The organism is bacterium, from assembly GCA_008933615.1.
Taxonomy (GTDB): Bacteria; CLD3; CLD3; order SB21; family SB21; genus SB21.
This window is the reverse complement of the sequence record WBUR01000020.1, coordinates 1-57,671: the sequence shown is the minus strand read 5'-3', so window position 1 is coordinate 57,671 and position 57,671 is coordinate 1. Positions and strand designations below refer to the sequence as shown.

The following is a 57,671-nucleotide window of genomic DNA, read 5'->3' as shown; positions in this document are numbered from 1 at the left end:
CAGATTGATCGAATGGGCGCCAAGGCTTCCGCCGACAACCAACAACGTCTTATTGTTGGGATGTATTTCAAAAAAACGGGCCGCTTCCTGGCGGTCTATCTTCTGAAGCCCTTTCCGAATCGGATTGCCGCTGACCTTCAGTTTATCTGTCTTTCCAAAAAAATGAGCAGCGTCCTCGTAGTTCAAGTGCACTTCGTCGGCATATTTTGAAAGAAACAAAGTCGTGCGTCCGGGACGGCTATTTTGTTCCTGAAGCAAAATTTTTATTCCCATTTTTGCCGCCAACCATACGACCGGCGCTGTCACGTATCCTCCACAGCCGATCACAATAGCCGGCTTGAAACGCCGAAGAATCAGGAGCGATTGCATCATGCCAAAGAACAATTTGAAAGGCATCAGGATATTTCGAATAACATCTATCGGAGAAAAACTTCGAACTAACCCGCTCATAGTGATCGTCTTCAGTCGAAACCCGGCTTGCGGAATCACCCGGTCCTCTAAGCCGCGATTGGTGCCGATAAATAATATGTCTGCGTCGGGCAACTGATTCCGTATTTCTTCACCTAAAGCAAGCGCCGGGAATACGTGGCCGCCGGTTCCGCCTGCCGCAATAATGACGCGTACATTTTCCATCTTACTCCGACAAGTCTATCCCAACTATACTCGAACGCGATCCGGTCCGTTTTGTTTGGACTGGTTCAAAATTCATTTTCTTTTCTGCAGGTATTATGGTCTGCTGCGTCGTATCGTCTACATTAAAATTCATCGTAAAACTATTCGACATTTTTTCTTTTGTTGTACGTTTTAAAGCTTCTTCTTTGGAAACGGTCTGCGTTGAAATATTCAGTAATACGCCCACCGTAAAACAGGTGAACAGCAGGGATGAACCGCCGTAACTGATAAAGGGCATCGGTAACCCGGTAGTCGGAAATATTCCGGTAGCCACACCGGCATTAATAAGCGCATAAACAACGATGCTGACGGTAATGCCCGCGCCAACGTAAAACCCGTATAGATCGGGCGCCGTCCTCGCAATTTTCATTGCACGAAATAGAAATATTACGAATAAGATCAAAACGAATACTGCCCCGATAAATCCCAGTTCTTCACCGATGATTGAATAAATAAAGTCGGTAAAAGGTTCAGGCAGAAACAGAAATTTTTGTTTTCCCTGGCCGACGCCGGTTCCGGTAAGCCCTCCGTTAGCAAAACTGATCAATGATTGTTTGATCTGATACCCGCTGCCCTGCGCGTCGATCGTCGGATCCAGAAATGTCGTAATACGCGCCCGTCGATAAGGACTTAAGATGACCACGGCTATTGCGGTTGGAATGGTTACCAGCGCCATCACGCCTAAATGCCGGATACGCATGCCGCCAATAAAAAGTATGGCCAGCACAATCAGCATCAAAACTGCCGCGGTACTGAAATTAGGTTGAATCAAGATCATAAAGCAAAAAGCTCCCGCCATGATCAGAGGCGGAAGAAGTCCGTTTTGAAAATCGCGTATACGCTCGCCCTTCTTGTCGAGATAGGCGGCGAGATAAAAAATAATGGCCAATTTTGCAATCTCCGACGGCTGAATGCCGAATCCACCCAACTGCAGCCAGCGGGCGGCACCCTTGATCTGTCCGAGGCCAAGCACAATAACCAGCATTATAAAGGATATCAAAACCAGTAACATCGTTTTGCTTCGATATTTGTGGTAATCGTATTTGGTGGCAAACACCAAAATAATAAACCCAAGGATCACACGAATAAACTGCTGTTTGAGAAAATGCGAACTGCTGCCGAACTTGTCCAGCGCGATGACGTTACTTGCGCTATAGACCATGACGACCCCCATCGTAAGCAGAGTCAGAACCACAAGCAGAAGCGGTTTATCGATCGTGTGTTTTTTAACCGATGTGTCGATCATAATCTTTTTAATTCAGTTGAAATATTTCTTGTTTAAATTGATTGCCTCGATCTTCGTAATTTTTGAACATATCGTAACTCGAACAAGCGGGGGACAACAGGATCACATCGCCGTTGGTCGCCCTTTCAAATGATTTCCGAACCGCTTCATGCATTGATTTTGCACGAACCGCCGGAACAATGCCGTCCATATCTTTTTCGATCAAGGGCGCCGCTTCGCCTATTAAGACCAGACACTTCACTTTTTGTTTGGTCAATTCCCGTAACGGCGTATAAGGAGATCCTTTATGTTTTCCGCCGGCAATCAGGATAATCTTTTCTGCTGTGAAACTTTCTAACGCAACATAAGTGGAATCCACGTTGGTTGCTTTTGAATCATTATAGAATCGGACGCCGCGAATTTCTTTTACAAATTCCAGGCGATGATCAACTCCTCTAAATTCATGTAATGTTCGCTGAATTGTCGGAACGGGTATATGTATCAGCCGCGCGGCAAGAATCGCCGCCATTGCATTGTAGATATTGTGTTTTCCGATTATACCAATCCGATCCGTTGTAATCACTTCTTCTTCCTTTTCCAGTTGACACATAATGCGGCCGCCATCCAAATAACAGCCGTTAGAAAGTTTTCGGCTCAGGCTAAACGGGACTTTTGTGCCGCCCAGCCCTGCAATTATATTTTTCACATTGCCGTCATCGTCATTGTATATAAGGTAATCGGCGGCGTCTTGCATCTCGAAGGTCTTTCGCTTAGCTCTGTAATATTCATCCACCGAAGAATAACGATCCATATGATCCGGCGATAAATTCAGCAGTATGCCGACTTTCGGTTTGAAAGTGGTAAGCCGTTCAGCCTGAAAACTGCTGATTTCCAAAACGGCAATTCCGTTTTCAGAATTGGATTCTGCAACGTCCGACAGCGGCGTTCCAATGTTTCCTGCAACGATCGTGTTCAGGCCTGACTTTTTGCAAATTTCACCGATCAGCGTCGTTGTTGTTGTTTTGCCGTTGCTTCCTGTAACAGCGATGACCGGTGATCTCAGGAACCGTGACGCGATCTCGATCTCGCTGTAAACAGGTATCTTAAGTACAGCTAATTTTCTTAAGATCGGTATGTCGCTCGGAACGCCGGGACTGACTACCACCCAATCCGCTTGTAACGCCCTATCCGAATGTCCGCCGAATTCGCATTCCAGTTTTTCATTTTGTAAAAGAACATATTCTTTGGATTTCTGTTCTTGCGGCGCAAACTCACTCAGAAAAACACGCGCCCCGTTTCGCTTCAGAAGCCTGGCGGCTGCAATGCCGCTCAATGCGGCGCCGATTACAGAAATATTTTTATTAAGAACATCCAAGGCCGAATCCGTTATCTTACCTTAAAGGTTGTCAATGTCAAAAGTGCGCACAGAATCGCCATGATCCAGAATCGGGTTACGACTTTTGTCTCATGCCAGCCTTTAAGCTCATAATGATGATGAAGCGGCGCCATCAGAAAAATGCGTTTGCCTTCGCCGGTTTTCTTCTTTGTGTATTTAAAATATGCGACCTGCAAAATGACGGAGAGGTTTTCAGCGACAAACACGGCGCCGATGATCGGCAGCAGCAATTCTTTTTTGATTAGTATGGCAAGCGTTCCCAAAGAGGCGCCCAGAGCCAATGCGCCCGTGTCGCCCATGAATACCTGTGCGGGATATGAGTTATACCACAAAAACCCCAGGCCGGCGCCGACCATGGCTGTGCAAAAGATGGTCAGTTCGCTGCTTTGCTGAATATAAATAATATTAAGATAATCGCTGAATAGCACATTGCCGGTTACGTAACACATCACGGCAAAAGCAGTGACCGCGATCGAAACTACTCCGATGGCTAAACCGTCCAGGCCATCGGTTAGGTTAACGGCGTTTGACATTGCTGTAATAACGAAGACCACAAAGGGTATATAAAGATATCCGAAATCGAGATTCAGATTTTTGACAAAAGGAATCGTAGTTACGGTCGCTATCTTTTCAAATTCCGGAGAGAAATACATAACCGAACCGATCATCACCCCCAGCATGATCTGCCCCATGGTTTTATAACGGGCTATCAATCCTTTTTTCATTTTTTTAATGACTTTGAGGTAGTCGTCAATGAAACCGACCATACCCATCCACAAAGTAGACGCGAGTATAAGCAAAACGTACGTATTAGAAAGGTCCGCCCACAAGAGAGTCGGAATGATCACCGATGCCAGAATGATAAGTCCGCCCATGGTTGGAGTTCCTGATTTTGACAGATGCGATTGCGGCCCATCGTCGCGAATTTCTTCGCCGATCTGCGCTTCTTTAAGTTTACGGATGATGTACGGGCCGACAAATAAACTGATCGCCAGAGCCGTAACAGCCGCCATCGCGGATCGAAAAGTGATATACCTGAACAGGTTAGCGCCGCTGATGTGGTAATCCCCAAATATTTGATACAGGTAATAAAACACGTGAACCTCTTAATTTATGAAATCAGTTCGTTGACAACCTCTTCCATCTCCATACCGCGCGAGCCTTTGATGAGAACAACATCGCCGGGTTTAATAAATTTCTTAAGTTCGGCCGCCATTTCTTTTTTTTTTTCATAATAAAAATTACCGGATATCGTTTCCGCGCGCTCATGAATAATTTTTGATGCTGTGCCGGTTGTGAACAAAGCGTCCGGTTTTTTTTTTAAGATATAATCGCCGATTTTAGCGTGTTCCTCCGTACTGATTGAGCCGAGCTCCAGCATGTCCGATAATGCCGCAACCGCTCTACCTCTGCGCTTAATCGTCATCAGCGTATCCAGCGCAGCGCGCATGGATTCCGGGTTTGCATTATACGTATCGTCCAAAACGGTGATGTCGTTGTAGCGGCGAATGCCCATCCGATTTGATGGGGAACGGTAATTCTCCAGCGCTGAAACGATGTCCGCCTCATCAATACCGAGTGAGAAACCTATGGATGCGGCAATGAGCGCATTATTGGCATGATGAAGGCCCGAGATCTCCAGTTGAAAATCGAAAGAGTGTCCCTCAGGCGCATGAATTCTAATCCTGGCGCATGCGAGTTCGTTCAATGAAATAATTTCTGCGCGATAATCCGCTTCATTATTGATTGCAAAAGTTACCAATCCTTTGGTTTGTTTTGAATGGGCACGCAGGCGCGCATCGCCGATATTTACAAACCGGACGCCGTCCGCCGTGAGATAGTCGAATAATTCGCCTTTGGTTTCCGAGATGGCCTCGATGCTGCCGAATGACTTGATGTGGGCTGTTCCGATATTAGTAATAACGCCGCTGTCCGGTTGCGCCATATCGCATAAAAAAGCAATGTCGCCCTTTTTGTCGGCGCCCATTTCAATAACCGCCGCTTGGGTGTCTTGCTCGATCTTGAGCAGGGTTAACGGAACGCCGATCTCATTATTCAGGTTTCCCTGAGTTGCAACGGTTCTGAAATTTTTTGATAACACCGCGTGAGTCATTTCTTTGCACGTTGTTTTTCCGTTGGTTCCTGTAATTGCGATCACGGATGCTTCGCTTCGCTGTCGATGAAGCCTGGCCAGGTTTTGCAGTGCAAGTAGAGGATCGCCCGCTACAACAAATTTCTCTCCTGAGAAGTTTGACCCATTTTGCATAAACCAGTTTTCAGAAACGACGCATGCAGCGGCGCCTTTTTGGAAAACGTCTCTCACATAACCGTGGCCGTCAAACCGCTCGCCCGATAATGCAAAAAATAAATTGCCCGCTTCCAAACTGCGGCTATCCGTGGAAACGCCATTCGCCGTCCATGCCTGCGTCATATTTTGTGTGCGGCCGATCTTCCCGCAATCTTTATAAGAAAAACGCGACATCCTGACTCCACATCGTGACCGAAAGATTATTACGGTTTGTTTTCATTTGTTTCTTTTTCAGAAGCACCAATTCCTGCGTTAGGTCTGAAACCCCTGTCACCGTCATATGATCGTTCTTCGCGGACATTGACAGGCTGTTTTCAGGATCAAAATGCACGAATCCCATCGGCATCAGTCCATTTCGTTTAACCATGATTTTCCCTTTCGGGTTAGTAAATTATAAACTGGGGCGGCATTGTATTACGCAACGCTCGCCGCTCTTAATGCCTTTACCTGCGCGGGGATATTGTGCGATGACAAATCCGCTGCCCTTGATTTTTACGTCTATGCCCGCTTCGTACAGTCTATTCATCGCCATGCGCACGCTCATGCCTCGGACATCCGGAACTCTTTTGACCGGGCTGCTGGACTCGTCGGATAACTGCGCTTCGCTGACGGTTAGCTGCGATCCGGTTTTTAAAAGTAAAACTTTTTTCCCGCCGTCAAAGTCCCAGGCTTGATCGGCTACCATGTCGCCCGAGCCGATGAACCGATACGGAAGTTCAAGTTTATCCAATATGTTTTTTGCGGTTTCTGTAGTCAGATATTTTACGTCCGGCGTAAGTCCGTTTTGTTCAAGCGTTGAATCCTGCTCAAGTTCAGCCATGACGCGATTGATTGACTTGGCGAATGCGTCGGATGAATTAATGATCTTCTCGACGATTGCACGCGCGGTAGTTGCCGCCGAAGCCTCTCCCCATATGCTTTTACGAGGATTATTGACGATGACAAGGAAAACCAACTGAGGATTTTTAACCGGAAAAAAACCGGCGAACGATGCGGTAAACTTGTCTTTGGAATATGTCCTTGATCCCTGCTCGATTTTTTGCGCTGTTCCTGTTTTTCCGGCAACTTCAACGCCCTTAATTTGAGCGCGTTGGCCGGTTCCTCCTACCACCGCTTCACGCAGCATGCCTGCGACTGAAGTCATGGTTTCTTTTGAGGCGATGCTGCGGATAAACTGCGGTTCGAACATTACGGTTTTATCGTCGTTCGAAAGATCAATGATAGATTGAATGACAAACGGTTTATACAGACTTCCGCCATTGGCGATGGCAGAATACGCATTCGCCATCTGAAGCGCCGTGACGCCGACTTCCTGACCAATGGATATCATCGGTAGAGTCAGGCCGGACCACTTTGTAGGATGTTTCAGTTCTCCTCGAATTTCGCCTTCAAGATCAATGCCGGTTTCATTTCCAAACCCGAACGCTCGAACATATTGATACAATTTTTCTTCGCCCAAAAGCTGGGTTGTTTTAATAATACCGATATTGCTCGATTTTTGAACCACTTCCGTAAAGGTTAACGTACCGTGTTTTTTTGAATCGTGAATGACCTGGTTATATAATTTGATCTGGCCGTTCTCGCAGTTAATACGATCTTCAGGTTTACGAACTCTTTCTTCCAACGCAGCAACAGCAGAGAAGGCCTTGAAGGTGGAGCCCGGTTCGTATAAATCGGTGACGGCGCGGTTGCGAAATAAGTTCGATGAATTATATTTTTCTGGCGTATTTGGATCAAATCCGGGGTAATTGACCATGGCAAGAATCTCGCCGGTACCGGGAGCCATGATGATGACCATCCCGTCATCGGCGTCATAATCATTAACGGTTTTCTCCAGTTCCTGATATGCAATAGTCTGGTAATTCATGTCGATCGTCAACCGAATGTTTCTGCCATTTTTGGTTTCCTGATGCGGGTAATCTGGATTAGGCCGCAGACGTCCCAAGGCATCGGCCTGTAAGATGGCCCATCCGTCTAGTCCGCCTAACTCGCTCTCTTGATCCAACTCGATTCCGGATGAACCCTGATTGTCGATATTCGTGAATCCTAAAATGGATGCGGCCGCTTTGCCGTACGGATAATGCCTGCGGAGAGACTGCAATTTTATTAGGCCTCGGATAGAATCGTTTATTTGCCTCGCGGTCATTTCAGAAACACGGCGTTCAAGCCAGACAAAAGCTGTTGATTTGGATAATAACTTGCGATACTCGGATTTCGGCTTTTTGAAAACGAGTGCAAAGTTCTCGGCCACTTTGTCTTTGTCGGTTTCTTTCATAAAACTCGGATCGGCGGCAAAAGAATAATTGATGAGGTTCACGGCGATCTTATTCATATTGCGGTCATAAATAACACCGCGTTCTGCATCAAGGGTAACGCGGCGTTCGTACTGCCTTTTGGCAAGAAGTTGATACGTACTGGTATTAACCATTTGAATCATGAATAGACGGATCACGACTCCGATGGCCAGCAGAACAAAAAAGACGGCGATCGTGCGCAAACGCGTTACGCGTTTCTTGACAAAAAGATCTTCGGGGGTTTTCTTTATTTCTTCCGTCATGACTTTTAAGGTTCTATAGTCGCTTTTTGCGTTTCATTCAATGACTTTGCTTTTTCTGCATCGAGAAAAATGACGCCCGGTTTTTCTTTGGAGGGGATCATCTTGAGCTTGTCGGCTGCAATTTTTTCGATTCGCTGATAATCGGATAAACTGGTGATGTCGACCTGAATGGATTCATTGGCCTTTTCAAGTTCCATTTTTACATCTTTTAATTTTTCAATTTCTACAAGACCTTCACGAACATAATTGGTTTCCCAAATCCAGACGATCATCAGGCAGGCGAGCACGAAAAAAACAGTAAACAGTTTAATCGGCGTAACCGGAAATTCTTTTTTCGCAGCGCTCAATTCCTTTGTTTTTTCTTTGGCTTTCTGAGATTCGCCGGGTTTTGCTGTTGTTGCCGGTTGTTCCAAATATTTTTCATATTTTGTACGCGGTTGGAACTTATCGGTTGAAATGGCATTTTCCGAAACCATGATCTTTTTCTTTTTACCGGAATAATCCAGGCCGGTAATCGTGCCGTATGGATGACTCATATTCTCACCGCTACTCTAAGTTTGGCGCTGCGTGCCCTTGGATTTTTAAAAACTTCGTTTTCCGCCGATACAATCGGTTTTCTTGTCACGATCTGCAGGCGGGGCTGTTTGCTTTGTGACAGTTCGGGATAATTCGGATCAAATATCTTATCCGACGCCTCATTTCTGTAAAAGTCTTTTACGATCCGGTCCTCAAGCGAATGGTACGATATGACGGCCAATCTTCCGCCATGATCGATTACATCCAGCGCATCCTTAAGCGCTTGTCTGAGATTATTTAATTCATCATTCACCTGGATTCGTATCGCCTGAAAAATCCGCGACAATGTTTTTTTTGCAAACCTTTCAGGAATGATATTCATAATAACCTGTGCAAGCTGTGTGGTTGTTTCAATCGGCTGCTGTGTTCGCGCTTTCGTTATGGCGCGTGCGATTCGCCGGGAATGTTTTTCTTCGCCTAGCTGAAAAAAAATATCAGCCAGTTGTTTTTCGTCGTACTCGTTGACCACTTCACGGGCGCTGAAGGATTCCCGGTCATTCATCTGCATTTTCAGCGGTGCGTCGAAACGGTAGCTGAACCCTTTCTGAGAATGGTCCAGTTGAAACGACGAAACGCCTAAGTCCAGAAGCAAGCCGTTGATTGCCGAAATCTTATGTACATCCAAAATTTGGCGCAGTTGGCGGAAATTGGCTTGTTCGATAATGATCCGTGAAGCAAACGGCCGAAGCCTTTCCTGGGCCGATTTGATCGCGTCCTCATCAACGTCGAAAGCAAGGACTTTGCAGGAATTATTCTGCTGTAAGATAGCTTCCGTATGTCCGCCGCCGCCGAGCGTTCCGTCAACATAAATTCCGTTTGGCCGGATATTCAAATGCGAGATACACTCATGTAAAAGAACAGGATTATGATAGGTCAAAGTCATATAGCGCCGAATTAAAAGCTGACCATTTTTTCGGCCGTTTTCTCGAGATCAAAATTTCGATGCACTTCTTCGTATATTTTTGGATTCCACACTTCGATCCAGTTGAGCATACCTATGATTAAAATCTCTTTTTCGATTTGTGCAAATCCCAGAAGAGTGTGCGGAATCACGACACGTCCCTGTTTGTCAAGGTCATATTCGTGCGCATTCCCGGATATTAAGCGAATGAGTTTACGCGTATTGCCGTCCATGATTGAAAGCGTTCTAAATTTTTCTTCCAGTTTTTTCCATTCGGTCATGGAGTACACGTAAATACACTGGTCGAAACCGCGCGTCAAAACAACGCCGTCATGATCCTCCGGTATAAAAGCATTACGCATTTTTGCAGGGATATTGAACCTGTTTTTCGGATCTAAAGTGTATACATATGTTCCTTTAAAAGAAGCCATAAAAACAAATCCGATTAAGTTAAATTAACCCACTTTTACCCACTTTCTTGTTAAGTTCAGCCATTTAAGGCTCAATGTCAAGCGAAAAATTCAATAATTTGTTGTATTTAATGGCTTAATGGGCTTGAAATGGAGAAAGAGAATAACCCACATCCTACCACCAAAATTGAATTTCAGGTACAAAAAGACGATGAAATTATCGGAAAAAAATGGACAAATGAAAAAACAGGGCGGAATAAATCGCTTGATTCTCAAATCATTATTAGTTACTTTTTTATATTCTTGGCTCAATATTTTCAAATAACCGGATTTTCGCTTTGAAAAAAACGGATCATGAAGTAAAATCTCTCATCCGGGAGATGGATAAAATTATCCAGCGTTATATCGCCAAAAGAAAACCGATTACACTGTATGGGCCTGTTCAATACCTTTTTGACAGCGGCGGTAAAAGGCTGCGCGCTGTTCTGCTCTTGCTTTCGAGCCAACTCATTTCACGGAACTACAAGAAATCGATTCATGCCGCGGCGGCCGTGGAAATTCTGCACAATTTTTCACTGGTTCATGACGACATTATGGATCAAGACGATTTGCGCCGGGGACGCGCAACGATTCATAAAAAATGGAACACCAATATCGCGATTTTGTCGGGCGATGTCCTTGCTGCGATCGCGTTTAAGGCTCTGAACCAATCTCCGGAAAAACATATTCAAAAATTGATGGAGATTTTTTCCGAAGGATTTATCGGGTTATGCGAAGGGCAAGCGCTGGATAAAGAATTCGAATCGCGTTCGGATGTTCGTGAGGCGGATTATTTAAAAATGATATCTCAGAAAACGGCATTATTATTCAGTCTGTCAGCACAAATGGGCGCCATTCTTGGAGGCGCAAAAACCAGACAGGAAAAAGCGTTAAAAGAATTTGGTTATTATCTCGGCATGGCTTTTCAGATTCAAGATGATCTTCTGGACATTATCTCGGATGAAAAAATTCTGGGAAAAAATATCGGCAGCGATCTTGCCGCCGGGAAAAAAACATACATTTCTATTTTGGCTTCGGAGAAGGATCAGGGACGAGGTATGGTCAATATATTTCAGTCGCTGACGGATGAAGATATCCGGAGAAAAACACTGGACGAATTCAGGCGTTATCTGATAACCAGCGGCGTGCAGGCGAGGACTCAAAAAATAATCGATAAGTACTTTCAATCCGCACTTAACCGCCTGCAAGGTTTTAAGAATACCAAAACCAAACAGACCTTGATTCAGCTTGCCCATCAGATGTGGAAACGAGAGAATTGAATGACGGAATGCCGATCCTATGCTTGAACAAGATATCGTAGTATCCAATAAAGCGGGCGTGCACGCGCGTCCGTCTGCCCTGATCGTAAAAACAGCGAGCCAGTTCGACTCGGAAGTTTTTTTAACCTGCGAAGGCACGGAAGTCAATGCAAAAAGTATCATGAGCGTCATGATGCTGGCGGCGGCGATGGGAAGTGTAGTGCGAATACGCACCGAAGGTTCGGACGAGGACAAAGCTATGCTGGCAATCATCGCGCTCTTTGAAACTAAATTCAGCGAAGAATAACATGCCTGCCAAATCCGATAAATCCAAGTTGAAAGCGGACGAAGTTGTCGTCAAAGGATTGGGTGTTTCATCAGGAATCATTGTAGGGAAACCCTATGTGCTGCATTCATCAAATTTGAAGGTGATTGAATACAAGCTGGAGGACGACCATGCGGTTGAGGATGAAATCGAGCGTTTTCATCAGGCTCTGCAAATCACGCGCGAACAATTATACCATCTCATACAGGAAGCCAAAGCCAAATACGGCAAGGAATACAGCTCCATTCTTGAGTCCCATTTCTTGATACTTGAAGATGAAGAAATGATTCGAGGAACGCTCAAGCTGGTCAAGAACAACCATGTAAATGCCGAAAGCGCATTGACGACGGTCATGGATAAATTCAGGAATAATTTTCTGAAGTCGAACAACGAATATCTTCGTGAACGTGCAACTGATATCGACGACGTCAAACGCCGTATTTTGGCCAATTTACTTGGACAGCATAAAACTTTTACCGTTGATGAACCCTCCGTCATTATTGCCGATACGATAAAACCCTCCGACATTGCGGGTATCGAACGATCCAAGATTCTTGGTTTTGTTTGCGAATCGGGCAGTACGTTGTCGCATTTTGCGATAGTCGCACGCTCGTTGAATATTCCTGCCGTAGTCGGCATAGCTAATTTTACCGGATTTGTGTCCGATCATGATACCTTGCTTGTGGACGGGCATAAAGGCGAGGTCATTATTAATCCTACTCCGGAAACGATTGAACGCTATTCAAAAAAAAGCAAGGAGATCCTGCGGCAGGCGGCAGAACTGGAGCCTGTTGCACAACTGCCATGTACTACCAAAGACGGCCGGGAAATACAACTGTCGGCTAATGTGGAATTAGCGGAAGAAGTTGCCAATGCCTTGAAGCTGGGCGCCAAAGGTATAGGGCTTTACCGTACGGAATATATGCTTTTTTCCGAACGCGAACTGCCTGACGAAGAAACACAATATCAGGAGTATTTAAAAATTGCCCGTAAAATCCATCCGCATAAATTAACTATGCGCACGTTTGATGTTGGCGGCGACAAAATTCCGCTTGAGATTCTTACCACACAGGGGTATGTACACGAGGATAACCCGATGTTAGGATGGAGGGCGATTCGTATCGCTTTGGAGTGCCCGGAATTTTTTGTGCCTCAGATCCGCGCCATGCTCAGGCTGTCTGCAGAATATCAGGTTGAGATCATGATCCCGATGGTTATTTCTGTAAAGGAAGTCCTTGAGGCAAAAGCTTTGATTGATAAGTGTAAAAATGAACTCAAAAAAGAAAAAATTCCTTATAACGAAAAAATAAAAGTCGGCATTATGATCGAAACGCCCGGAGCGGCGCTGATGGCGGATGTGCTTGCGAAGGAAGTGGATTTTTTTAGTATTGGTACTAACGATCTCGTGCAGTATACGCTCGCCGCGGATCGTGGAAATCCTAAAGTAGCCGCGTTATACAATTGCTTTCACCCGGCAGTCTTACAACTGATTAACAAAACAATTTCGGCCGCGCGACATCACCGTATTCACGCCTCCATGTGCGGGGAAATGGCGGGTAATCCGTATGCAACGATCTTTTTATTAGGATTGGGATTACACGAATTTAGCGTACTGCCCCCGGTTCTTCCAAAAATTAAAAAAATGATAAGAGAAACAGACAGTAAAGAAGCCGAAGCCTTAGCGAAGAAAATTCTCAATATGTCCGACATAAAAGAAATCGAAAAGTTAGTAACCGAAGTTACCAGAAAAAAACTCGCCGTATAACGCCGTATGGACTTCATTCCTTCTGATTCTTTCTGCCGCCATTTTTCTTCGAATCATTCTTATTGATTATAGAAAACCCCTTTGATATATTTTTACTATGTGATTTGACGATATTAAGTAAAGGAGTTTACGCTTGAATTACCGTGTTCCGACTGGCACTAAGGATATATTGCCGACGGAGATCTTTAAATGGCAATTTGTGGAGAAGAAAATCATCGACGTTATGCGCCGGTTTAATTACACGGAAATTCGCACGCCAATTTTCGAACATACCGATCTGTTTAAACGCGGGATCGGTGAAGCTACCGATGTAGTTGGAAAAGAGATGTACACTTTTTTGGACAAAGGCGAGGAAAGCCTGACGCTCCGGCCTGAAATGACGGCTTCGGTGATTCGCGCACTCATTGAGAGTAATCTAACGGAACAACAGCCACTGAATAAATTATTTTATCTTGGACCGATGTTTCGTCAGGAGCGCCCGCAAAAAGGACGGTTGCGGCAATTTCATCAATTTGGCGTGGAGGCCATCGGCAGCAGATCCTCGGAGATCGATGTGGAGACCATGCTCGTGGCACTGACCATTTATGAAGAACTCGGTTTAAAAAATTTAAGTTTTAAGATAAATAGCGTAGGATGCCCGGTGTGCCGTCCGGATTACAGGAAAAAATTAGTTGCTTTTCTATCGGCCGTCAAAGATCAATTGTCGGCTGAAAGCCAGAAAAGGCTTGAAACCAATCCCATGCGAATACTCGATTCGAAAAGCGAAAAAGATAATGAGTTGACAAAGAACGCACCGCTAATGAAAGATCATTTATGCGAGGAATGTTCGACACATTTTGACAAAGTGAAAATTCTGTTGAATGGCCTGAATGTGAAATATGAAGTGGACGGGAAGCTGGTGCGCGGGCTGGATTATTACACCAAGACGGCGTATGAAATTCAAAGCGAGAATTTGGGTTCTCAAAATGCGCTGGGCGGCGGCGGACGGTATGATCTGCTGACGGAGAGCCTTGGCGGTAAACCCACGCCGTCCGTGGGCTTTGCGGCAGGTATCGAGCGGCTGATTATTGTTATGGAAGCTGAAAATCTAAGTTTCGGCGCCTCGCCGGACATTGACGTATATGTAGTCGTATTGGGCGAAGCCGCATCGGCCGCAGCGATGCCGTATGTGCAGACGATGCGTCAACACAATATCGTCTGTGAAATGGATTATCTGAAACGGAGTATGAAGGCGCAGATGCGCGACGCCAATCGGCAGAAAGCAAAATTCACCGTTATATTAGGTGATCATGAGATCGCAAAAAACGAGTGCGTGGTCAAGAATATGGATAACGGAGAGCAAACGACGATAGCGCTGTCGCAACTGGATACTTATTTTCAGGAAAAATTTTCATAACGAAGTAAGGCGGAATCACTTTCCTCTAACCGTCACATCCAAAAAGCGTTTTCAATGTGGTTGATTTCTTCGTGATCTGAATAGATTCGGACGGCAATGAGATCAAATCTGCAATCCATCTCGCCAATCTTATTTTTCCATAAATAATGTTCAGCTGATTTACGTAGGAATTTTTGTTTCGTTACAGTCAGCCACGTTTCCGGCTCTCCGAATGGAGATTCAGACACGTACGTGAGGTCTGCCGTTTTCACTTCAACAAATACCAGTATCGTGCCCGTCTTAGCCACGATATCAATTTCCCCGTTACGAAAACGGTACTGCTTTGCTAAAATCTCGTAATTCTTTTTTCGGAGAAATTCCTCAGCGAGAGATTCCCCGCGATTCCCGACGGTTTTACTTTTGGACGGCATTAGTAGTTGGATAAAATAGTGCAGATCTTGTCTTCGAGATACTTTACAGATTCATAATATCCCTTCGGAAATCCGTTGGTAAGAAGGCAAAATGCAATGCGGTCGCCTTGTTTGTTCTCGATATACCCCGCAAGTCCGCTGTAGCCATGCAGATATCCGATCTTTAAACGGCTTCGCTTGGAAGGCCCGCCGTTTTTATTGAATCGTTTCCTTTCCGTTCCGTCCACCCCTGCGATACTGAAAGAGGATAGGTATTCGGGTGAACTAAAATCACGGTGCATGTATTCCAATAGACGCACCAGTGCGGCCGGCGTTATTTTATTTCCAACGTCCAAACCGGACCCATCAACTATTGCAATTTCTTGCCGGCGAATGCCGACTTTTTCTAAGAACGGCTTCATCGCCCGAATGCCCTTTTCGTCGGTTCCGGGCGGGCCAAACTCCTGCGCGCCCATGATCATCAGCAGTTGTGTCGCGGCATAATTATTACTCCATTTGTTGATTCCCGCGATAATATACGACAGGTCGTACGAAGGGGGGTCGGCAATCGTTTTGACATTTTCCGGTGTGATCCCTGCGATCACCCGGCCGCGAACATGAATGCCGTATAATTCAAACGCTTCTTTGATGATCGTTCCAACATACATTGCTGGGTTATTGATACGTTTGTATATCACGGTTTCCGGTTGTCCCATTCCGATGGATCCGTAGACGGAAAGAGTTATTTTCTCATGGTCGTACTTAGCCGAGACGGAGTAATTGCTTATACCAACACTTTCGGACGAATCCGTTGTTTTGGCGTAATTGATGATGCGAAAAAGCGATGAAATCGGTTCTGTGAAAACGAGCGCAGAATCTCCTATTTTTTGACCGGGCTGAACATAAATGGCAACGGAATTAAAATTAAATCCCAGCGCGCTGCCGAATGCTGAATAGGCGCGGTCATTTGTTTCTGCGTTAGGCGTGTCCTGAAGATACGACTCATCTGCAATAATATTGCCTTTAATCTCGCTGAGGCCCATGGCTTTCAGGTGATAAACCGTTCGCAAAAGTATTTCAGAAGTGAAATAAGGATCGCCGTAACCTTTGACGTATAAATTGCTGTCGACGATGCCCTTTGAGAAATTACCGTCCGTGTAAAATCCGGTTCGAAATTGATAGTTGCTTCCCCAGCGATCGAGTGCGGCTGCGGTCGTAACTAATTTCATACAGGAGGCGGAACTCAGGAGAGTTTCGGAATTTTTTTCATACAGAATTTGGCCGCTGCGCAGCGATTTTGCAATGAACCCGACTTTTGAATCCTTAAAAAGGCGTTCGGCGAAAACAGCGTCAATAGCGGAAGTAATGGAATCCAATTTTTGTTTTGAATAAAAATCTTGCGAAGAAACAGAAAGGGGGATCGCCAGAAGAATGGCAAATATATATTTCATCAATAATTTTTCTCTGATAAGACGACGGATACTAGTCCAGTTTAAAAGGCGTATTCGGATCTTCTTCGTGGCGAATTTCGTCAACGCGTTCTTTTTTATTTTTTCCGGCATAGAGCCGGTTGGCGCAATTGAAGACCATACCTTCCTTGCCGCCGACATTCTTATACCCATGCGCAACGCCGGGAGGAATAATAACCGACGCAGGTTTGCTTTCACCCAGAACCAAAGTTGTTTTAGACATATAAGTTGGCGAGCTCTTACGATTATCCCACAGGTATAATTTAAAATCCGAAGGGCCGAGAAAACAAAAAAGGTCGGATTGATCTTCGTGCTCGTGCGGACCGCGGGCGACGCCGGGCTCGGTCATTGAAATATAAGCCATCGCGGGATAGTCGTTCTCATCCAACTCGTCATGACGAAACAACTCCATCAGCCAGCCGCGTCGATCAGAAATTTTTTTCAGTTCTTTAATGATGACTCCTTCAATAGCTCCTTCTTTCAACATTTAAACTCCGTAAATTTAACCGATTTCTTGTTGGTAACGACTTAGTCCGATTTACAATCAAAATCCGAATCCCGGTCACGTCATTCTGAAAGAATCTTTTTTGATTTTAGTCAGACATTCAATTCAAAAAGATTCTTACAGAATGACAGCGGGGTATATCTCGCGTTACATTATTGCGAATGCCGCAATGTCAATGCCGATGAGTAATTACATTTATTTTTTTGTTTCTTTGTTCTTTGGAATCACCTGATACACATGCTCGCCCGGCTTGACCATGCTGTATTTTTCGCGCGCAACTTTTTCTATATAGGTCAAATCATTCTTGATGCGTTCGCGGTTTTTTAGCAGATGAGCCTGATCTTTTTTAAGCTGCGCGATTTCGTTTTCCAGATTCATTTTTTGCCGTTTGATAACGACCATTTGATACGCGCCGTAATTACCGAATATAATCGTCATCGCGATCACGCTTATCACCGACCAAAAGAGAACTTTTTTCCTCTTTTTCTTTTTTTCGATACTGGCGGTATCGTCTAAAAGGTTTTTCGTCACGTTTTCTCGCGGCAATATACTCATACGTTTCTCCTTATATTTGAAAGGCTTTGCGTCCGGGATAAACTGCACGGGCGCCCAACGCTTCTTCAATTCGGATCAGTTGATTATATTTCGCAATTCGATCCGTTCGTGATGCGGAGCCTGTTTTGATCTGGCCGCAATTCAGCGCAACGGCGATATCGGCAATGGTCGTGTCTTCCGTTTCACCGGAACGATGGCTCATGACTGCCGTATAACCGGCATTGTGCGCCATTTGAACCGTGTCGATGGTTTCGGTCAGCGTACCGATCTGATTTACTTTAACGAGAATTGAATTGGCAACGCCCAAACTGATACCTTTGGATAGAAATTTAGGATTCGTAACAAAAATGTCATCGCCGACGAGTTGCACTTTGTCACCGACCGCTTCAGTCAGCATCTTCCAGCCCTTCCAGTCATTTTCAGCCATGCCGTCTTCGATGGAAATGATAGGGTATTGGCGAACCCAATTTTCATAGAACTTAACCATTTGTTCAGAAGTTTTTTTAGAACCGTCGGATTTTTTGAATACGTATTTTCCGTCGGCAAAAAATTCACTCGAAGCCGGGTCCAGTGCGATCATAATGTCCTTGCCGGCCTTATATCCCGCCTTGCCGATTGCTTCCATAATGACGTCTAATGCTTCATCGTTGGTTTTCAGATTAGGCGCAAACCCGCCCTCGTCGCCAACGGCGGTATTTAGTTTTTTTGATTTCAATACAGCTTTTAAATGGTGGAAAATTTCCGCGCCCATCCGTAAACCTTCAGTAAAACTTTTTGCGCCGACAGGCATGATCATGAATTCCTGAAAATCGACGTTGTTATCCGCATGCGCACCGCCGTTAATAATATTCATCATGGGAACAGGCAACGTATTAGCCTGAATGCCGCCGATGTATTGATACAGCGGGAGGCCGGTCTCAATGGACATCGCGCGAGCCGCTGCTAAACTCACGCCTAAAATCGCATTGGCGCCGAGTTTACTTTTGTTGGGTGTGCCATCCAGATCGATCATGATATGGTCGAGTTCGTGCTGATCGTCTGCATCCACGTGCATGAGCGCTTTGGAAATAAGAGTATTAACATTTTTGACCGCCTTCTGAACGCCTTTGCCGAGATAACGCGTTTTGTCGCCGTCGCGCAATTCCACCGCTTCATGTTCGCCTGTGGAGGCTCCGCTGGGAACGATCGCGCGTCCTATGGCGCCGCTTTCGAGAAAGATTTCAACTTCAACCGTCGGATTGCCTCTGGAATCCAGCACTTCGCGTCCCTGAATGTAATGTATGTGACTCATGATCTTCTCCAGTTAATTTCCAAATTCCAAAAAACAAATCACAAATAATTTTCAAATACCAAACTCGTTTGAATTTTGTTATTTGTCATTTGGTGCTTTGATTTTACTTGTTTCTCTCCATATTAAACTGCACAAAATTTTTCAGTCCTTCTTTAGCCTTTGAATCTTTAAAGTGAGATAAATTAGCAATGGCTCTGTCAGAATAATCCTTAAGCCGCTTTTTCGCATATTCAAGTCCGCCGTGAGTCTCGGTGAAGGCGATGATGTGTTTCACATCGGAACGGCTCACATCGTTTTTGATCATTTTTAGAACGCGTTTCGATTCCGCCCGTGGCGCCTTGCTGAAAGCGTGGATCAAAGGCAGCGTGATCTTTTGTTCTTTCAGATCGCGGCCCTTGGTTTTTCCGATAATGGTTTGTACGCCTTCGAAATCAAAGAGATCATCTTTGATCTGAAATGCAATGCCGATATTCTCTCCGAATTCCTTTAACGCTTTTCGGTCTTCCATGTTTTCGGTGGTCGTGATCGCGCCGAGTTCACACGCCGCCGCGATCAGCGCGCCCGTTTTGTCCGAAACGATCTGAATATACGTTTCTTCGTCAATATCCAGTTTGCGGCTTTTGTCGATCTGCAGGAGTTCGCCCTGGCTTGCTCGTTTTGTGGCATTGGACAAAAGCATCATCGCGTCAAAACTTTTGATGTCGACGATACTGATCAACGCATTGGCCAGAAGATAGTCGCCCATCAGAACGGCCATCTTATTTTTCCAGATCGCATTGATCGACGGCATGCCGCGCCGCATATCGGCTCCGTCCACTACGTCGTCATGAACCAGCGTTGCGCTGTGCACCAACTCGATCGTGATCGCCGCGCGGTAACTGCGTTCGGTTACTGTGCCGTCGCACAGCTTGCTGCACAAAAGCACCAGCATCGGCCGGAGGTTCTTGCCGCGGGACTTGACCACATACTGCGCGATCGTATCTACGATCTTGATCTTCGACGTCAGCTGTTCTTTGAATTTTTTCTTGAATACCTCGAGTTCTCCGTCAATCGGGTCAAATATGTCTTTCAGCGTCATTCAGGTTTTCCGGAAATTATGATGGTCGTTTGTCCGATGCTGTTTGCAATCTAAGGGTTTATGATTTTCAAATCAAGGTGAAATGTAGTGTTTAATCTAAAAACTGAGCTGTTCAATAAATAAAGTAAAATTTATTTTCGATGCTTGACAGTTATATTCTTTTATAATATCTTTTTCACAAGTTATAGTGCTTGTTTAATAGTAGTTTCATTTCTATCGTTATTAGCGGTTAAATAATAAAGCCAATCTGTCATTAGGATTCCATTAAAAGGAGTAATATGTATGCAATATTCAAAAAGCATTTTGTTTTTCCTATGTTTGTTGGTATGCATCACTTCAATTGTATGTGATGAGAAGTCAGATAAAAAAGAGGCGCCAACAGTAACTACAGCATCCATTACAAGCATAACGGTAACAACCGCAAGCGGCGGCGGCGACGTAACAGCAGACGGCGGTGCTGACATTACGGCCCGCGGTTTGTGCTGGAGTACATCGCAGAACCCTACCATCGAAGATAGTCACACTACGGAAGGCTCTGAGATCGGTCCATTCGCGAGTTCCATTACCGGCTTATCGCCCAACACGATGTATTACGTCAAAGCGTATGCAACCAATGACGTTGGAACATCTTATGGAAATCAAGTCACCTTCACTACAAATCCAATACTAGTTCCGACCGTTACAACCACTACTATAACAAATATCACTTCTACGTCAGCAAGCACGGGAGGCAATGTCACGGCAGACGGCGGCGCACCGGTGACCGCGAGAGGGGTTTGCTGGAATACATCGGCTAATCCTACGATCACCGACAGTATCACAAGCAACGGTACCGGCACAGGCGCATATGTAAGCTCAATGGGAAATCTTCTTCCTAATACTACATACTACGTCAGAGCGTATGTAACCAATAGCGCAGGAACTAATTATGGAAATGAAGTTAGTTTTGCTACAGGCGTCGTTGTACTACCTACAGTTACTACAGCCTCCATGACGAATATCACCACAGCAACAGCCTCCAGCGGTGGCAATGTAACCGCAGATGGCGGTGCAGCGGTAACAGCAAGAGGTGTTTGCTGGAGCACATCACAGAATCCAACAATAGCTGATGCACACACATCCAATGGAACGGGAACTGGTTTGTTCATAAGCTCCATTACAAGTTTGACACCGAATACGACCTATTATGTAAAAGCATACGTTACGAATAGCGTGGGAACGAGTTACGGCAGTGAAGAAAGTTTCACTACTCTCACAATTGGCGATAGTTATCAAGGTGGCAAAATATTTTATATTTTGCAGCCCGGTGATTCCGGGTACGTAGCGGGCCAATCACACGGATTAATAGCCGCGCCAACCGACCAAGGAACGAGTATACAATGGTATAATGGCAGTAATATAGTAACAGGAGCAGCAGGAATTGCAATTGGCACAGGAAATACAAATACAAATGCCATTGTTGCAGCCCAAGGAGCAGGAAGCTATGCAGCCAAATTGTGCTATGATTTAGTATTGGATAGTTATAACGACTGGTATTTACCAAGCAAAGATGAATTAAACAAACTTTACGTGAACAAAGCAGTGGTTGGCGGCTTCGGTGATTCTAACTATTGGAGTTCTTCTGAGGATAATGTTTACATCGCGGAGTACCAGTACTTCGGCGATGGTGGCCAGTACTCCAGCTTTAAATACGAATCGTATTACGTGCGTGCGATTCGGGCTTTTTAACCATTTAGTATTGGCGTGCAAAAACGAATCTACTGCCTTCGTTATATTCTATAGAATAGACATACCAAATCTATAAAATTGGGGATGTCTTGTTTAAAAAGCTCTAAATAAAAAAAGAGTTAAAGACAGACCGTCCTTAACTCTTTTTTTATTGAAAAATTATAAAAAAAATCTACTGCTCCAGCTCCATTTCGTCTTCGCCTTTGAAGTCTTCGATGAATCGCTCCTGCGCTTCCGATGTATCGGAACCGAATCCGCGAATGATCTCGTCCGGCGAAAGATTGAGTTCCTGCAGGCAATATCGTAAATAATATTCGTATTCCAGATCAGGATCGTCTTCGAGCATATTTTCGGCTTCGGGTTCCTGACAATTATTCTCGCGCGCCACCCACTCCGCTGCGGTTAACCTTGCCATAATCTCTCCTTTTTAGATCTAGTCCATCGCATTATTTTATAACTGTTTACCGCCCTTGCATTCTCAGGCGCATCGATATTTAAAAAGATTTTCTCGTTTTAAATTTCGTGCAATGATAATAAATTAAGGGTGATTTGTCAAGACAAATTCGTCAGGAATCGGTTTATTTCTTAACGAGGCGGCAAAGCTTATGGAATAAAGCTTCCGTAACTTCGGCAGGACTCTTGTTTTGCGTTTTGATGATCAGATCGGCGGCTTCATAACCCGGTCTGCGTTGCTTGAACAACGCCTTTACGGGAGCTCGCTGCAACATCGGTCGCGCAGAATCTGACTGTAGCCTTTTGGCTATGATGTTTAGATCGGCGTGTAAATAAACAAGATATCCGTCAGCTTCTATCAGATTCAGGTTTTCTTCACGCAGGAGGCTTCCGCCGCCCAATGCAATAACCGTATTCTGATTTGATTTGATAACCTGTTCTATGACTCTGATTTCTATTTCACGGAATTGCGCCTCGCCCGAATACGTAAAAATTTCACTAATAGATTTTTTCTCATTTTGCTCGATCAGATGATCGGTATCAATAAATGAATAACCTAGTTTCTCGGCGAGCAGGGTTCCCACGGTGGTTTTACCGCTGCCCATGAATCCGCACAGATAGATATGGTGTGGCAGATTCTGTTCCCCCTTGGAAAGGGGGTTAGGGGGATTATCTTTTTTTATGAAAGCTTCGATGGTCTGTAGAACACTGTCAATATTATTCCGAACTTCGCCTTCAGAAAAACGCAGAACAGTCAATCCCATCGATTCCAAATCCGCTTGCTTTAAAATGTCTTTTTGATATACTTCTTCAAATCCATGACTATGACCATCGATTTCGATCACGAGGCATTTTACTTTGCAGTAGAAATCGACAATGTATTTTCCTAATGGCTTTTGACGATTAAATTGCAAACCACAACATTTTCGTCCGCTCAAGTGTTTCCATAACATGACTTCGCCACGCGTCGAGTTTTTTCTCAGTTGACGCGCAAATTTATTTAGGTTCTTTTTGTAGGGTATATGAGGCATTGCAGGGTCAAGTTGATTATTCTTAAAATCCCCCTAACCCCCTTTGTACAGACCGGAGAGATAGGTAACAAGTGTTCGGGGACATAGGTAACGGTTGTTTGTTTAAACATGGGTTAATTGGATTTATCATTCAAGTTAAATTCTGAGATTTTGAAGTGACTAAAGAAGACGTTGAATACGCCATCGGTATTTGATGGTTTGAGTGCTACCGGTAAGCCTCGAAAAGCTTTTCCGACTCGGATCATTCGACTTCGAAAATAGATTTCGCCCTTATCGTGTACTTTTCGAATCAAAATATCAGGCTCATATTCGATAACCGGAAGTGATTCCGGAAATGTTCTTTGACTTATTTGATACCGACTAGCTGGAACGTTGCCACCGAGCGCATCATGGGGCCGTTCAAGATTGTAGATCATACGCCATGTGTCAAAATGCTGTTGGCAATCTATGAGCGTGTTAAAATAGTACCCGGTGATGGCTTCGGCTTTTAAGGTGCGGTGAAATCTTTCGTCTTTGCCCATGGTTTGTGGGTGTTTAGGGCGAGAATGACTGACAATCACACCAAGACGCATCAGCCAGACATTCAATCCGGTATAGCTTTCACAGTCTGGAGCGCCCCAAGGCATACCGTTGTCCGTGATGATACAGGCGGGCAAGCCATAGCAATGAAAAACAGCAGTTAGGTATTGCTGCACGGTGTCGCGGGTTTGATTCACACAGGCATACAAACCGAGATTAAAACGGGAATGATCATCCAAGATGGTTAAAGGATGACACGGCTCACTGCCAATGGGAAAATGACCTTTAAAATCCATCTGCCATAAGTCATTGGAAGAGGCAGCTTCAAAACGTTGCCAGGCTTTGTGTTTGGCAGATTCAGAAGGGTGGATAAACCCGTGGCGATGTAAAATTGTGGTAATGGTGCTTACACTGGGCCAATAACCGCCATGCATTGTTTCCAAGCGTCTGCGAAGTTTACGAGCACCCCAGGCCGGATGGGCTTTTCGTAATCGAACTATGGCTTCTTCGATCTTAGGTGGGGTTTGGTTCGGACTACGATGGGGACGACGAGAAAGATCTTTTAAGGCTTCTATTCCTTCGCTTTGATAACGATGAAGCCATTTATAGCCTGTTTTGGTACTAATACCGAAACGATGACAGAGTAAGTTCATACAAACGTCCTCTTGGGAGGCTAATTGAATAAATTCATTACGCAGAGACATAAGGTTAACTTCTTTCCATGGCATGATTATTTCTCCTTTAATAAACAATCATACCAATTTAACTGTTACCTATGTCTCCGAACAACCATTACCTATGTCCCCAGTCTGTACACCCTTTTCAAGTGGGAAAGATTACGTGCAAATTAATATTGATTTATATGACGTGCAAACCATTTTAGGTTTATATCAGGCTCACACTTCATTTTTTCTAAATACCGTATTGACCATAATTGCGGAGAGAACCAGACAGCCGCCGATGATCGCCCAGAATCCAGGAAATTCACCCGTTCCAAGAAAAGTCCAGATCGGATTGAGTATCGGTTCGAGTAATGTATAGATCGCGATCTCCACATTCGAAATATATTTTGCCCCTTTCGCAAAAAATAAATAACCCATGCCGAGCTGAAAAACGCCGAGAAGGAGCAAACCGACAATATCGTTTGAGGTTATCGAAAATCCTTCTCCAAAGATGCTATATAGCGGGGAAGCGGCCGAACCGGAGGAAGATGCGTATACGGCCGATATGGCAATCCCCAAAACGATCACCGTCGCCGCGTTTCCAAATGCCAAATTAAATATACCGCTGATATCGCTTTGAGCTGTCATGGGAAGGGAAGCGTTTTGTTCGGACTTCTTGACCGATATTTGCAGAAATGCAAATGCGATTCCTGACAAGATACCGAAAATATTTCCTGCCAGGGCTGTGGACTTTTCTTCCTCCATAAACAAAAGGATCATGCCGCCGAGACAAATAAAAACGGTAGCGATCTCAACGGCGTACACTTTTTCCTTAAATATAAAATAAGTGACAAGGATCACATATACAGGAGCTGTGTATTGGAGAAAAACGGCATTCGCAGAAGTCGTGAGTTTGTTGGCAATTACAAAAAGCGATACAGTAAACACATAGCAGAGCGCCGTGATAATCGACCATCGCGTGATGGTGAACCGGAACGGAATTTGGAGTCTTTTCTTTCTGTATAAAACATATACGGTAAGAAAAACTCCGGCAACGAAAGATCGATATAAAGCAATCTGTATCGGCGGTAAATTAATGATCTTAATGAGTAACCCCGCGCTGCTCCAACATAATGCAGCTAGACAAATCAGCGATACTCCACGGAAATAGTGACTCATCGACATACTTACCGCCTTAAATCATGATTTTATATATAAATAAATACAATTTTGAAAATTAATTTTTTGTGCATTCCTGTCAGCAAACTACGACATTACGTCATGTTGCAGAGTGTCATTGTAGCACTCTATTGAAAAGACTGCTAAATTTAGCTTGATTTCTATCTTTAAATTGTTTATAATCAGCCTCAAAAATTTAATAATAAAATGGCACAGTAATTGGATATAGGGATCTCACCTGTAACTATAACAAATTTTTTTTCTGCAATCAAATTATTTAAGTAACTAACCAATTCATTTAATTCAATTCAACGGAGGACGACGATGAAACTCAAACCATTAGGCGACAGAGTGATTGTTGAAAGTTTAGAAGCCGAAGAAAAAACGGCAAGCGGCATTTTCATTCCTGATACCGCCAAAGAAAAACCCCAGGCAGGCAAAGTTTTGGCCGTAGGACCCGGTAAAAAAGACGAACCGATGGAAGTGAAAGTCGGCGATTCGGTTCTTTACGGAAAATATTCCGGTACCGAAGTTACTATCGACAACAAAAAATATCTAATTATGCACCAGGTGGATATTCTTGCCATTCAAGGTTAATTTTTTAAGTTGACGAAAGAGACAAAGTAGAAATAATTAAATAATAACAGGAGATAAATTATTATGGCAGCAAAAGAAATCCTATTTGATGTTGACGCCCGCTCGAAGTTGAAAAAAGGTGTTGACATCCTAGCAGACGCGGTAAAAGTCACATTAGGCCCCAAAGGCCGTAATGTCTTGATCGACAAAAAATTTGGCGCACCGACCGTAACAAAAGACGGCGTAACGGTAGCTAAAGAAATTGAATTGGATGAGCCGGTTGAAAACATGGGCGCGCAGATGGTGCGTGAAGTTGCATCCAGAACCAGCGACATCGCGGGCGACGGCACGACAACGGCAACCGTATTAGCCCAGGCTATTTTCCGCGAAGGTTCCAAAAACGTGACTGCAGGCGCGAATCCGATGGAATTGAAAAAAGGAATTGACGCTTCGGTCAAAGTGATCGTGGAAGAACTGAAGAAGATGACGAAAAAAGTTGAAGGCAAGGCGCAGATCGCGCAGGTTGCCGCCATTTCAGCAAATAATGATTCTGAAATCGGAGCGCTTCTCGCCGATGCCATGGAAAAAGTTGGCAAAGACGGCGTCATCACGGTTGAAGAAGCCAAAGGTTATGAAACGACGCTCGAGACCGTTGAAGGTATGCAATTTGACCGCGGATTCTTGTCACCGTATTTTATTACCGACGCGGATACGCAGGAAGCCGTTCTGGAAGATCCTAAGATTCTTATTTTTGACAAAAAGATCTCCGTCATGAAAGATCTGCTTCCGATCCTGGAAAAAACAGTTCAGATGGGCAAAGCCTTAGTGATTCTCGCGGAAGACGTTGAGAACGAAGCATTGGCTACCTTGGTTGTTAATAAACTGCGCGGAACGCTGCGCGTTGCAGCTGTGAAGGCCCCTGGATTCGGCGATCGCAGAAAAGCGATGCTCGAAGACATTGCAGTTCTGACCGGCGGCACCGTGATCAGCGAAGAAGCGGGATATAAACTGGAAAGCGCGAAGATCGAATATTTAGGTTCGGCCAAGAAGATCATCATTGATAAAGACAACACGACGATCGTGGAAGGCGCCGGCAAAAAAGAAGAAATCAAAGGCCGTATTGCTCAGATCAAAACACAGATCGAGAATACAACCAGCGATTATGATAAAGAAAAATTACAGGAACGTTTGGCTAAATTGGCCGGCGGTGTTGCGGTGATCCGAATCGGCGCGGCGAGCGAAGTGGAAATGAAAGAGAAAAAAGCCCGCGTGGAAGATGCGTTACATGCGACGCGCGCAGCGGTTGAAGAAGGTATTGTTGCCGGCGGCGGCGTTGCATTCATTCGCGCTCAAAAATCTCTCGAAAAAGGCAAAGGCGGAATCAACGATAAATTTCTGGTCGGCGACATGGGACTTGGCGTTGCGATCGTTCGCCGAGCGTTGGAAGAGCCGATCCGTCAGATCGTTGAGAACTGCGGCATCGAAGCCTCCATCGTCGTTCAGAAAGTCAAAGACGGCACGGATCATTTCGGATTCAATGCATTGACCGAAGAATACGAAGATTTACTCAAGGCCGGTGTGATCGATCCTACCAAAGTAACCCGTACCGCATTGGAAAATGCGGCGTCCGTTGCAGGTATGCTCTTGACCACCGAAGCGACTGTGTTTGAGAAAAAAGAAGACAAGAAAGGCGGCGGCATGCCTCCGATGCCGGGCGGCGGAATGGGCGACATGTATTAATGCCCAAGGGACTGAGTCCCTTGTGTTCCTGATCATCAAAAGGTCGGGACATATTTACCATATAAAAACCCTGATCAGCGAAAGCCGGTCAGGGTTTTTTATTTGCGCAAAAACAACCATCGAATGATGCCTAGGGCACTACCGGCTTGTAACCCACGGCATAGATCCATCCTTTATGTGAAAATTTCTGATAAATGCTCGTTTGTTCGACCACTTTCTGAACTTTAACCGCTATTTTTCCTTCCAAGACTATACTATTCTCCTTTACATTGGGTTCATAAAAACTAATATCTTTCTGATAAATAGAGTCCAATCCAACCTCAGGTATTTTCCATTTTGGCCATGATTCGATTTCGCCGCCGGAGAGTCGCTTTACATACAGAACAATTTGTCCAGCATAATATCTTTTTGACTTCTTGAAATTGAGTTGGTCTATTTGTTTACTGAATTCATGAAGCGAGTCGAGTTGTGATGGTCCCTGAATAAAACCTAATCCTTCTATGGTTACGGTTCTTGAATTAAAGTAAAACTCCGATACGACCGCTCCGTCCAGCTTTGAAGTTTGTCCCGTTACAAGCGACAGGTTATTCTCAATCCAATTATAGATTATAAAGAAATCGCGTTTTGGCAGACGAGAGGAAACGAATTTGCGCTTGCCGTCCATGTATCGATAATAAATAACCGTTCCGTCCGCATATAAACTAAAACTCGGTGCGCTCAGCTCCGTTCCAACCAGCGTTGTAACACCGCCGTACACTTTTTTTTGGAAAATGAGATCGGATGGCAGGTGATTATCCAGATAAGATATGCGCGCGCAAGAAATGAAAAGGAATTGGAAAAGTGCGATGGATAGAGCGGTTAAAAAATTAATTTTCATTCTTTCCCATTTTCTTTTTCAAGGATATCCAGAAGTTCGGTAATGTCGTTGATTTCATAATCGGCGCCCGGTTCCTTAGTGTCAAATATATCGCCGTACCGCGCAAAGACGGTTTTCATACCGAGTTGTTTTGCGCCGATCATGTCGCGCTCCGCCCAATCGCCTATCATCAGCGTTTCTTGAGCCTCCACCTTAAGTAATGACAACGCTTTTTTAAAAGGCGCCGGATGAGGTTTCCGTTCAAACGTATCTTCGTAAGTCACCACAGCGTCAAAGACGTGATGAAGTTTAAGATAACACAAGCGCAGCCACGCTTCCCGTGTAGGCGCATCGCTTACGACAGCAAGCTTGAATCCTCTTTTGGTCAATTCGATCAAAGTCGAGGAAACGTGCGGATAAGTGACAAGGGATGCCTCGCGCGCTTGCCGGTAAGCCACTATACCGCTTGCGAGTATCTTGTGATCAATCTTGCCGAACATATTTTCCAGCAGGTCGTCAAAAACCTTTTGGTGTTCAAAACCGCGCTCGTCATAGATCTTCCATATTTTCTGGTCTATCTCTTCCTGCGGAAGATCCAGGCCTGCATCAATCATAGCTTCTACCGCAGCTGTAATTGCGCGTTTTTTCATGGCAATAAAATTGACGAGCGTATTGTCAAGATCAAAAATAACGGCTTTGATCATAATTCCTGATGTAAAATGGCTATTAATGTATGTCGTACACTTTTTTTCTCATGGAAATATTCAACGCGATGCCCATCAGGCACAGATTAGTCCATAAGGCGGTTCCGCCATAACTTAGGAACGGGAGAGGTATTCCCGTCACCGGCATAATTCCCGTCGTCATTCCAATATTAACCATAACCTGGAACGAAAACAACGTTGCTATGCCTATCAGCGTCAAGCTGGCGAACTTGTCATCTACCACATCGGCGATGAGAATTATCCTGAAGATCATGATTCCAAACAAGGTTAACAAGACAACGGCGCCGATAAAACCAAACTCTTCTCCGACAACCGAAAAAATAAAATCGGTATGTTGTTCCGGCAGAAATTTTAATTGTGTTTGTGTTCCCTCCAACAATCCTTTTCCTGAAAAACCTCCGGCGCCGATGGCGATCTTCGACTGACGAACCTGATACCCGCTGCCCTGCGTATCTCGCTCCGGCTCAATAAAATTCAGAATACGTTCTTTTTGATAATCCTTGAGTGAATCCCAAAGCGGTTCAGATGAAAGTCCGACGATAATATTTAATGCAAACACGGCCAGAATGATACCGGTCTTTCGTTTTGAAAAATACAATATCATCAAAATGGCAAATAAGGTCAGAATAAAAGCTTCGAAACTATATCCTGACCCGATATGAACCAATACCGTAGCAATGGGGGAAAACATGACAAAAATAGAAAATAACGAAATGCCGTGCCAGTATAGTATCGGCAGGGCAATACAACCGATGCACAGAGCCGTTCCAAGATCCGGCTGCTTCATGACAAGAAACATCGGGATTAATGTAAGTGCAAATGTGATAATGATATTTGCTATATGCGCGGGATTAACCCGGCTTAAAGCAAGCATGCGGGCAATACAGATCATCGTAGCTATTTTTGCGATTTCCGAAGGCTGGAGGCTGAATGGCCCGAGTGCAAACCAACGCTGCGCGCCGTAGCGAACTGAACCGGTCGCAAGTACTAGAATAAGTAATACAACCGTGATCGCGTATAGCGAAATAGCCGCGCCGTCAATCAAACGAATCGGTATGAGTATGACGAGGAACATGAGAAGCAGGCCTATTGCAAAATGAAATAATTGTTTTGTGAAATTGAACTGGAGCTCAGGACTTCCGCTGACGGTTGCGGAGTAAATGCACAAAAGTCCAATTCCGCATAGCAACAGGGTCGGAATGAGTAAAAAATAATCCAGGTCGCTCAGGAAATTTTTTATTTTTTCAACTACCATATATTAATTAAGGTATAAGCTGCGCATTTCGTAATGACTGGAACTGTTTCTCTTTCAGGTCTGAAGGATCGAACGCTTTCCTGCCGCGAATATAATTGAAATAATAGTTCATCACGGTCGCAGACATGGGCGCCGCAACATCGGAGCCTTCTCCGCCGTTTTCCATAATTACCACGACGGCAATTTCAGGGTCATAATACGGAGCGAATCCGGCGAACCATCCGTGATAGTTTCCATGTACATTTTCCGACGTTCCTGTTTTACCTGCAGCCTGCCATTTGATCCAGGCGCGTTTGCCTGTTCCTTCATACGTATTGACAACCGCCCACATCCCGTGCCGCATGAGATCAAGGTAATCCGGTTTGACAGGTACGCTTTTGATCGGATACAAGACTTTGCGAATACCTTCCTGATCTTCGGCATAACGTACAAAATGCGGCTGCTGGTATTTTCCGGAATTGGCAAGAATCGTAACGTACTGCGCAATTTGAATAGGTGTAACCAAAATTTCGCCTTGTCCAATTCCCAGATTAACAACGGTGCCGGATTTCCAATTGTTTCTTCCGTACCGGCTGTCAAAAAAATCTGTTGTAGGAACGTTCCCTTTTTTTTCATTAGGCAAATCAACGCCGGTCATTTCACCCAGTCCGAACATCCGCGCGTACTTTGCCAGCTTATTTATTCCCAATTCCCAGGCAAGGGTATAGAAATATACGTCGCAGGAATGAGTGATCGCATTTTGCATATTAATATGGCCATGTCCCGTCCAATTCCAGCAGCGAAAACGGTTTCCTCCGAGCAGATATACTCCTTTGCATTCGATGTACGTTTCCGGAGTTGCAAGGCCTTCCTCCAGAGCGGCAATTGCCGTGATCATCTTGAAAGTGGAGCCCGGCGCATAACCGCTTTGTACAATGCGATTAAACATCGGTTTATCCGGATTTTCATTCAATTCTTTCCACTGCTCATGACTAATGCCCTCGACAAACCACCGTATGTTGTAATCCGGTTTACTCGTAGCAGCCAGAATTTCGCCCGTTCGTACATCTACGACAATGATCGAACCTTTATTTTGCCCCATTGCCGTTTCAACAAATCGCTGGAATTCAAGATCAATGGTTAGGTAAAGATTATATCCGTCGGTTGGGTGTTTAACAATACCCAGGTCCTTTACTACTTTGCCCTTGGAATCACTTTGGAGTTCGTGATATCCTTTTTGTCCGCGCAATTCAATCTCGTAGAATTTTTCGATCCCCGCAGCTCCCGTCAGCTCGCCGATTTTATAATCCGTATCGGAAAAATCACCCGTCTTAAAATAACCGATAGTTTGCTCGGTGATCTGATTAAGGTACCCTATGACGTGCGGCATCGTGATATCCGGAGAATAGATACGGTGAATATCTACTTTGAAATGCACACCGGGGTGTTTTACCATTTCCTCTTCCAGCTTTGCAATCAGCGTGAAATCGACATTTTCCTTTATGGTAACGGGTGTATAAGGCCAGACGCCTTGGATTTTACGGCGAACTTCAGCGGGCGACATATTCAGCCTTTGCGCAAGGTATTCAAACTCGGAGGAACTGTTGGTGTCAAACTCGGCTGGAGTAATTTGGATTGAAAACGTAGGCTGGTTCTCAACGATCAGTTTCCCGTATCGATCGAAAATCAATCCGCGGGCCGGGATCTGGTCTATCATCTTGGTTGCGTTATTTTCTGCGCGCCCGGCGAAGTAATCTGAATTAACCACCTGCAGATAAAACAGCCGGCTCAAAAGTATCAGCCAGACCGTTCCTAGAAATATGGAAAAAATAATTGAGCGAGGGTTCATAGGCCAACGGATTAATTAATATTCGTGCTTCGCGTCGTAGTTGATAAAATCAAGAAAGGCGTTGGGCGTCAATAGCCATAAAATAAATGCCATAACTGAGCTGTACAACGCATTTGGCACGCCGTAATTCATAAAAAGTGTATAAAAATTCAAATCGGCATCCAGTGACTGGAATCCGAAAAAGATAATGCTGTGAACGATGGAGCTAAAAAAGACAACGATCGGAAAATAATATTTTTCGACCAGTAACACTTTTTCCGTCTTGAAATATTTTGCAGAAAATCCGACAACGGTTTTGCATAGCGCATTCAATCCGTAAAAATTAATCAAAACGTCTTGAAGCAAGCCGGCCAGGAAACCAAGGAATGAACCGCTGAGTTGCCCCAAGCGGACACCCACGAATAACGTTAATATCAAAAGCAAGTCAGGAACACTGTGCCCGACGGACAGGAAAGGATTGATAAAGGTCGTTTGAAGAAAATAAAAAACTAAAGCCGTGAGCGCTAGGCTCAGGATCAATTGATTTCTTTTGCGTCGCATGAATTAAAGCAACTCCCGGTTACATTACTATTCATTTCCGAAAAAATAATTTTCAAAACCTATTCTGGCAGAAGAAACTTTTGAAGTATCTGTTACGATAAAGACGTCCTCTATCATATCAAAGTCGACGCTTGTTTTCACGTGAATATTTTTGAAAATGCCCTCGATCTCATTATTGATTTCGTGGACAATACCGACCCGGAAATTCGGGAGAAAAAACTCGCTGTATTCGGATGTCAGGATGACGTCGCCCACTCGTACATCCAGGTTTTTCAGTACGCCATAAAACCCGACTTCATTCGGCAATCCTTGCCATAGAACGATACCGCTGAGACGGGTACGCTGGATTTTTGCGGCTGCGCGGAAGGTTTTATCGAGCATGATTTGGCAAACCGAGTACCGGTCTTCCGCGTGAGTAATAATTCCGACTAAACCTCGGTCGGTAATAACGTTTTGATACTCAGACACGCCGTCATCGCGGCCTTTATCGAGCGTGATCGTACTGAGATTCGGGTCGGGCGCTTTCATGATAATGTGCGCAGGGATCGTGTTCATCGGAAAACGGTCTTTGAATTTTAACATCTGCCTGAGCTTGATGTTTTCGAGATACGCATCTTCCAATACAATATTACGTTTGGCCAGTTCCGCGTTCTGCAGCTCTAACGTACGGTTTTGATCTTCGTATTTCCACACGCGGGGAAGACGGCTAAACTGCTCGCCGATCAGCGCAGACAAGTAAATAGCGCGTTGTCTAAAAAACGTAATTTGTGGATTGGCATTTGTCTGAAGTAAGATCGCGGAAATAATAATGAGGAAAAGAAAAACAAAATGATTTTTATAAACATCGATGATCTGATAAAAACCGTCCAGAAAATTTTTTAACTTCCAAAACATACCGGCCCTTTCTTACTTTTTATCAGGAAGGACCATAGGATTCTTTAAATCTTTTCCGAAAAGGTTTGTCGACAGATAAGACATCGGTTAATATTTTTTGGCTTTGAGGATCACTTGTTGATATTTGGACAAATTTTCAAGCACAATACCGACGCCGCGAACAACCGCCGTAAGAGGGTCTTCGGCAACAATAACCGGTAATCCGGTCTCTTTCTTAATGCGTTCGTCCAAACCCTTGATCAGTGCGCCGCCGCCGGTCAAAACGATGCCGCGGTCGAGAATATCCGAGGCCAGTTCAGGAGGCGTCCGCTCCAGTGTATTCTTCGTTCCTTCAATGATCTTGGAAATAGGTTCGTTCAGCGCTTTACGAACTTCCGCGGAATCGGTTGCGAGCGTGCGGGGAATACCGGAAACGATATCGCGTCCTTTAATTTCCATGGTGAGTTCTTTAGGAAGAGGTACGGCAGAACCGATCGTGCACTTGATCTCTTCGGCAGTTTGATCTCCGAGCAGAAGATTATGCTGAATACGAAAATATTGAACGATTGCTTTGGTGAGTTCGTCGCCGGCGTTGCGGATGGATCGATCGCAAACAATGCCGCTGAGGGCAATGACGGCAATTTCTGCCGTGCCGCCGCCGATATCCATGATCATACTGCCCTTCGACTCGGTTATATCAATTCCGACTCCGATCGCAGCCGCCATAGGCTCGGCTACGAGGTACACTTCCTTAGCGCCGGCATGTTCGGCAGAATCGCGCACCGCGCGCTGTTCCACCATCGTGATACCGACGGGAACGCCGATCACGACGCGTTTACCCATGAACCGCGCCGGACTGACTTTGCGGATAAATTCCTGGAGCATCAACTCGGTCATTTCAAAATCTGCGATGACACCGTCCTTGAGCGGGCGCACGACTACGATTTCATCATGCGTACGGCCCATCATTTCTTTGGCTTCCTGACCGATGGCTATGAGCTTGTTGCTTCGCTTATTGATAGCGACGATGGACGGTTCGTTGATCACGACGCCTTTATTTCTGACATAAACCAAGGTGTTTGCAGTTCCGAGGTCGATAGCGATTTCGTTATTGAAAATATTAAAGATTTCCATAAGCAGAACAAGCTCCGATGAAAATTAATGTTTGAAATGTCGAATCGACGTAAAAATCATGGTCATATTATGTTCGTTGGCCGCATCGATAACTTCCTGGTCCTTAACTGAGCCGCCGGGCTGTATCACCGCGACTGCGCCGGCTTTGGCGGCAGCGTCAATACCGTCACGAAACGGGAAAAAGGCATCCGAGGCGATAGCGGAGCCTTTAAGATCGAGTTTAGCGTTTTTCGATTTCAAAACGGCAATCTCGGCGGAATCCACGCGCGACATTTGTCCGGCGCCGATGCCCAGAGTACGGTCTTTCGAGGAATAGACGATCGCGTTGGATTTGACATGTTTGACAACGCGCCAACCGAATTCCAGCGCATGCATTTCGTCCACGGTTGGCTGGCGTTTGGTAACCACTTTCCATTGGGCCTTGTCGGAAAAATTGACGAGATGATTATCGCTATGCTGAACGAGATAGCCGTCAAACGCTTTTTTGATTTCCGGAAGTTGTGCCGCCGCTTTTTTTGATTCAGTAAAATTATATTTGATCAGGCGGATATTCTTCTTTTTTTCCATTATCGACAAGGCTTCGCCATCAAATTCCGGCGCGATCACAGCTTCGACAAAGACGTCGCCGATCTCTTGCGCGATCTTCGCGGTCACTTTATCATTAAAACCAATGACGCCGCCGAAGGCCGATACCGGATCGGTTGCGCGAGCGTTTTGATAGGCCGTGTGAAGACCGTTATTAACAGCTATGCCACAGGGATTGGTGTGTTTCACGATCACGCAGCACGGTTTGTCAAAGTCGGAAACGATACGCACACAGGCGTCAAGATCAATGATGTTATTGTAGGATAATTCCTTGCCGTGAAGCTGTTCGTAAAATTTTTTCGTCTGCGCGGCAGACGAGTAGAATGACGCCAGTTGGTGCGGGTTTTCGCCGTAGCGTAAATGCTGGATCTTCTTCAGGTTGACCGATATGGAGGCTGGAAATTCATTCGTCGCAACGGGGCGCTTCCCGCCGAAATAACTTGAAATGATGCCATCGTAACGCGCGGTATGCTCAAACGCCTTAACCATGAGATCATAACGCGTTTCCCGCGAGACGTTGCCGCCGGATTTGAGTTCGTCCAGCGTTTTGGCATAATCCGAAGGATCAACCAGCACGACGACATCTTTATAATTTTTTGAGGCGGAACGGATCATCGAAGGGCCGCCGATGTCAATGTTTTCGATGGCTTCTTCAAGATGCACGTCCGGTTTGGAGATCGTGGCTTCGAATGGATAGAGATTGACGACGACCATATCGATCATCTCGATGCCGTGTTTTTTTGCTTCGGCCATGTGGGTGGAATTATTTCGCAGGGCCAAAAGTCCGCCGTGAATTTTGGGATGCAGCGTCTTGACACGGCCGTCCATCATTTCAGGAAACGAAGTGACGTCGGAAATTTTAATGACCGGAATTCCGGCCGTTTGCAGAGCCGTAGCGGTTCCGCCGGTGGAGATAATACCAATACCTAAGCCGTGCAGGGCTTTGGCTAATTCAACAATCCCGGTTTTGTCTGAGACGCTGATGAGCGCGCGTTTGATCATGATAAGATATATTCCAAAGGTAAAATAATTCGTTAATTAAAACGCAGGAATGTAGAGAAAGCGGCCGAAAAAAGCAACGGTATAAAAAAAGCCTGACGCTAGATGCCGTCAGGCTTTATATATAAGCAGATTTGTTAACGGGTTCCTTCGCCCCATTCGTAATCCATGAGAAGTTTGAATTCGACCTTTTTGTCGTCTTCTTCGGAAGGATTGTCAAAAATTAAATAGTATAATGTTTTGGCTGTTTTGTATTTGCCGACCAGACGGATCTTGAAATTATCCGTGATCTTTTCTCCGGAAGAATAATAATTTTTGAATTGTTCGCCTTTGTCAAATTTCAGGAAATTTTCCTCGTCCATGACAAATACATTAGCCTTGCGGTCGCCGCCGTCCAGCACTCGCCACTCGCCTTCAACCGAGATCGCATTCATTTTGTCCTCAATGACAATCTCGTATTGATAAAATTCGCCGGCTTTCAGCGTTTCGTTCTTTTCAACTTTGTTATTCTCGGCGTTAATCACGCCCTTCGTGCTTCCGCCGCACGCGCTGATCCACAAAACGGCAAGCAATACCAAAAGAGAGAGATACATTTTTTTCATGATGGTTTCTCCTATATGAGTGGAAATGTTTTTGTGGGTTAATCAGAAGCAATATAACAAAGTAAACGTATAAAACATATAAGAAAATGTTCCCGCAGATAGCGCGAATTGCTCAATAAAAAATTTTCTGCGGGAATCTGCGAAATCTGCGGGATGTTGCATTATCCCTTATAAAAGATCCATTTCCCCAATTCTTTTAACGTCACTTTTTTGCCGTACATAAGTATGCCGACACGATAAATTTTTGCAGCAATCCACGTGGTGAATAAAAAGCCGGAGATCAGACAGGCCATGGATAAGAGCGTTTGCCAAATCGGTACGCCGAAAGGAATTCGTCCAAGCATGACGATTGGCGAAGTGAAAGGGATCAGCGAACCCCAGAAAGCAACTGCACCGTTTGGGTCGTTGACCGCGATCTGCAAAACAAAAAAAGCGACGATAATAGGAATAGTGACAGGAAAAGACAACGACTGCACGTCGCCGGGATCGTTGGCGCCGGAAGCGGCTGCGGCGTAAAGCGATGCGTAGAACAAATATCCGCCGAAGAAATAAAAAATAAACAAAACGAATAACTCGGTGAAATTAATACTGTCGATATTTTTCATGAATACGGCCATCGCTTCGGCGTCGCGCGCATTGATACCGCTTTGCGTAAGTGTGTCGGCTTGAACATTACTCAATTGCCCGCCGAATACAGCAAAGGCAACTTGCCCAAGAACAACGCTTATGATGGTCCAGCCGGCCAACTGCGTTAAGCCGACTGCCGCGATACCTAGGATTTTTCCCATCAGCATCTGAAAGGGCTGAACCGAGGAAACGATCACTTCCATAATGCGGTTCGCTTTTTCTTCAACGACGCCGTTCATCACCATGACGCCGTAAATGATCAGCGTGATATAGATAATAATTCCCATAATAAAAGCGGTGACGAGCGCGACCACTTTATTGTCCGATTTTTCGCCCTCCTCGCTTAGTATGATGGTTTCAATCGACATCTTTGATTTGAGGTTTTCAATAAATTTTTCATCAAGGCCTGCTTTGTTGAGTCTTAATTTTTCGATCTCGCGTGCGAGTTCGCTCTGAAGATAAAAACTTGCATTAAAACCCAGACTTCGGCTGGAATAATACCGTATGCCTTTCGGATTTTCCAGATCAAATTTCGGAATATGGAGGATGCCGTCGTATTTTTTTTTCTTGTAATTTTGCTTGAGGCTCTCCATCGGCTGATTTTCAAATTCAAAAGCGATCAACCGTGAATTATTAAGTTTACCGGCAAATAATCCGGTTTCATCTGCAACAGCCACGCGGTCTACGTTATTTGAGCGGGCCATAAAAAAAATAATGGCCGGTAATATGGCAAGCCCGACGGGTACGAGCAGGGTCGTTAGAATAAACGATTTTTTGGTGACACGGCTGACGTACTCGCGCTGGATGATAAGCAGTAATTTATTCATGGCCGTCCTGTGTTACTTGTTCTTTGAATATTTCATTGAGCGTTGGCAGGAGTTCCTGAAATGAATGTATTTCAATTTTATCCATCAAAAAAGTCAGCAATTCGTTTGGCGTATTGTGCGTCTTGGTCTGGATGAGTAATTCTTCACCGGAACTCTTAATGACTGTAAAATCCGGATGTTGAATGGCCGGTAAAGCGCCTTCAAATGTCACTTTATAAATGTTCTTCTTAAATTGCTGTTTGATCAGCTTTACGCCGCCATCGAGAATCTTTTTGCCTTTATTGACCAATACGATCGCGTCGCAGATTTCTTCCACCTGCTCCATGCGGTGCGTTGAAAAAATGATGGTCGCGCCTTTTTCTTTGAGCTGATAAATTTCATCTTTAATCAGATCGGCATTAATCGGGTCAAGGCCGGTGAAAGGTTCGTCGAAGATCAGAAGCTCCGGTTCATGCGCTACTGTGGCTATGAACTGAACTTTCTGCTGCATACCTTTGGAAAGCTCTTCGATTTTTTTGTTCCACCAATCGCTGATCTCAAATTTTTCAAACCAGGCGCGGACCTTTTTGTTTGCATCGGCCGCAGTCAGGCCGCGTAATTGCGCTAGATAAATAATATGGTCGCCGACTTTCATCTGTTTATATAATCCGCGCTCTTCGGGAAGATAACCGATATCCTCCGAATGCATCGAATTCAATTTTTCGCCTTTAAACGAAATTCGCCCTTCGTCCGGCATGGTGATCTGAGTGATCATGCGGATGAGCGTTGTTTTACCGGCGCCATTCGGGCCGAGGAGGCCGAATATCGTTTTAGGAGGAATAGTTAAGCTGATCCGGTCAACCGCTGTGAATCCGTTGAAGCGTTTGACGACGTTGTCGATGTTCAAAAGTGGATAATCAGTCATAATTTGGCTATTGACATATAAAGTTTTTAAAAAATCTGAATCAAGATAATAAAGTTAAATAGAACGTACATACATATTTCGGCGAATGGCGACTAAAAACCGATGCATTGTGGAATATGATGATGAGCAGTTACTTTAATTAAATGCTTATGATATCTCATAAATAGAAATATCAGATAACCGGTTAATCTGGTATCACATTAGTGAAAAAGGAAAAGGGGTTAATACTTCGCCAATGTCTCGATCGCATGAACAATGTTTTGATCTTGCGGCAGAATGACTTCTTCGAGGAACCAGTTGTATGGAATAGGAGAATCTTTTGCTGCAACACGCCGGACGGGGCCGTCGAGATATTCGAATCCCTGATGTATGATCTGCGCGACGATCTCGCCGCCGAATCCGCCGAATTCGCAGTCCTCGTGCACTACAATACACTTTCCTGTTTTCTTGATCGAGGTTATGATCGTATCCACATCGAGTGGAACGATGGTCCGGAGATCGATCACTTCCGTTTTGATGCCGTGTTTCTCTTCTGCAACTTTTGCAGCGTTGATTGATTTCGATACCATCATTCCGTACGTGACGATCGTGACATCGGCGCCCTTGCGTTTGACAACCGCTTTACCGTAAGGCAATAAATATTCCGCATTGGGTTCGGGACTCTGGGCAAATCCCTGTCGGTACAGCCCTTTATGCTCGAGAAATAATACGGGATCATCGCAGCGGATCGCGGTTTTGAGCAACCCTTTAGCATCGGCGGCATTCGAAGGCAATGCGATCTTCAGGCCGGGAATATGAGCAAAAAACGATTCGATATTTTGCGAATGGCATAACGCACCGTGAATATATCCGCCGATGGGAATACGTATAACCAGGGGACATGCCCAGTTATTATTGGAGCGGTAACGCATGGTGGCAAGTTCATTACGGATCTGCATCATTGCGGTCCACACGTAATCGCCGAACTGAATTTCCACCACCGGCTTCCATCCGCGCGTGGCCAGGCCGATGGCGGTTCCGACAATACTTGATTCCGCGAGGGGAGAATTAAACACGCGATCGTTACCGAATTTTTTTGATAACCCTTTGGTAGCGGTGAAGACGCCGCCTTTATCATCCTGGATATCCTCGCCGAACATGATCATTTTCGGATTGCGTTCCATCTCTTCGGCCATCGCATGATTGATGGCGTCGACCAGAACGATAGGATTTCCGGACGGTTTAGATTTTTCATACTCCAGTTCATCGGGCTCTTCCGAAAAAACAAATTTTGTTGCGGTAATTTTTTCCGGAGAAGCTTGTGCTTCTGCCCACTCCGCAGCGTCGTCTACTTCCTTGTGGCAAATTTCGCGGAACGTTTTGTCTTCGGCTGCCGTCATCATATTATTTTTAATCAGGAAGAGCGACATTTGCTCGATCGGATCGCGTCCGCGGTCTTTGGCGAGATCTTCTTCCTTGCGGTATTTTCGCTGGTCATCGGATGACGAATGCGGGAGCAGGCGTATCACGTCCGCTACGACCAAACAAGGCCCGTTACCGCTGCGCGCCATTTGGGACGCCTCTTTAACCGTCGCATAGGTTTCCAGAAAATTGGTTCCGTCCATTTCAAAACAATTGAGATTTTCGTATCCGGCGCCTATCTTGAATATGGAATTGCCCGCTGTTTGCTGCCAGATCGGAACGGAGATCGCATACTTATTGTCTTCAATAAAAAAGATAACGGGAAATTTTTCGCGGCTGGCCCAGTTGAGCGCTTCATGAAAATCACCCTGGGAGGTGGTGCCTTCGCCGGATGAAACGTACACGATCTCGTCCGTTTTTTCCTTCACGGCGCCCATGGCGCAGCCGACGGCCTGAAGGAATTGGGTTCCGGTCGGACTGGATTGAGATACGATACGATGCTGTTTGTGTCCGTAGTGCTGAGGCATCTGGCGCCCGCCGGAATTGGGATCATCCGCTTTGGCTAGGAAACACAGCATGATTTCCTGCGCCGTCATTCCCACGCTCATCGTCAATGCCTGATCACGGTAGTACGGATAGAACCAGTCCTTGCCCGGTTTCATCGCAAAGCCTGCCGCAACCTGAGCCGCTTCATGTCCGGCGCATCCGATATGGAAAAAACTTTTTCCTTGTTTGAGCATACGCAGCATTTTATCATCCAAACGGCGGGAGAGGATCATCAATTTGTATGCATGCAACAGGCGCTCTTTCGTGAGTTCAGGGAAATCCTTGAGCTTATATTTTTCCGGCGGGATTCCAGGTTTCACTTCTGCAGTCTGTGTTTTAATGGACATGGATCTCCTTGCAATGAATATATTCTGTACTGACGGTGTTCATCTGATTTTTCGCCAATTTTATCGAAAAAATTGAATAATCACAAGGACATTATTTATAAATTGGGGCGTTTGCTATTGACATAAGTTCCCTGCTTGGGTATATTGTATTATGAACTATAGACTTCCAGATACGATCAAAATATTGTTTTCAAAAGCCGTAATTCTTACGTATATCTTTATATGCTATTCGGCTATTACACAGGCAGACAGGCCTGTTTGTTCGGTTGATTCGACGTTATCCTTCAGTGTCAACGATGTGGTCTATCCCTCTGCTTTGGTTATACAGGTTACCTCGGCGGATCATCTTCGGCCGGATAAGGAATCTTCACATCACATAACTTTCCAACCATTTCGTAAAATTGAAATCTATTTATCTTACACATCTTGGGCGCGCCTGGATGCCCATGGTAGAGTTGTTCTAGAAAAAAGTATCTTCAGTCCTCGGCAAAGCCGAGCCCCGCCTGTTTCCCAATGTTCAAACACGTTTAAAGTCATTTGCACTTAGAGGATTGACGACTTCCCGGCAACCGAATGTATTGTGATTGTGTATCCATAAATTCTTTTGTGGTTGTTTAATTTAAGGGAGGTTTGAATTAGGTAATTACCGGCTTTAATAGAGTGGTATTAAGTCACTTCTTTTCGTAACAATGGCTTTATTCATTACTTGTCCAACTATTTATCAATCGCACAAGAGCATTGTACGTTGATGAAATATTTTTTGTTCTACGAAAGGAAATTCAAATGAAAAACGAAACAGCAAATGCAAAACCGATTCCTAGAATGCAATTTTATATATTAATGGGTATTATTGGATTCGGTCTCATCGCGGTCGTGCTTCGCATGTCCGGTCTAATTTAATCAAACAGTATATTAGGAGGCTTGTATGAAATTAAATCTCGTTGATAGGTTATTCGTGTTACTTTGCGGCGCTGCGGTACTGCTCATGATACCTCAGTTATTTCACGGTGCGCAGGGGACGGCGCCGGCTATTTTAGGTATCCGTTTCGAATTTATTCTGTTCGGCCTGACTTTACTGGGTGTAGCACTATACCACCATCGTACTTTACAGGTTGCGTTGACTGGACTTGCCGCTATCACGATTTATAAATTGACGGTTATCGGATTTGACATTGTTGTACATGTTCAGCACGAAGCATCTATCTTAATCAATTTGCTAGGCCTCCTATTGGGTTTTGCCATTCTGGCAAAACATTTTGAGGAATCGCGTATACCGGACTTGCTGCCGAGTTGGCTTCCGTCGGGATGGGTCGGCGGCTTTGTTCTTCTGTGGCTTGTTTGGATCATGTCGGCATTTCTGGATAATATTGCGGCCGCTATGATCGGAGGAACTATTGCGCTGGTTGTGTTCAAGAAAAAGGTTCACATCGGGTATCTTGCCGCTATGGTAGCGGCAAGCAACGCGGGCGGCGCCGGGAGCGTCGTAGGCGATACGACCACCACGATGATGTGGATCGACGGCGTTTCAGCGTTTGCAGTTATGCCGGCGTTTTTACCTGCGGCGGTTGCGCTGTTGTCCTTTGGTATTTTTGCATCCAAGCAACAATTCGGGTATCAGCCGATCGTTGCTTCCGAAACCGGTGACATCAAGATCAACTGGGTCAAAATACTGGTTGTTGCCATGATTCTGGCGGGCGCGATTTCGACCAACGTACTACTCGATTTTCCAGCGGCGGGTGTTTGGATTGCCATCTTCATCGGTGCGCTTTTCTGTAAAACCGAATGGCGTGAAGTGAATCACGCGGTAAAAGGAACCGTATTTCTTCTGGCACTTGTTTTATGCGCTTCCATGATGCCTGTGGAGGAACTGCCTTCCGCTTCATGGCAATCTGCATTTGCGCTTGGGTTTATCTCGTCGATCTTTGATAATATCCCCTTGACAAAATTAGCGCTGCAGCAAGGCGGTTACGATTGGGCTGTTCTTGCATATGCCGTTGGTTTTGGCGGATCAATGGTTTGGTTCGGTTCATCGGCAGGCGTTGCCATTTCCAATATTTTCCCGGAAGCCAAATCGGTTGGCTTGTGGCTGAAGCACGGGTGGCATATTATTATAGCTTATGTGGTCGGCTTTTTTGCGATGCTTTGGATATTGGGCTGGGAACCGGATGCACCTCACAAAGCGACCGATGCGGCGAAAGGACATTCTCAGGTGATTATGCAAAAATAATCGGCACGTTGTTTTTAAATAGTAGCCGGTGGCTTATACCCATCGGCTATTGTTGTTTTATGTCGTTCAACATGTCTTCCGCCTGCTTGCGATAGGTAGTTACAGGGGACAGCTCCAGATATTTTTCCAGATTTTTTTTTGCCTTCTTGTTGTTGTCCTTATAATAATAAGCCAACCCAAGATAAAAGTACGCTTCCGTGTTTTTATTATTTAGTTTGAGCGCGTTTTCGTATTCAGGAATTGCTAAATCGTATTTCTTCTGTTGAGAATAAGCATTGCCCAATGAAAAGTAGGTTCGATAATTTTTCGGGTTAATCTCGGCGCATTTCTTATAATGCACAACCGCTTGTTCGAAATTTTTTTGCTTTGCACATAATAATCCCAGACTATAGTGAGACTGAAAGAAGCGATCATTGAATCGGATCGACTTGGTGATCCACGGGCTTTCTGTATTGGTATTATCCGTGTGAAGCCACATAAGATAGTGGCTCTCGGCATCGGTGGAATCCAGTTCCAGCGCACGGGTCAATTCCTCGTAAATAAGCTGGCCGAATTTTTTTGGATTAACATTTAAACATGCTTGAGCCATTGCGCGGTATGCCATAGCCAGCGTAGAATCCTTGTCCATGCTCTTTTGCGCATTCGTCAGAGCCCTGCTGTAATGATTCTCAGCCGGTTGTCCCAGGTTTTCAAGTTCAAATCCTAAAAGTGCATGCGCTTCAGATAAAGCCGCATAGGCCGGAGCGAAGTTGGAATCTTCAGCCAGCGCTTTTTCATAATGTCCGACAGCCTCTTTATAATCGTCAAAGGTGAATTTTAGATAGGCATTTCTCCCGCTGTCAAAATGTTTTTTTGCTTTTTCCGGGTTCTGCGCGCCGAGGGCAACCGTAAATAGAAACAAACATACCACAGCGCAACAGGAAGATTCAGTAAAACTGAAAGTTTTGATTTTGAAATTATTATTCATGGAAAGACTCCGCTTTAATTAAATGTTTTTTATTAACGATTTTTGATTTGACATGAAATACGTTCTCAAAAGACGTTATAATATTTTCCTCAACTCTTGATAACTCTACTTGAGTTCCTGCTATTTTCTCCATAGAGATAACGCCTTTGTCGGTAATACCGCATGGAACGATATTGTTGAAAAAATCCAGGTTGGAATTTACGTTAAGCGCAAATCCGTGCATAGTGATCCAGCGGGTTACCTTAACCCCGATGGCACATATTTTTTCTACTCCGCGCGGCGTGTCAACCCAAACGCCCGTGACGGTGTCAACCCGTTTTCCTGTAATGCCGAAAACAGCCAAAGTTTGTATTATCGCTTCTTCGATATCCCGGAGATAACGGTGCATATCGCGGTAATAGTTATTCAGATTCAGAATCGGATACCCGACGATCTGCCCCGGGCCGTGATACGTAATGTCGCCGCCGCGGTCGATTTCAAAGACCGAAATATTATTCTGCTCGAGTTCGTCTTTATTCATCAGCAAATGTTTGCCGACATTATCCACGCCGTTCTTGCCCACGGTGTAGGTGTGCGGGTGTTCGCACAGCACCAGCGTATCTTCGATCTGACCGTTAAGCCGCAGATCAAAAAGTTTTTTCTGCAAGTTCCATGTGGATGCGTAATTCGATAAACCGAGTTTTAAAATGTTCAACTTCATAGTATTTTGTATTGAATTCACAATTTAAAATTCAAAATTTTAAATTGTGAATTAGGTTCCCGTTGATCCGAATCCGCCCTCGCCGCGCTTCGTCTCGGTCAGGGTGCCTGTGTCTATAACATTAACCGACATCACCGGTGCAATGACCATTTGAGCAATTTTCATTCCGGATTCTACCGTAAATGGTTTTATCCCGTGATTGATCAGTATGACGCCAACTTGTCCGCGATAACCGTGATCGATCGTACCTGGAGAATTCAAAACGGTGATCTGGTGCTTCAATGCCAGGCCGCTTCGGGGGCGAATTTGCGCTTCCGTATTTTCCGGTAGCTCGATAATGATGCCTGTTCCGATAAGTTTGGATTCACCAGGCCGAATCACCGCTTCGTCAACGGAAAACAAGTCCAGTCCCGCATCGCCGGGATGCGCATATTCCGGGAGTTTTGCGTCAGGATGAATACGTTGAATTTTGAGATTTTGCATGAGTCCTTATTTGATCCCCCGTTCCTTCGGAACACCTCGTTAATTGGGTGATCCTTGAGGTTCTTAATTATCCGTTATTTTGTCTCTTCTTCCATATTTTTTCCAATCGTTCCTTAAACTTTTTTTCCATCCCGTTATCTGTCGGCTTATAATAAACACGCTCTTTCAGTTCGGGAGGAAGGAAATCCTGTTCTGCAAAGTGGGTCTCCCCACGATCACTAAAATCATGGGAGTATTTGTAACCCTTTCCATAATCCATTTTGTTCATCAATTTTGTTACAGCGTTACGTAAATGAAGCGGCACATCAAAAGCCTTTTCACTGCGGGCATCTTCTGCTGCCTGATTGATAGCGAGATACGAGGCGTTGCTTTTAGGGCAACTGGCGAGATAAGTAACGCACTGCGCGAGATTGAGTCTGCACTCAGGCATGCCGATATAGTCGACGGCGGCGAAGGTTGAAACCGCCAGCGTCAACGCGTACGGATCGGCGTTACCGATATCTTCGGACGCAAGAATGATCAAACGTCGCGCGATGAACTTCGGATCTTCGCCGCCTTCCAGCATTCTTGCCATCCAGTACAAAGCCGCATCCGGATCGCTGCCGCGAAGGCTCTTGATAAAGGCGCTGATCATATCGTAATGGTATTCACCCGCTCGGTCGTAATGAATATTTCTTTGCTGATACGCTTCCGCGATCACTTCCGTTTTTAAGTGAACAGATCCATCCGCCGAAGGTTCGGTCATTTGAACGCTCAATTCAAGTGTATTAAGCAAATTTCTTGCATCGCCGCCGGCGTAGAAAAAAAGGGTTTGCTTGTCTTCAATCGTGACCTGTTTTGATTTCAGCCACTCGTCGTCAGTCAGGGCGTGCTGCAATATCTGATTGAGATCTTCGGCGGTTAAGGCTTCTAACCGGTAAATCTTACATCGTGACTGTAGGGCATTAATTACTTCAAATGACGGATTCTCCGTAGTCGCGCCGATCAGGGTGATCGTCCCTTCCTCCACGGAATGGAGCAACGCATCCTGCTGGGATTTATTGAAACGATGAATTTCGTCGATGAATAACATCAGGCGTTCACCGGTCTGCTTTTTCAATGATTCGGCGTTTTGAATGATCTTGCGAACTTCTCCCACGCCGGCATCCACCGCGCTGATGGCAACAAACTTAGATTTGGTTTCTTTTGCGATGATCCGCGCAAGCGTTGTTTTACCGGAACCGGGCGGACCCCAGAATATCATCGATACCATTTGGCCTGACACGATTTGAGCGCGCAACGCTTTGCCTTCGCTTAAGAGATGCTTCTGGCCGACGAATTCCATCAAGCGCCGGGGACGAACTCTCTCCGCGAGAGGCGCACGTGGTTTCTTTTCTGCAGGAGAATAGGATTCTTCGTTTTCGTGAAATAATGACATAACTAATTTTGTGTTTCCATTCTTTTTGCCGTTACGAGTTCCTGGTAATAATTATACGGCTTTCCTTTTTCGTCGGTGATTTGCAGTACCATCAGGTGAAGATGCGTGGACGAGCGTTTTGGAGATGCGTTGCGCCCGGTTCGCCCAACCGTGGCGATGCGCGTTCCGGCCTGAACAATATCGCCAACTTGAACTAATATTTGATTGTTGTGTGCGTAATAATAATAGCGGTCCAGGTTCGGATTGTAAAGCATGAGATAATTTCCGCCGCGCAAGGTGTCCTGTTCCGTCCAGTCGGCTTTTGCGCCCAAAACAATTCCATCGGTCATCGCAAGGACGTAAGCCGGTTTTCCTGTATTGTCATCCAACCCGTTTTGATCGGCGTCATGAATGAAAATATCATGCGCCGGATGGCCGCGATGCGCATTGCCATGCAGGAAATTGTATTTTCGCTCGATAAATCCGCTCCCGTTACCTCCGACGGACGCAACATTATAACCTTCGATTGGAAAATAAAAAATGGAATCTTGTGGAACGGAGAGTAATTCGCGGAGTTCTTTTACAATGTGACGGAGCACCTTTCCGTTTTCTTTACGATCAACCGATCCGTACTGTATCTTTTCGTATAGCGCATTCCATTGGTTGCAAAGTTCGACCGGGTATGGATTCTGGAACAAATAAAGAAAAAAGATCACTTTCATGCGGGAACTTTCTACTCGACATGTTGACACGCGAATGTATAACGCCAATTTATCGTAACCATCGTGTAAATGCAAAATATTTCTATGAAAGGAATCAGGGTAGGAGTTTTTAGAGGGTCAGAAGTCCTGCTTTTGCACAAAGAATTCCGAGTATGGAACCTGCGAGCACATCGGTCGGATAATGGACGCCCACGTAGACGCGGGAGATGCCAACGAGCGTTGACCATAGCAGTAAGGGAACAGAGATTATCGGGAAAAAGTGTCCGCATAGAACGGCGAATAGAAAGGCGCCTGAAGTATGGCCGGATGGGAAACTGAACTGATCCGGCGGAGCTATCAGGAATCGGATACCGGCAATATTATCAAAAGGACGTTTACGCCGCACCCAACGTTTGATCACAAGGTAGAGTGCAACTTTTAGTCCAAAGGCAAAAATGGCCGATGTGAAAAACATATTTCCGGTTCGCGGTTCAATTAGGAAGAATAATAGGGCTGCGATGGCGTAAAGATAACCGTCGGCGCTTTTTGATATCATTAAAAAAAACCGATCAAGCAGCATTTTTCCGTTACGATTGAATATGATTCGAAACAAGAGAACGTCCCAACGTGTGATGTTATCTAACCAAATTTGTTTAATCATAGTAAATTACTTCCTTCCTTCCGGTCAATATAGTTAAGAATTGTTATGAGCAAATAATGGAAATATGATGAATACATTACCTTTGCAGACATGAAATACAATCGGCAGGTTTTGTTCACTTATCAAAATTAGTCATTGTTTCAATTCGGATTTTTTCCTTATCTTCGTGGTATGAGTTCGCTGGAAAAATATTTCGAGTCCTATCGCAACAACGTGATCGGTTATGATCAGACCTTTGAGACGCCTCAGGGTATAAAAAAGTTGATTTATGCGGACTGGACAGCAAGCGGCAGGATGTATGCGCCGATCGAAGAGCGGATGATGAAGGACTTTGGCCCTTTTGTGGGGAATACGCATACAGAAACAACGGTGACCGGTACGTATATGACTGAAGCGTATCATACCGCGCATGAGATCATCAAGAAGCATGTAAACGCCGGCGCGAATGACGTCATCATTACGCAAGGTTCGGGCATGACCGGTGTTATCGCTAAATTCCAGCGTATGCTTGGTCTGCGCGTGCCGGAGCAAATGTCGAAATACGTTCGAATTCCCGACGAAGAGAAGCCGGTGGTATTTGTGACTCACATGGAACATCATTCCAATCACACCTCCTGGCTGGAAACGATTGCGGATGTGGAATGTATTCCGCCGGATGAACACGGCGCGGTGAATTTAAATTACCTGCATGAGATTCTTAAAAAGTACCAGAACAGAAAAGCCAAAATCGCTTCGGTTACAGCATGTTCCAATGTGACCGGGATTCAAACGCCTTATTATAAAATTGCACGAATCATGCATCAGGCAGGCGGTTTATGTTTTGTCGATTTTGCTTGTTCCGCTCCGTATGTCAAGATCGATATGCATCCCGAAGATCCGTTGGAAAAACTCGATGCAATTTATTTTTCTCCTCATAAATTTTTAGGCGGTCCCGGCACACCCGGCGTGCTGATCTTTGATTCGAAGCTCTACACTAACAAAATTCCGGATCAGCCGGGCGGCGGAACGGTTGATTGGACTAACCCGTGGGGCGGGCATAAATTTTTGGATAATATCGAAGCGCGTGAAGACGGCGGCACGCCTCCATTTCTGCAGACGATCAAGGCCGCATTATGCGTAAGGCTAAAGGAAAAAATGGGTGTTGAATCGATGAGACGTCGCGAAGAAGAAATAGTCGATATCCTATTCAAAGAATTGCCAAAAATTGATAAGTTAAATATTCTTGCTGCGCAAACAAAAGACCGCCTGGCGGTCGTGTCGTTTTATATTGACGGCCTGCACTATAATCTCGGGGTGAAATTACTAAACGATTATTTCGGCATTCAGACCCGCGGAGGCTGTTCTTGCGCAGGAACTTATGGGCACTATCTGCTTCATATTCCGCAGGATGTATCGAACAAAATTACCGAGAAAATTGATCACGGCGATATGTCCGAAAAACCGGGATGGATACGTTTGTCGATTCATCCGATCATGACGAATGATGAAGTAAACTATATTATCCGATCGCTTCAGGAAGTTGTGACTAATTTTGAGACTTGGGGAAAAGATTACACCTATAATCCGCACACCAATGAATATTGCCACAATACATTTAATTCAAGAAAACTCTCACCGGTCCATAAATGGATGGATGTCGGGTAAGCGTAATAAACCCCAACACTCCCACATTTAGGATCCTCACTTTTTTTGTCGCATTAAAACCTGATAATATTTAGGTAAAAACATGACCTACGTCATTGTTTCGGGAGAAATTTTTTACTAAACTAATAGTGAAAAAAGTATCAAAGTGTGGTTAATATATTACTAAATAATCACTTAGCTATTAAACAGATGTAATTATAAAGGCATCTGGTCAATCAAACATAACGGAGGTAGGAAGTAGTTCTATGAAAAACTGTAAACAAACAGCAACTGGAATATTGTTTTTATTGATGATAACCAGTATGGCAATGGCCACGGACGGTTATTTCTCACATGGGTATGGAACGAAACACAAAGCCATGGGTGGGACGGGTGTCGCATTTCCACTAAACAGTATGTCGTCCATTACGAACCCCGCCGGTGTGGCATTTCTTGGCAATAGCTATGATTTTGGTTTAGCGCTGTTCAGTCCTAGTCGTCAATATACGATTGTCGGAAACCCTTCGATGCAAATGGGTACTTTCGGTTTAACACCCGGAACGATTAAGAGCAAATCGAATTACTTTTTCATTCCTTCGTTAGGAGTGAACCGTACATACGGCAGCAATACCTATAATATCACCATTTACGGCAACGGCGGAATGAACACGGATTACCACACGCAGACCTATTATGACGCTTCGGTTTCATCCACAGGCGTCGATCTTAGCCAGTTATTTGTTGGGCTGACCTATGCGCGCAGGATCAATGAGAAACACGCAGTGGGTTTATCGGCCATTGTTGCGTATCAGCGATTTCAGGCTAAAGGCGTGCTGAGTTTTTCAGGTTTTTCCCGCGATGATAATAATTTGTCCGATATGGGCTATAGCAATTCTCTAGGTTTGGGAGCCCGCGTCGGGTACACAGGCAAAATCCTGCCGCAGTTAACGGTAGGCGCTGCATATCAGACAAAGATATTCATGGGCGAATTTAAGCAGTACGCAGGCCTTTTTGCGGAACAAGGCGATTTCGATATTCCGGCCAATTGGACCGCGGGCGTTGCTTACAATGTAAATGACGCCTTGTCTTTTACATTTGATGTCAAACAGATTTTCTACAGCGGCGTCAAATCGGTCAGTAATCCTTTCGTGCCGGCCGATTTCCAGAATAACATACTGCTCGGCGATGATAACGGCGCCGGATTTGGCTGGGAAGATATGACGGTTTTTAAACTCGGTACGCAATGGCAAAAGGGCGAAGGCTGGACATGGAGAGCGGGCTATTCCTACGGTAAACAGCCGATCCCGAAGGAAGAAATGATGTTCAATATTCTCGCGCCAGGCGTGATCGAGCAGCATTTGACCTTCGGTTTCTCCAAAGCTTTGGCCAACAAACATGAAGTCAATTTTGCCGCCATGTTCGGATTTGCCAAAGAGATCAGCGGCCCGAATCCAATGGAAATGCCGAATCAACAGACGATCAAATTAAAAATGAGCCAGATGGAATTTGAAGTAGGTTATTCGTTTTAAAATAAAAACCGTTGTTACAAATCTGTAAGGTTTAACAGCTAAAGAGAACTAATAAACGCAACCAGGAACATGTCCAACAGTCTGAACTTAAATTCAAAAGGAAACCTTACAGGTTTGTAACGGTTTAATGACAGGAAGCATATGAACGCCTTATCACGCAGAAAATTTTTGAAGATCGGCGGAGGAACGGCGCTTGGCGCAGCGGCATCGGGAACGATTATCAATTCGATCGTCCACGCGCTGGATCAAAGCCCCGCCAAAAATGGTATCCAGAAAATTCCGACCTATTGTGACATTTGTTTCTGGAAGTGCGGCGCCATCGCTTATGTGAAAGACGGAAAGCTTTGGAAAGTCGAAGGCAATCCGGAAGATCCGTTAAGCCGCGGCAGGCTTTGCCCGCGCGGCACAGGCGGCGTCGGCGCGCATTACGATCCGGATCGGCTAAAATCGCCGTTGATTAGAAAAAATTTGCGCGGCGAGGAGCAGTGGGTTGAAGTTACCTGGGACGAAGCATTCGATTATATCGCCGAAAAAATGAAAAAAATCAAAACGACGTACGGGCCGGAGTCGCTGGCCTTTTTCAGTCACGGTATCGGCGGAAATTTTCTCAAACATACGATCAAAGCTTACGGTTCTCCCAACATAGCCGCGCCTTCTTTTGCGCAGTGCCGCGGCCCGCGTGACGTAGGATTCCGCTTGACCTTCGGCGAGGACGTGAGTTCTCCAGAAAGGACCGACATCAAAAATGCCAAATGTATTGTGTTGATCGGATCGCATCTCGGCGAGAATATGCACAATACGCAGGTGCAAGAATTTGCAGATGCGATCGAAAACGACGCATCGATTATCGTTGTCGATCCGCGTCATTCCGTGGCCGCAAGCAAAGCGAAATTTTATTTGCCGATCAAGCCCGGAACGGATATCGCTTTACTATTGGCGTGGATGAACGTATTGGTAAAAGAAAATTTATACGATAAAGAATATGTAGAAAAATACGGTTTCGGCTTTGAACAGTTTGCCGCCGAGATACAGGGTTATACGCCCGAATGGGCGTATCCGGAAACGGGAATTGAGCCTGATCAGATCCGTGAAACGGCGCGCGAAATGGCAAGATACAAACCTGCAACGTTGGTTCATCCCGGGCGGCACGTCACGTGGTACGGCGACGATGCTCAGCGCAGCCGCGGCATTGCATTGCTCAACGCACTGTTAGGAAGCTGGGGCCGCAAGGGCGGATTTTACACTCCGGTGAGCATGGACGTTCCAAGTTATCCGTACCCTCCGTATCCGAAATCAGATAAAGGTAAAGTTGATAATCCCGATCACAAATATCCGTTTGCGCATGAAACCATCACGACCGGAATCCGCGAAGCAACGATCACAGGCAAACCCTATCCTATCAAGGGATGGTTCATCTATGCAACCAACTTACTTCATGCGCTGCCGAACGAAGAAGAAACTATTAAGGCGATACAGAATTTAGATCTGATGGTCGTCGTGGACGTGATTCCAAGCGAGATCGCAGGTTGGGCTGATGTTGTGCTACCGGAATCGGTATATTTGGAGAGGCATGACGATATAAATGTGGAATGGTTCCGCGAGCCTTTTATTGCTCTGCGTCAGCCGGCCGTAGAATCGCCGCACGAGCAGAAACCAAATTGGTGGATGGCGAAGAAACTCGCAGAAAAATTAGGGCTGGGAGCGTATTATCCGTGGAAACATATCGAAGAATATCTTGAAACGCGATTATCAAACGCGGGGTACAGCTATGGCGAACTTAAAGAAAATGGAATTATTCGCGGCGAGAAAAAACCGATCTACTTTGATGAAGGCGTTCCTGTAGAATTTCCCACGCCGTCCGGCAAGATCGAATTTTATTCGCTTCAGCTTCAGGAAGCGGGTTTTGATCCGGTTCCAAAATACACGCCTCCTCCGGGCCCGCCGGCCGGGTATTTCCGGCTGCTGTTCGGGCGCGCGCCGGTTCATTCTTTCAGCCGCACGCATTCAAATCCGGTTTTGATGGATATGATGAACGAGAATGAAGTTTGGGTGAATCATGATATTGCGCGGCGTTACGGATTGAAGAGCGGCGATTATATTAAACTGAAAAATCAGGACGGCGTCGTGAGCAACCGAATAAAAGTAAAAGCAACGGAGAGGATCCGCACGGACTGTGTCTATATGGTACACGGCTTCGGCCACAACTCGAAAATGTTGAAACGCGCATTTGGCCGCGGCGCAAGCGATGCGGGGCTTGTTACAAAATATCAAGTAGATCCGCTGATGGGCGGCACCGGTATGAACGTCAATTTTGTTACTTTTGAAATGGAGGCGTAAAGATGGCACGACTGGCTATGGTGATCGACACCAAGAAATGCGTAGGTTGCATGGATTGCGTCGTGGCATGCAAAACGGAGAACAATGTTCCCGAAGGATTTAACCGTGATTGGATTACCGAGGCCGCGAAAGGAAAGTTTCCCAATGTGCACCTTGAGATTCGATCCGAACGCTGTAATCATTGTGAAAACCCGCCGTGCGTGTATTGCTGTCCTACGGGCGCGAGCCATATTCATAATTACGGCGGAGTCATATTGGTGGATCATGATGTGTGTATCGGCTGTAAAGCTTGCATTGCATCTTGTCCGTACGATGCGCGGTTTATTCATCCCGAAGGATATGTAGATAAATGTACCTTCTGTATTCATCGCGTTGAAAAAGGAATGGATCCGGCATGCGTTTCGGTTTGCCCGACGCATTGTATGTATTTCGGCGATCTGGACGATCCGAACAGCAAAGTGAGCCGGTTATTGAACGAACGCAAGAATCGCACGTTGATACCGGAAGCAGGGACGAAGCCGCATATTTATTATTTGGTATAAATTATTGCCACGAAGACACTAAGGCACAAAGAAAATTTTAAATAAAACCACGAAAAAAGTATTGAAACTTAGTGTCTTTGAGTCTTAGTGGCAGAAATCTTAGAGGAAACATGGAAGAACTAACGACCACACGTCTGAATGAAATGATCGATCCGATCCTGCATATTTGGGGATGGGAAATTCCGGTATATCTGTTTTTGGGAGGACTCGTAGCCGGGTTTATGATCATTTCAGGTTACTTCACTTTAAAAGGCCATCATAAACATGATTATTTTTCCTCGTTTTATTTGCCTCATGTCAGCCTGGCGATGCTCAGTCTGGGTATGTTTGCATTATTTCTAGATCTGGAACATAAGCTGTACGTTTGGCGCCTGTATACAACATTTCAAATAACATCACCGATGTCTTGGGGCGCATGGATATTGATATTGGTTTACCCGGCCTTGCTTCTGAATACGCTGGTCAGCATACCTGAAGCGTTCAGCAACCGAATTCATTTGTTCGACAAATTTTCTGAAAAAATTAACCGGCATCCGTATTTGATAAAAAATATCGGCATTTTGAATATGATATTAGGCGCGGTATTGGGCATGTATACGGGCGTGCTATTGAGTGGTTTGGGAGCCAGGCCATTATGGAGCAGTTCGATGTTGTGGATACTTTTTCTCACATCGGGTTTATCGGCGGCTGCGGCATTTGTTCATTTAGTAACTACCGATCATATCGAACGCGTACTTTCGGCAAAAGCGGATAACGCGTTCCTGATTTTTGAATTGCTGATATTTGCTCTGTTTATAGTCGGCATGTTATCATCGACGGAAGCGCATCAGAACGGTATTCATTTAATTCTGACCGGTTCGTACGCGGCCGTATTCTGGGTTTTTGTAATTGGCACCGGAATCATTATTCCGCTGATCATTCAATTGCTGGCAGTGAATCATAAGATCAATCACACGCCGATTGCGCCTATTATGGTTATTACCGGCGGGCTTTTGCTGAGATTTGTGATCGTGTATGCCGGACAGATCAGTCACTGGACTAGAATATAAATTTATGTGCTTATCCGCTTTACTCACATACGTCATGGTGAGCGGAGTCGAACCATGACAAAGTATAGTAAAATCAGCCTTCGACTGCGCTCAGGCTGAACTTATCTTTTCCATTTGTGAGTCAACCGGATATGCACATAAATTCATGTCCCGCGGATTTCGCAGATTATCGCAGAAAATTCAAATCTATGGTTTTCGAGAGAAACGATAAAATAGAGTTTTGAAAGTAAAGGAGTAAACTATGTCTGTAACATTGAACGAAATGAGCCATGAGGCGGAACATACGCACATGAAGCCGCAGCCTTACTGGAACCCTTATTTGTCGGGCATCGGGCTTGGCATGGTGTTATTATTGTCCTATGTGATCATGGGACGCGGCTTGGGCGCATCCGGCGCCATGACAACGACGGCCGCTGTTGCAGTTAATGCAGTTGCTCCGGCGTATGCGCAGTCCAATGAGTTTTATTCGGAATATTTAGGCGACGGAACAAGAAGCCCGTTTAAAGACTGGCTTGTTTTCGAAGTGATCGGCGTGATTGTGGGCGGTTTTCTCTCCGGAGCATTAGCCGGGAGAATCAAGATGTCCGTTGAAAAAGGACCGAGGATCTCCGTGAAATCAAGGCTCATTTTTGCATTTGCGGGCGGGATGCTGATGGGCATCGGGGCAAAACTGGCGCGCGGATGCACGAGCGGGCAGGCTTTGACGGGCGGAGCCGTTCTCAATGTTGGAAGCTGGGTTTTTATGATCATGGTATTTGCCGGCGCTTACGCGTTGGCTTACTTTGTGAGGAGGCAATGGACATGAACGCACCATTTTATAAATTCGAAATGTTTGGCGACGAATTTAGTTTGATCGTCGCTTTTATCATCGGCATCGGTTTCGGGTTTTTCCTGGAACGCGCCGGGTTTGGAAGCGGCAGAAAATTAGCCGCTCAGTTCTATTTTACCGACATGAGCGTTCTCAAAGTTATGTTTAGCGCGATCGTGACCGCCATGTTAGGCGTGTTCTATTTATCCTGGATCGGTTTTATGGATTTGAGTCTGGTGTATCTCACGCCAACTTATCTTGCGCCGCAAATTGTCGGAGGGCTTTTACTGGGGATAGGCTTTGTGGTTGGGGGTTATTGTCCTGGAACGTCTGCGGTGGCATGCTCTACCGGCCGCATCGACGCGATGGTATATTTTTTGGGTATCTTCGGCGGTATTTTTATGTTTGGATTCGTATTTCCTTTCGTAAAGGAATTTTATTATTCCACGCCGATGGGGAAAATAACGCTGCCGCAATGGTTCAATATTCCTTACGGCGTGCTGGTATTCGCGGTGGTCGTCATGGCGGTCGGCGCATTTGCCGCGGCGGAATGGGGCGAAAAGAAAATGGCACGAAAACAAGCGGAGTTATGACA

General features: G+C 45.2%; 53 protein-coding genes and 1 pseudogene (1 of these 54 running past the window's edge). 16 read left to right on the top strand and 38 right to left on the bottom strand.

Annotation, left to right across the window (positions count from 1 at the left end; translation table 11 throughout):
* The 10 genes in view from murG to mraZ are tightly spaced (at most 24 nt apart) and all read right to left on the bottom strand, a layout consistent with a single transcriptional unit that may run on beyond the window.
* Positions 1-633 carry the 5' portion of an undecaprenyldiphospho-muramoylpentapeptide beta-N-acetylglucosaminyltransferase gene (murG, locus tag F9K33_09045; protein ID KAB2879539.1) on the bottom strand. 474 nt of this gene lie to the left of the window's left edge, so only the first 633 of its 1,107 coding nucleotides appear in the window; its start codon is at positions 631-633; its stop codon lies off the left edge, out of view.
* 1 nt (position 634) lies between these two features.
* On the bottom strand, positions 635-1,918 hold the full coding sequence (gene ftsW / locus F9K33_09040; GenBank protein ID KAB2879538.1) for a putative lipid II flippase FtsW: 1,284 nt from the start codon (positions 1,916-1,918) through the stop codon (positions 635-637).
* A 7-nt stretch (positions 1,919-1,925) separates the two neighbouring features.
* Positions 1,926-3,287 carry a UDP-N-acetylmuramoyl-L-alanine--D-glutamate ligase gene (locus tag F9K33_09035; protein KAB2879537.1) on the bottom strand — a complete coding sequence of 454 codons (1,362 nt, stop codon included), beginning with the start codon at positions 3,285-3,287 and terminating at the stop codon, positions 1,926-1,928.
* Entirely contained in the window at positions 3,284-4,390 is a 1,107-nt protein-coding gene (locus F9K33_09030) for a phospho-N-acetylmuramoyl-pentapeptide-transferase (protein KAB2879536.1), read from the bottom strand. The genes F9K33_09035 and F9K33_09030 overlap by 4 nt, the downstream gene beginning before the upstream one ends.
* A gap of 14 nt (positions 4,391-4,404) precedes the next feature.
* The gene (locus tag F9K33_09025; GenBank protein KAB2879535.1) at positions 4,405-5,775 is read right to left on the bottom strand and encodes a UDP-N-acetylmuramoyl-tripeptide--D-alanyl-D-alanine ligase; all 1,371 of its coding nucleotides are present in this window, start codon (positions 5,773-5,775) and stop codon (positions 4,405-4,407) included.
* Positions 5,756-5,968, bottom strand: a complete 213-nt coding sequence (locus tag F9K33_09020; protein ID KAB2879534.1) for a hypothetical protein — start codon at positions 5,966-5,968, stop codon at positions 5,756-5,758. The genes F9K33_09025 and F9K33_09020 overlap by 20 nt, the downstream gene beginning before the upstream one ends.
* 24 nt (positions 5,969-5,992) lie before the next feature.
* The gene (locus F9K33_09015; GenBank protein KAB2879533.1) at positions 5,993-8,158 is read right to left on the bottom strand and encodes a PASTA domain-containing protein; all 2,166 of its coding nucleotides are present in this window, start codon (positions 8,156-8,158) and stop codon (positions 5,993-5,995) included.
* A gap of 5 nt (positions 8,159-8,163) precedes the next feature.
* Positions 8,164-8,694 carry a cell division protein FtsL gene (gene ftsL / locus F9K33_09010; protein ID KAB2879532.1) on the bottom strand — a complete coding sequence of 177 codons (531 nt, stop codon included), beginning with the start codon at positions 8,692-8,694 and terminating at the stop codon, positions 8,164-8,166.
* Positions 8,691-9,617: a 16S rRNA (cytosine(1402)-N(4))-methyltransferase RsmH gene (gene rsmH / locus F9K33_09005; protein ID KAB2879531.1), complete on the bottom strand. Its 927-nt coding sequence runs from the start codon at positions 9,615-9,617 to the stop codon at positions 8,691-8,693. The genes ftsL and rsmH overlap by 4 nt, the downstream gene beginning before the upstream one ends.
* A gap of 11 nt (positions 9,618-9,628) precedes the next feature.
* On the bottom strand, positions 9,629-10,066 hold the full coding sequence (gene mraZ, locus F9K33_09000) for a division/cell wall cluster transcriptional repressor MraZ (GenBank protein ID KAB2879530.1): 438 nt from the start codon (positions 10,064-10,066) through the stop codon (positions 9,629-9,631).
* A gap of 129 nt (positions 10,067-10,195) precedes the next feature.
* On the opposite strand from mraZ, the gene F9K33_08995 reads away from it, so the two are divergent.
* The 5 genes from F9K33_08995 to F9K33_08975 all read left to right on the top strand — a co-directional run bounded on the left by F9K33_08995 (position 10,196) and on the right by F9K33_08975 (position 14,829).
* The gene (locus tag F9K33_08995) at positions 10,196-10,387 is read left to right on the top strand and encodes a hypothetical protein (protein ID KAB2879529.1); all 192 of its coding nucleotides are present in this window, start codon (positions 10,196-10,198) and stop codon (positions 10,385-10,387) included.
* A complete protein-coding gene (locus F9K33_08990; GenBank protein ID KAB2879528.1) occupies positions 10,384-11,364 on the top strand; it encodes a polyprenyl synthetase family protein in 981 nt (326 codons plus the stop codon). Before F9K33_08995 ends, F9K33_08990 begins: the two co-directional genes overlap by 4 nt.
* Positions 11,365-11,383: 19 nt before the next feature.
* Positions 11,384-11,650, top strand: a complete 267-nt coding sequence (locus F9K33_08985; GenBank protein ID KAB2879527.1) for an HPr family phosphocarrier protein — start codon at positions 11,384-11,386, stop codon at positions 11,648-11,650.
* 1 nt (position 11,651) lies between these two features.
* Positions 11,652-13,433, top strand: a complete 1,782-nt coding sequence (ptsP, locus tag F9K33_08980; protein ID KAB2879526.1) for a phosphoenolpyruvate--protein phosphotransferase — start codon at positions 11,652-11,654, stop codon at positions 13,431-13,433.
* A 133-nt stretch (positions 13,434-13,566) separates the two neighbouring features.
* Positions 13,567-14,829 (top strand): histidine--tRNA ligase, encoded by a 1,263-nt coding sequence (locus F9K33_08975; protein ID KAB2879525.1) that lies wholly within the window; start codon positions 13,567-13,569, stop codon positions 14,827-14,829.
* A gap of 32 nt (positions 14,830-14,861) precedes the next feature.
* Here the strand turns inward: F9K33_08975 and F9K33_08970 are convergent, their stop codons facing one another.
* From F9K33_08970 to F9K33_08945, 6 genes are all read right to left on the bottom strand, one after another.
* Positions 14,862-15,239 (bottom strand): YraN family protein, encoded by a 378-nt coding sequence (locus tag F9K33_08970; protein KAB2879524.1) that lies wholly within the window; start codon positions 15,237-15,239, stop codon positions 14,862-14,864.
* Positions 15,239-16,780, bottom strand: coding sequence for a D-alanyl-D-alanine carboxypeptidase/D-alanyl-D-alanine-endopeptidase (gene dacB, locus F9K33_08965; GenBank protein KAB2879523.1), 1,542 nt, complete (start codon positions 16,778-16,780; stop codon positions 15,239-15,241). Before dacB ends, F9K33_08970 begins: the two co-directional genes overlap by 1 nt.
* A complete protein-coding gene (locus F9K33_08960) occupies positions 16,701-17,174 on the bottom strand; it encodes a dTDP-4-dehydrorhamnose 3,5-epimerase (GenBank protein ID KAB2879522.1) in 474 nt (157 codons plus the stop codon). The genes dacB and F9K33_08960 overlap by 80 nt, the downstream gene beginning before the upstream one ends.
* A 213-nt stretch (positions 17,175-17,387) precedes the next feature.
* The gene (locus tag F9K33_08955) at positions 17,388-17,747 is read right to left on the bottom strand and encodes a septum formation initiator family protein (GenBank protein KAB2879521.1); all 360 of its coding nucleotides are present in this window, start codon (positions 17,745-17,747) and stop codon (positions 17,388-17,390) included.
* 10 nt (positions 17,748-17,757) lie between these two features.
* Positions 17,758-19,038 (bottom strand): phosphopyruvate hydratase, encoded by a 1,281-nt coding sequence (locus F9K33_08950; protein ID KAB2879520.1) that lies wholly within the window; start codon positions 19,036-19,038, stop codon positions 17,758-17,760.
* A gap of 103 nt (positions 19,039-19,141) precedes the next feature.
* Positions 19,142-20,116 (bottom strand): polyprenyl synthetase family protein, encoded by a 975-nt coding sequence (locus F9K33_08945; protein ID KAB2879519.1) that lies wholly within the window; start codon positions 20,114-20,116, stop codon positions 19,142-19,144.
* Between the two features lie 282 nt (positions 20,117-20,398).
* Here F9K33_08945 and F9K33_08940 point away from each other — a divergent pair, with 282 nt between their 5' ends.
* A complete protein-coding gene (locus F9K33_08940; GenBank protein ID KAB2879518.1) occupies positions 20,399-21,844 on the top strand; it encodes a DUF1566 domain-containing protein in 1,446 nt (481 codons plus the stop codon).
* A gap of 172 nt (positions 21,845-22,016) precedes the next feature.
* Here F9K33_08940 and F9K33_08935 read toward each other — a convergent pair whose 3' ends face one another.
* The 4 genes and pseudogenes from F9K33_08935 to F9K33_08920 all read right to left on the bottom strand — a co-directional run bounded on the left by F9K33_08935 (position 22,017) and on the right by F9K33_08920 (position 25,694).
* Positions 22,017-22,259, bottom strand: coding sequence for a hypothetical protein (locus F9K33_08935; GenBank protein KAB2879517.1), 243 nt, complete (start codon positions 22,257-22,259; stop codon positions 22,017-22,019).
* A 697-nt stretch (positions 22,260-22,956) separates the two neighbouring features.
* Positions 22,957-23,328: pseudogene (locus F9K33_08930) on the bottom strand (endonuclease domain-containing protein).
* Between the two features lie 113 nt (positions 23,329-23,441).
* Positions 23,442-24,575, bottom strand: a complete 1,134-nt coding sequence (locus F9K33_08925; GenBank protein ID KAB2879516.1) for an IS481 family transposase — start codon at positions 24,573-24,575, stop codon at positions 23,442-23,444.
* A gap of 168 nt (positions 24,576-24,743) precedes the next feature.
* Complete coding sequence (locus F9K33_08920) at positions 24,744-25,694, bottom strand: EamA family transporter (protein KAB2879515.1); 951 nt, start codon at positions 25,692-25,694, stop codon at positions 24,744-24,746.
* A gap of 318 nt (positions 25,695-26,012) precedes the next feature.
* Between F9K33_08920 and F9K33_08915 the strand changes: the two genes are divergently transcribed.
* The gene (locus tag F9K33_08915; protein KAB2879514.1) at positions 26,013-26,285 is read left to right on the top strand and encodes a co-chaperone GroES; all 273 of its coding nucleotides are present in this window, start codon (positions 26,013-26,015) and stop codon (positions 26,283-26,285) included.
* A 63-nt stretch (positions 26,286-26,348) separates the two neighbouring features.
* The gene (groL, locus tag F9K33_08910) at positions 26,349-28,004 is read left to right on the top strand and encodes a chaperonin GroEL (GenBank protein ID KAB2879513.1); all 1,656 of its coding nucleotides are present in this window, start codon (positions 26,349-26,351) and stop codon (positions 28,002-28,004) included.
* A 130-nt stretch (positions 28,005-28,134) separates the two neighbouring features.
* On the opposite strand, the gene F9K33_08905 is transcribed toward groL, so the two are convergent.
* The 12 genes from F9K33_08905 to F9K33_08850 all read right to left on the bottom strand — a co-directional run bounded on the left by F9K33_08905 (position 28,135) and on the right by F9K33_08850 (position 41,939).
* Entirely contained in the window at positions 28,135-28,881 is a 747-nt protein-coding gene (locus F9K33_08905) for a hypothetical protein (protein ID KAB2879512.1), read from the bottom strand.
* Positions 28,878-29,564 (bottom strand): TIGR02253 family HAD-type hydrolase, encoded by a 687-nt coding sequence (locus F9K33_08900; protein ID KAB2879511.1) that lies wholly within the window; start codon positions 29,562-29,564, stop codon positions 28,878-28,880. Before F9K33_08900 ends, F9K33_08905 begins: the two co-directional genes overlap by 4 nt.
* A 22-nt stretch (positions 29,565-29,586) precedes the next feature.
* Complete coding sequence (rodA, locus tag F9K33_08895; protein KAB2879510.1) at positions 29,587-30,840, bottom strand: rod shape-determining protein RodA; 1,254 nt, start codon at positions 30,838-30,840, stop codon at positions 29,587-29,589.
* A gap of 7 nt (positions 30,841-30,847) precedes the next feature.
* The gene (mrdA, locus tag F9K33_08890) at positions 30,848-32,668 is read right to left on the bottom strand and encodes a penicillin-binding protein 2 (GenBank protein ID KAB2879509.1); all 1,821 of its coding nucleotides are present in this window, start codon (positions 32,666-32,668) and stop codon (positions 30,848-30,850) included.
* Positions 32,669-32,683: 15 nt separating this feature from the next.
* Positions 32,684-33,208 carry a rod shape-determining protein MreD gene (mreD, locus tag F9K33_08885; GenBank protein KAB2879508.1) on the bottom strand — a complete coding sequence of 175 codons (525 nt, stop codon included), beginning with the start codon at positions 33,206-33,208 and terminating at the stop codon, positions 32,684-32,686.
* Positions 33,209-33,235: 27 nt separating this feature from the next.
* Complete coding sequence (gene mreC / locus F9K33_08880; GenBank protein ID KAB2879507.1) at positions 33,236-34,102, bottom strand: rod shape-determining protein MreC; 867 nt, start codon at positions 34,100-34,102, stop codon at positions 33,236-33,238.
* A gap of 87 nt (positions 34,103-34,189) precedes the next feature.
* The gene (locus F9K33_08875; GenBank protein ID KAB2879506.1) at positions 34,190-35,215 is read right to left on the bottom strand and encodes a rod shape-determining protein; all 1,026 of its coding nucleotides are present in this window, start codon (positions 35,213-35,215) and stop codon (positions 34,190-34,192) included.
* Positions 35,216-35,239: 24 nt separating this feature from the next.
* Entirely contained in the window at positions 35,240-36,802 is a 1,563-nt protein-coding gene (purH, locus tag F9K33_08870; protein ID KAB2879505.1) for a bifunctional phosphoribosylaminoimidazolecarboxamide formyltransferase/IMP cyclohydrolase, read from the bottom strand.
* Positions 36,803-36,936: 134 nt separating this feature from the next.
* A complete protein-coding gene (locus tag F9K33_08865) occupies positions 36,937-37,401 on the bottom strand; it encodes a hypothetical protein (GenBank protein KAB2879504.1) in 465 nt (154 codons plus the stop codon).
* Positions 37,402-37,562: 161 nt separating this feature from the next.
* Positions 37,563-38,855, bottom strand: a complete 1,293-nt coding sequence (locus F9K33_08860; protein ID KAB2879503.1) for an ABC transporter permease — start codon at positions 38,853-38,855, stop codon at positions 37,563-37,565.
* Positions 38,848-39,759 (bottom strand): ABC transporter ATP-binding protein, encoded by a 912-nt coding sequence (locus F9K33_08855; GenBank protein KAB2879502.1) that lies wholly within the window; start codon positions 39,757-39,759, stop codon positions 38,848-38,850. Before F9K33_08855 ends, F9K33_08860 begins: the two co-directional genes overlap by 8 nt.
* Before the next feature lie 221 nt (positions 39,760-39,980).
* Positions 39,981-41,939: a tungsten formylmethanofuran dehydrogenase gene (locus F9K33_08850; GenBank protein KAB2879552.1), complete on the bottom strand. Its 1,959-nt coding sequence runs from the start codon at positions 41,937-41,939 to the stop codon at positions 39,981-39,983.
* A 1,099-nt stretch (positions 41,940-43,038) separates the two neighbouring features.
* Between F9K33_08850 and F9K33_08845 the strand changes: the two genes are divergently transcribed.
* The gene (locus F9K33_08845; GenBank protein ID KAB2879551.1) at positions 43,039-44,280 is read left to right on the top strand and encodes a citrate transporter; all 1,242 of its coding nucleotides are present in this window, start codon (positions 43,039-43,041) and stop codon (positions 44,278-44,280) included.
* 46 nt (positions 44,281-44,326) lie between these two features.
* Here the strand turns inward: F9K33_08845 and F9K33_08840 are convergent, their stop codons facing one another.
* From F9K33_08840 to F9K33_08815, 6 genes are all read right to left on the bottom strand, one after another.
* Entirely contained in the window at positions 44,327-45,247 is a 921-nt protein-coding gene (locus F9K33_08840) for a tetratricopeptide repeat protein (protein KAB2879501.1), read from the bottom strand.
* The gene (gene lipB, locus F9K33_08835; protein ID KAB2879500.1) at positions 45,240-45,947 is read right to left on the bottom strand and encodes a lipoyl(octanoyl) transferase LipB; all 708 of its coding nucleotides are present in this window, start codon (positions 45,945-45,947) and stop codon (positions 45,240-45,242) included. The genes F9K33_08840 and lipB overlap by 8 nt, the downstream gene beginning before the upstream one ends.
* 51 nt (positions 45,948-45,998) lie before the next feature.
* Positions 45,999-46,430 carry a dUTP diphosphatase gene (locus F9K33_08830; protein KAB2879499.1) on the bottom strand — a complete coding sequence of 144 codons (432 nt, stop codon included), beginning with the start codon at positions 46,428-46,430 and terminating at the stop codon, positions 45,999-46,001.
* 67 nt (positions 46,431-46,497) lie between these two features.
* Positions 46,498-47,847 carry a replication-associated recombination protein A gene (locus F9K33_08825; protein KAB2879498.1) on the bottom strand — a complete coding sequence of 450 codons (1,350 nt, stop codon included), beginning with the start codon at positions 47,845-47,847 and terminating at the stop codon, positions 46,498-46,500.
* A gap of 2 nt (positions 47,848-47,849) precedes the next feature.
* Positions 47,850-48,548, bottom strand: a complete 699-nt coding sequence (locus F9K33_08820) for a M23 family metallopeptidase (protein KAB2879497.1) — start codon at positions 48,546-48,548, stop codon at positions 47,850-47,852.
* 109 nt (positions 48,549-48,657) lie between these two features.
* Positions 48,658-49,188 carry a phosphatase PAP2 family protein gene (locus F9K33_08815; GenBank protein ID KAB2879496.1) on the bottom strand — a complete coding sequence of 177 codons (531 nt, stop codon included), beginning with the start codon at positions 49,186-49,188 and terminating at the stop codon, positions 48,658-48,660.
* Between the two features lie 171 nt (positions 49,189-49,359).
* Here F9K33_08815 and F9K33_08810 point away from each other — a divergent pair, with 171 nt between their 5' ends.
* From F9K33_08810 to F9K33_08780, 7 genes are all read left to right on the top strand, one after another.
* Positions 49,360-50,832 carry an aminotransferase class V-fold PLP-dependent enzyme gene (locus F9K33_08810; protein ID KAB2879495.1) on the top strand — a complete coding sequence of 491 codons (1,473 nt, stop codon included), beginning with the start codon at positions 49,360-49,362 and terminating at the stop codon, positions 50,830-50,832.
* Positions 50,833-51,077: 245 nt separating this feature from the next.
* Positions 51,078-52,340 (top strand): hypothetical protein, encoded by a 1,263-nt coding sequence (locus F9K33_08805; GenBank protein KAB2879494.1) that lies wholly within the window; start codon positions 51,078-51,080, stop codon positions 52,338-52,340.
* Between the two features lie 141 nt (positions 52,341-52,481).
* Positions 52,482-54,677, top strand: coding sequence for a molybdopterin-dependent oxidoreductase (locus tag F9K33_08800; GenBank protein ID KAB2879493.1), 2,196 nt, complete (start codon positions 52,482-52,484; stop codon positions 54,675-54,677).
* Between the two features lie 2 nt (positions 54,678-54,679).
* Positions 54,680-55,219, top strand: coding sequence for a 4Fe-4S dicluster domain-containing protein (locus F9K33_08795; protein KAB2879492.1), 540 nt, complete (start codon positions 54,680-54,682; stop codon positions 55,217-55,219).
* A 110-nt stretch (positions 55,220-55,329) separates the two neighbouring features.
* Positions 55,330-56,268: a polysulfide reductase gene (locus tag F9K33_08790; GenBank protein ID KAB2879491.1), complete on the top strand. Its 939-nt coding sequence runs from the start codon at positions 55,330-55,332 to the stop codon at positions 56,266-56,268.
* A 289-nt stretch (positions 56,269-56,557) separates the two neighbouring features.
* On the top strand, positions 56,558-57,073 hold the full coding sequence (locus F9K33_08785; protein ID KAB2879550.1) for a hypothetical protein: 516 nt from the start codon (positions 56,558-56,560) through the stop codon (positions 57,071-57,073).
* Positions 57,070-57,669, top strand: coding sequence for a sulfurtransferase (locus F9K33_08780; protein ID KAB2879490.1), 600 nt, complete (start codon positions 57,070-57,072; stop codon positions 57,667-57,669). Before F9K33_08785 ends, F9K33_08780 begins: the two co-directional genes overlap by 4 nt.
* Positions 57,670-57,671: the final 2 nt, after the last annotated feature.

Excerpts from the sequence above, each read along its gene's own strand:
- ftsW (KAB2879538.1), bottom strand. The coding sequence starts at position 1,918 with ATGATCGACACATCGGTTAAAAAACACACGATCGATAAACCGCTTCTG.
- F9K33_09025 (KAB2879535.1), bottom strand. The coding sequence starts at position 5,775 with ATGTCGCGTTTTTCTTATAAAGATTGCGGGAAGATCGGCCGCACACAA.
- F9K33_09020 (KAB2879534.1), bottom strand. The coding sequence starts at position 5,968 with ATGGTTAAACGAAATGGACTGATGCCGATGGGATTCGTGCATTTTGAT.
- F9K33_09015 (KAB2879533.1), bottom strand. The coding sequence starts at position 8,158 with ATGACGGAAGAAATAAAGAAAACCCCCGAAGATCTTTTTGTCAAGAAA.
- ftsL (KAB2879532.1), bottom strand. The coding sequence starts at position 8,694 with ATGAGTCATCCATACGGCACGATTACCGGCCTGGATTATTCCGGTAAA.
- rsmH (KAB2879531.1), bottom strand. The coding sequence starts at position 9,617 with ATGACTTTGACCTATCATAATCCTGTTCTTTTACATGAGTGTATCTCG.
- mraZ (KAB2879530.1), bottom strand. The coding sequence starts at position 10,066 with ATGGCTTCTTTTAAAGGAACATATGTATACACTTTAGATCCGAAAAAC.
- F9K33_08995 (KAB2879529.1), top strand. The coding sequence starts at position 10,196 with ATGGAGAAAGAGAATAACCCACATCCTACCACCAAAATTGAATTTCAG.
- F9K33_08985 (KAB2879527.1), top strand. The coding sequence starts at position 11,384 with ATGCTTGAACAAGATATCGTAGTATCCAATAAAGCGGGCGTGCACGCG.
- ptsP (KAB2879526.1), top strand. The coding sequence starts at position 11,652 with ATGCCTGCCAAATCCGATAAATCCAAGTTGAAAGCGGACGAAGTTGTC.
- F9K33_08970 (KAB2879524.1), bottom strand. The coding sequence starts at position 15,239 with ATGCCGTCCAAAAGTAAAACCGTCGGGAATCGCGGGGAATCTCTCGCT.
- dacB (KAB2879523.1), bottom strand. The coding sequence starts at position 16,780 with ATGCCGGAAAAAATAAAAAAGAACGCGTTGACGAAATTCGCCACGAAG.
- F9K33_08960 (KAB2879522.1), bottom strand. The coding sequence starts at position 17,174 with ATGTTGAAAGAAGGAGCTATTGAAGGAGTCATCATTAAAGAACTGAAA.
- F9K33_08955 (KAB2879521.1), bottom strand. The coding sequence starts at position 17,747 with ATGAGTATATTGCCGCGAGAAAACGTGACGAAAAACCTTTTAGACGAT.
- F9K33_08950 (KAB2879520.1), bottom strand. The coding sequence starts at position 19,038 with ATGAGTCACATACATTACATTCAGGGACGCGAAGTGCTGGATTCCAGA.
- F9K33_08945 (KAB2879519.1), bottom strand. The coding sequence starts at position 20,116 with ATGACGCTGAAAGACATATTTGACCCGATTGACGGAGAACTCGAGGTA.
- F9K33_08940 (KAB2879518.1), top strand. The coding sequence starts at position 20,399 with ATGCAATATTCAAAAAGCATTTTGTTTTTCCTATGTTTGTTGGTATGC.
- F9K33_08935 (KAB2879517.1), bottom strand. The coding sequence starts at position 22,259 with ATGGCAAGGTTAACCGCAGCGGAGTGGGTGGCGCGCGAGAATAATTGT.
- F9K33_08925 (KAB2879516.1), bottom strand. The coding sequence starts at position 24,575 with ATGCCATGGAAAGAAGTTAACCTTATGTCTCTGCGTAATGAATTTATT.
- F9K33_08920 (KAB2879515.1), bottom strand. The coding sequence starts at position 25,694 with ATGTCGATGAGTCACTATTTCCGTGGAGTATCGCTGATTTGTCTAGCT.
- F9K33_08915 (KAB2879514.1), top strand. The coding sequence starts at position 26,013 with ATGAAACTCAAACCATTAGGCGACAGAGTGATTGTTGAAAGTTTAGAA.
- groL (KAB2879513.1), top strand. The coding sequence starts at position 26,349 with ATGGCAGCAAAAGAAATCCTATTTGATGTTGACGCCCGCTCGAAGTTG.
- F9K33_08905 (KAB2879512.1), bottom strand. The coding sequence starts at position 28,881 with ATGAAAATTAATTTTTTAACCGCTCTATCCATCGCACTTTTCCAATTC.
- F9K33_08900 (KAB2879511.1), bottom strand. The coding sequence starts at position 29,564 with ATGATCAAAGCCGTTATTTTTGATCTTGACAATACGCTCGTCAATTTT.
- rodA (KAB2879510.1), bottom strand. The coding sequence starts at position 30,840 with ATGGTAGTTGAAAAAATAAAAAATTTCCTGAGCGACCTGGATTATTTT.
- mrdA (KAB2879509.1), bottom strand. The coding sequence starts at position 32,668 with ATGAACCCTCGCTCAATTATTTTTTCCATATTTCTAGGAACGGTCTGG.
- mreD (KAB2879508.1), bottom strand. The coding sequence starts at position 33,208 with ATGCGACGCAAAAGAAATCAATTGATCCTGAGCCTAGCGCTCACGGCT.
- mreC (KAB2879507.1), bottom strand. The coding sequence starts at position 34,102 with ATGTTTTGGAAGTTAAAAAATTTTCTGGACGGTTTTTATCAGATCATC.
- F9K33_08875 (KAB2879506.1), bottom strand. The coding sequence starts at position 35,215 with ATGGAAATCTTTAATATTTTCAATAACGAAATCGCTATCGACCTCGGA.
- purH (KAB2879505.1), bottom strand. The coding sequence starts at position 36,802 with ATGATCAAACGCGCGCTCATCAGCGTCTCAGACAAAACCGGGATTGTT.
- F9K33_08865 (KAB2879504.1), bottom strand. The coding sequence starts at position 37,401 with ATGAAAAAAATGTATCTCTCTCTTTTGGTATTGCTTGCCGTTTTGTGG.
- F9K33_08860 (KAB2879503.1), bottom strand. The coding sequence starts at position 38,855 with ATGAATAAATTACTGCTTATCATCCAGCGCGAGTACGTCAGCCGTGTC.
- F9K33_08855 (KAB2879502.1), bottom strand. The coding sequence starts at position 39,759 with ATGACTGATTATCCACTTTTGAACATCGACAACGTCGTCAAACGCTTC.
- F9K33_08850 (KAB2879552.1), bottom strand. The coding sequence starts at position 41,939 with ATGATCCTCTCCCGCCGTTTGGATGATAAAATGCTGCGTATGCTCAAA.
- F9K33_08845 (KAB2879551.1), top strand. The coding sequence starts at position 43,039 with ATGATACCTCAGTTATTTCACGGTGCGCAGGGGACGGCGCCGGCTATT.
- F9K33_08840 (KAB2879501.1), bottom strand. The coding sequence starts at position 45,247 with ATGAATAATAATTTCAAAATCAAAACTTTCAGTTTTACTGAATCTTCC.
- lipB (KAB2879500.1), bottom strand. The coding sequence starts at position 45,947 with ATGAAGTTGAACATTTTAAAACTCGGTTTATCGAATTACGCATCCACA.
- F9K33_08830 (KAB2879499.1), bottom strand. The coding sequence starts at position 46,430 with ATGCAAAATCTCAAAATTCAACGTATTCATCCTGACGCAAAACTCCCG.
- F9K33_08825 (KAB2879498.1), bottom strand. The coding sequence starts at position 47,847 with ATGTCATTATTTCACGAAAACGAAGAATCCTATTCTCCTGCAGAAAAG.
- F9K33_08820 (KAB2879497.1), bottom strand. The coding sequence starts at position 48,548 with ATGAAAGTGATCTTTTTTCTTTATTTGTTCCAGAATCCATACCCGGTC.
- F9K33_08815 (KAB2879496.1), bottom strand. The coding sequence starts at position 49,188 with ATGATTAAACAAATTTGGTTAGATAACATCACACGTTGGGACGTTCTC.
- F9K33_08810 (KAB2879495.1), top strand. The coding sequence starts at position 49,360 with ATGAGTTCGCTGGAAAAATATTTCGAGTCCTATCGCAACAACGTGATC.
- F9K33_08805 (KAB2879494.1), top strand. The coding sequence starts at position 51,078 with ATGAAAAACTGTAAACAAACAGCAACTGGAATATTGTTTTTATTGATG.
- F9K33_08800 (KAB2879493.1), top strand. The coding sequence starts at position 52,482 with ATGAACGCCTTATCACGCAGAAAATTTTTGAAGATCGGCGGAGGAACG.
- F9K33_08795 (KAB2879492.1), top strand. The coding sequence starts at position 54,680 with ATGGCACGACTGGCTATGGTGATCGACACCAAGAAATGCGTAGGTTGC.
- F9K33_08790 (KAB2879491.1), top strand. The coding sequence starts at position 55,330 with ATGGAAGAACTAACGACCACACGTCTGAATGAAATGATCGATCCGATC.
- F9K33_08785 (KAB2879550.1), top strand. The coding sequence starts at position 56,558 with ATGAAGCCGCAGCCTTACTGGAACCCTTATTTGTCGGGCATCGGGCTT.
- F9K33_08780 (KAB2879490.1), top strand. The coding sequence starts at position 57,070 with ATGAACGCACCATTTTATAAATTCGAAATGTTTGGCGACGAATTTAGT.